Annotated in this window: 42 protein-coding genes; 23 read left to right on the forward strand and 19 right to left on the reverse strand. The window is 43.9% G+C overall.

Features of this window, described 5'->3' with window-relative positions; translation table 11 throughout:
- The first annotated feature begins 72 nt into the window (after positions 1-72).
- Together QZZ54_RS16945 and rluF are read left to right on the forward strand one after the other, a co-directional pair.
- Positions 73-1,368, forward strand: a complete 1,296-nt coding sequence (locus QZZ54_RS16945; protein WP_290704804.1) for a M18 family aminopeptidase — start codon at positions 73-75, stop codon at positions 1,366-1,368.
- A 426-nt stretch (positions 1,369-1,794) separates the two neighbouring features.
- On the forward strand, positions 1,795-2,664 hold the full coding sequence (gene rluF / locus QZZ54_RS16950) for a 23S rRNA pseudouridine(2604) synthase RluF (RefSeq protein ID WP_290704688.1): 870 nt from the start codon (positions 1,795-1,797) through the stop codon (positions 2,662-2,664).
- A 163-nt stretch (positions 2,665-2,827) separates the two neighbouring features.
- Here the strand turns inward: rluF and QZZ54_RS16955 are convergent, their stop codons facing one another.
- Complete coding sequence (locus tag QZZ54_RS16955; RefSeq protein WP_290704691.1) at positions 2,828-3,436, reverse strand: helix-turn-helix domain-containing protein; 609 nt, start codon at positions 3,434-3,436, stop codon at positions 2,828-2,830.
- Between the two features lie 129 nt (positions 3,437-3,565).
- On the opposite strand from QZZ54_RS16955, the gene QZZ54_RS16960 reads away from it, so the two are divergent.
- The 5 genes from QZZ54_RS16960 (at position 3,566) to QZZ54_RS16980 (ending at position 6,619) form a co-directional block, all read left to right on the forward strand.
- Complete coding sequence (locus QZZ54_RS16960) at positions 3,566-4,714, forward strand: benzoate/H(+) symporter BenE family transporter (protein WP_290704693.1); 1,149 nt, start codon at positions 3,566-3,568, stop codon at positions 4,712-4,714.
- Between the two features lie 105 nt (positions 4,715-4,819).
- The gene (locus QZZ54_RS16965; protein WP_290704695.1) at positions 4,820-4,996 is read left to right on the forward strand and encodes a hypothetical protein; all 177 of its coding nucleotides are present in this window, start codon (positions 4,820-4,822) and stop codon (positions 4,994-4,996) included.
- A 195-nt stretch (positions 4,997-5,191) separates the two neighbouring features.
- Entirely contained in the window at positions 5,192-5,401 is a 210-nt protein-coding gene (locus QZZ54_RS16970) for a hypothetical protein (protein ID WP_290704698.1), read from the forward strand.
- A gap of 305 nt (positions 5,402-5,706) precedes the next feature.
- Complete coding sequence (locus tag QZZ54_RS16975; RefSeq protein WP_290704701.1) at positions 5,707-6,048, forward strand: PBPRA1643 family SWIM/SEC-C metal-binding motif protein; 342 nt, start codon at positions 5,707-5,709, stop codon at positions 6,046-6,048.
- Between the two features lie 58 nt (positions 6,049-6,106).
- Positions 6,107-6,619, forward strand: a complete 513-nt coding sequence (locus QZZ54_RS16980) for an RNA methyltransferase (RefSeq protein WP_290704703.1) — start codon at positions 6,107-6,109, stop codon at positions 6,617-6,619.
- A gap of 78 nt (positions 6,620-6,697) precedes the next feature.
- Here QZZ54_RS16980 and QZZ54_RS16985 read toward each other — a convergent pair whose 3' ends face one another.
- Together QZZ54_RS16985 and QZZ54_RS16990 are read right to left on the reverse strand one after the other, a co-directional pair.
- A complete protein-coding gene (locus QZZ54_RS16985) occupies positions 6,698-7,030 on the reverse strand; it encodes a DUF1840 domain-containing protein (RefSeq protein ID WP_290704706.1) in 333 nt (110 codons plus the stop codon).
- A gap of 91 nt (positions 7,031-7,121) precedes the next feature.
- Complete coding sequence (locus tag QZZ54_RS16990; RefSeq protein WP_290704708.1) at positions 7,122-8,522, reverse strand: hypothetical protein; 1,401 nt, start codon at positions 8,520-8,522, stop codon at positions 7,122-7,124.
- 296 nt (positions 8,523-8,818) lie between these two features.
- On the opposite strand from QZZ54_RS16990, the gene modA reads away from it, so the two are divergent.
- The 3 genes from modA to modC are packed head-to-tail and all read left to right on the forward strand — an operon-like array spanning position 8,819 to position 11,406.
- The gene (gene modA, locus QZZ54_RS16995; RefSeq protein WP_290704711.1) at positions 8,819-9,613 is read left to right on the forward strand and encodes a molybdate ABC transporter substrate-binding protein; all 795 of its coding nucleotides are present in this window, start codon (positions 8,819-8,821) and stop codon (positions 9,611-9,613) included.
- Positions 9,614-9,658: 45 nt separating this feature from the next.
- Positions 9,659-10,324, forward strand: a complete 666-nt coding sequence (gene modB, locus QZZ54_RS17000) for a molybdate ABC transporter permease subunit (RefSeq protein ID WP_290704714.1) — start codon at positions 9,659-9,661, stop codon at positions 10,322-10,324.
- Entirely contained in the window at positions 10,321-11,406 is a 1,086-nt protein-coding gene (gene modC / locus QZZ54_RS17005; protein ID WP_290704716.1) for a molybdenum ABC transporter ATP-binding protein, read from the forward strand. The genes modB and modC overlap by 4 nt, the downstream gene beginning before the upstream one ends.
- Before the next feature lie 120 nt (positions 11,407-11,526).
- Here modC and QZZ54_RS17010 read toward each other — a convergent pair whose 3' ends face one another.
- The 5 genes from QZZ54_RS17010 to rnr all read right to left on the reverse strand — a co-directional run bounded on the left by QZZ54_RS17010 (position 11,527) and on the right by rnr (position 19,665).
- The gene (locus tag QZZ54_RS17010; protein WP_290704719.1) at positions 11,527-12,378 is read right to left on the reverse strand and encodes an ABC transporter permease; all 852 of its coding nucleotides are present in this window, start codon (positions 12,376-12,378) and stop codon (positions 11,527-11,529) included.
- A 4-nt stretch (positions 12,379-12,382) separates the two neighbouring features.
- Complete coding sequence (locus tag QZZ54_RS17015) at positions 12,383-13,648, reverse strand: ABC transporter permease (protein ID WP_290704722.1); 1,266 nt, start codon at positions 13,646-13,648, stop codon at positions 12,383-12,385.
- A 194-nt stretch (positions 13,649-13,842) separates the two neighbouring features.
- Positions 13,843-14,937, reverse strand: coding sequence for an ABC transporter substrate-binding protein (locus QZZ54_RS17020; protein WP_290704725.1), 1,095 nt, complete (start codon positions 14,935-14,937; stop codon positions 13,843-13,845).
- Between the two features lie 111 nt (positions 14,938-15,048).
- Positions 15,049-16,149, reverse strand: coding sequence for an ABC transporter ATP-binding protein (locus QZZ54_RS17025; protein WP_290704728.1), 1,101 nt, complete (start codon positions 16,147-16,149; stop codon positions 15,049-15,051).
- A gap of 1,164 nt (positions 16,150-17,313) precedes the next feature.
- Complete coding sequence (rnr, locus tag QZZ54_RS17030; protein ID WP_290704733.1) at positions 17,314-19,665, reverse strand: ribonuclease R; 2,352 nt, start codon at positions 19,663-19,665, stop codon at positions 17,314-17,316.
- 1,108 nt (positions 19,666-20,773) lie between these two features.
- Between rnr and QZZ54_RS17035 the strand changes: the two genes are divergently transcribed.
- Positions 20,774-23,995, forward strand: a complete 3,222-nt coding sequence (locus QZZ54_RS17035; protein ID WP_290704736.1) for an EAL domain-containing protein — start codon at positions 20,774-20,776, stop codon at positions 23,993-23,995.
- A 245-nt stretch (positions 23,996-24,240) separates the two neighbouring features.
- On the opposite strand, the gene QZZ54_RS17040 is transcribed toward QZZ54_RS17035, so the two are convergent.
- Complete coding sequence (locus QZZ54_RS17040) at positions 24,241-25,383, reverse strand: GGDEF domain-containing protein (RefSeq protein WP_290704739.1); 1,143 nt, start codon at positions 25,381-25,383, stop codon at positions 24,241-24,243.
- 541 nt (positions 25,384-25,924) lie between these two features.
- Here QZZ54_RS17040 and QZZ54_RS17045 point away from each other — a divergent pair.
- Complete coding sequence (locus tag QZZ54_RS17045; protein ID WP_290704742.1) at positions 25,925-26,938, forward strand: NAD(P)-dependent alcohol dehydrogenase; 1,014 nt, start codon at positions 25,925-25,927, stop codon at positions 26,936-26,938.
- Positions 26,939-27,410: 472 nt separating this feature from the next.
- On the opposite strand, the gene QZZ54_RS17050 is transcribed toward QZZ54_RS17045, so the two are convergent.
- The 4 genes from QZZ54_RS17050 to QZZ54_RS17065 all read right to left on the reverse strand — a co-directional run bounded on the left by QZZ54_RS17050 (position 27,411) and on the right by QZZ54_RS17065 (position 31,762).
- The gene (locus QZZ54_RS17050; protein WP_290704745.1) at positions 27,411-27,662 is read right to left on the reverse strand and encodes a hypothetical protein; all 252 of its coding nucleotides are present in this window, start codon (positions 27,660-27,662) and stop codon (positions 27,411-27,413) included.
- The gene (locus QZZ54_RS17055; RefSeq protein ID WP_290704748.1) at positions 27,659-29,482 is read right to left on the reverse strand and encodes a Na/Pi symporter; all 1,824 of its coding nucleotides are present in this window, start codon (positions 29,480-29,482) and stop codon (positions 27,659-27,661) included. The genes QZZ54_RS17050 and QZZ54_RS17055 overlap by 4 nt, the downstream gene beginning before the upstream one ends.
- A gap of 104 nt (positions 29,483-29,586) precedes the next feature.
- The gene (locus QZZ54_RS17060) at positions 29,587-31,155 is read right to left on the reverse strand and encodes an inorganic phosphate transporter (RefSeq protein WP_290704751.1); all 1,569 of its coding nucleotides are present in this window, start codon (positions 31,153-31,155) and stop codon (positions 29,587-29,589) included.
- Between the two features lie 253 nt (positions 31,156-31,408).
- Positions 31,409-31,762: a hypothetical protein gene (locus tag QZZ54_RS17065; protein ID WP_290704754.1), complete on the reverse strand. Its 354-nt coding sequence runs from the start codon at positions 31,760-31,762 to the stop codon at positions 31,409-31,411.
- Positions 31,763-31,967: 205 nt separating this feature from the next.
- Here QZZ54_RS17065 and QZZ54_RS17070 point away from each other — a divergent pair, with 205 nt between their 5' ends.
- The 5 genes from QZZ54_RS17070 to QZZ54_RS17090 all read left to right on the forward strand — a co-directional run bounded on the left by QZZ54_RS17070 (position 31,968) and on the right by QZZ54_RS17090 (position 37,463).
- The gene (locus QZZ54_RS17070) at positions 31,968-34,049 is read left to right on the forward strand and encodes a GspE/PulE family protein (protein WP_290704757.1); all 2,082 of its coding nucleotides are present in this window, start codon (positions 31,968-31,970) and stop codon (positions 34,047-34,049) included.
- A gap of 1 nt (position 34,050) precedes the next feature.
- Positions 34,051-35,328, forward strand: a complete 1,278-nt coding sequence (locus QZZ54_RS17075; RefSeq protein ID WP_290704760.1) for a type IV pilin protein — start codon at positions 34,051-34,053, stop codon at positions 35,326-35,328.
- 17 nt (positions 35,329-35,345) lie between these two features.
- Positions 35,346-36,134, forward strand: a complete 789-nt coding sequence (locus QZZ54_RS17080; protein WP_290704763.1) for a hypothetical protein — start codon at positions 35,346-35,348, stop codon at positions 36,132-36,134.
- Between the two features lie 69 nt (positions 36,135-36,203).
- On the forward strand, positions 36,204-36,653 hold the full coding sequence (locus QZZ54_RS17085) for a hypothetical protein (RefSeq protein WP_290704766.1): 450 nt from the start codon (positions 36,204-36,206) through the stop codon (positions 36,651-36,653).
- Positions 36,654-37,004: 351 nt separating this feature from the next.
- On the forward strand, positions 37,005-37,463 hold the full coding sequence (locus tag QZZ54_RS17090) for a hypothetical protein (RefSeq protein ID WP_290704769.1): 459 nt from the start codon (positions 37,005-37,007) through the stop codon (positions 37,461-37,463).
- A gap of 271 nt (positions 37,464-37,734) precedes the next feature.
- Here the strand turns inward: QZZ54_RS17090 and QZZ54_RS17095 are convergent, their stop codons facing one another.
- On the reverse strand, positions 37,735-39,156 hold the full coding sequence (locus QZZ54_RS17095; RefSeq protein ID WP_290704772.1) for an NAD-dependent succinate-semialdehyde dehydrogenase: 1,422 nt from the start codon (positions 39,154-39,156) through the stop codon (positions 37,735-37,737).
- A gap of 559 nt (positions 39,157-39,715) precedes the next feature.
- Between QZZ54_RS17095 and QZZ54_RS17100 the strand changes: the two genes are divergently transcribed.
- Both QZZ54_RS17100 and QZZ54_RS17105 read left to right on the forward strand, forming a co-directional pair.
- Positions 39,716-41,653, forward strand: coding sequence for an FAD-dependent monooxygenase (locus QZZ54_RS17100; RefSeq protein ID WP_290704774.1), 1,938 nt, complete (start codon positions 39,716-39,718; stop codon positions 41,651-41,653).
- Positions 41,654-41,959: 306 nt separating this feature from the next.
- The gene (locus QZZ54_RS17105) at positions 41,960-42,454 is read left to right on the forward strand and encodes a hypothetical protein (protein WP_290704777.1); all 495 of its coding nucleotides are present in this window, start codon (positions 41,960-41,962) and stop codon (positions 42,452-42,454) included.
- Between the two features lie 169 nt (positions 42,455-42,623).
- On the opposite strand, the gene QZZ54_RS17110 is transcribed toward QZZ54_RS17105, so the two are convergent.
- On the reverse strand, positions 42,624-42,935 hold the full coding sequence (locus QZZ54_RS17110; protein WP_290704780.1) for a hypothetical protein: 312 nt from the start codon (positions 42,933-42,935) through the stop codon (positions 42,624-42,626).
- 288 nt (positions 42,936-43,223) lie between these two features.
- Here QZZ54_RS17110 and QZZ54_RS17115 point away from each other — a divergent pair, with 288 nt between their 5' ends.
- Together QZZ54_RS17115 and QZZ54_RS17120 are read left to right on the forward strand one after the other, a co-directional pair.
- The gene (locus tag QZZ54_RS17115; protein WP_290704783.1) at positions 43,224-43,796 is read left to right on the forward strand and encodes a hypothetical protein; all 573 of its coding nucleotides are present in this window, start codon (positions 43,224-43,226) and stop codon (positions 43,794-43,796) included.
- A 101-nt stretch (positions 43,797-43,897) separates the two neighbouring features.
- Positions 43,898-44,395 carry a hypothetical protein gene (locus QZZ54_RS17120; protein ID WP_290704786.1) on the forward strand — a complete coding sequence of 166 codons (498 nt, stop codon included), beginning with the start codon at positions 43,898-43,900 and terminating at the stop codon, positions 44,393-44,395.
- A gap of 375 nt (positions 44,396-44,770) precedes the next feature.
- On the opposite strand, the gene QZZ54_RS17125 is transcribed toward QZZ54_RS17120, so the two are convergent.
- The 3 genes from QZZ54_RS17125 to QZZ54_RS17135 all read right to left on the reverse strand — a co-directional run bounded on the left by QZZ54_RS17125 (position 44,771) and on the right by QZZ54_RS17135 (position 46,800).
- Positions 44,771-45,403: a hypothetical protein gene (locus QZZ54_RS17125; RefSeq protein ID WP_290704787.1), complete on the reverse strand. Its 633-nt coding sequence runs from the start codon at positions 45,401-45,403 to the stop codon at positions 44,771-44,773.
- A gap of 5 nt (positions 45,404-45,408) precedes the next feature.
- Complete coding sequence (locus QZZ54_RS17130) at positions 45,409-46,137, reverse strand: MBL fold metallo-hydrolase (protein ID WP_290704790.1); 729 nt, start codon at positions 46,135-46,137, stop codon at positions 45,409-45,411.
- 78 nt (positions 46,138-46,215) lie between these two features.
- On the reverse strand, positions 46,216-46,800 hold the full coding sequence (locus QZZ54_RS17135; RefSeq protein WP_290704792.1) for a hypothetical protein: 585 nt from the start codon (positions 46,798-46,800) through the stop codon (positions 46,216-46,218).
- 655 nt (positions 46,801-47,455) lie between these two features.
- Here QZZ54_RS17135 and QZZ54_RS17140 point away from each other — a divergent pair.
- The gene (locus QZZ54_RS17140; protein WP_290704795.1) at positions 47,456-48,406 is read left to right on the forward strand and encodes a hypothetical protein; all 951 of its coding nucleotides are present in this window, start codon (positions 47,456-47,458) and stop codon (positions 48,404-48,406) included.
- Between the two features lie 174 nt (positions 48,407-48,580).
- On the opposite strand, the gene QZZ54_RS17145 is transcribed toward QZZ54_RS17140, so the two are convergent.
- Positions 48,581-49,858: a hypothetical protein gene (locus tag QZZ54_RS17145; protein WP_290704798.1), complete on the reverse strand. Its 1,278-nt coding sequence runs from the start codon at positions 49,856-49,858 to the stop codon at positions 48,581-48,583.
- A 251-nt stretch (positions 49,859-50,109) separates the two neighbouring features.
- Between QZZ54_RS17145 and QZZ54_RS17150 the strand changes: the two genes are divergently transcribed.
- Entirely contained in the window at positions 50,110-50,601 is a 492-nt protein-coding gene (locus QZZ54_RS17150; RefSeq protein WP_290704801.1) for a hypothetical protein, read from the forward strand.
- The last annotated feature ends 145 nt before the right edge of the window (positions 50,602-50,746 follow it).

The following is a 50,746-nucleotide window of genomic DNA, read 5'->3' on the forward strand; positions in this document are numbered from 1 at the left end:
AGCGAACTCCGCTCTTATTTTTGAAATTGAACTATTAGAAATTCTGCCTCACGAAAAGGCTGACCAAAAATGATGGAACAACAGCAGTTTAATGCACAGTTATTTGAATTTCTGGCGGATGCGCCTACACCATTTCATGCGGTTTATGAGATGCGTGGTTGGTTGCAACAAGCCGGCTATATTGAACTTGAAGAGCAAAACGCCTGGAATGTAAATCCGGGTGGTCGTTATTTTATTGTGCGCAATGAATCCTCAATTATTGCCTGGAATATGCCCGCGAACGCGGATCTGATTAGTTCAGGCATGCGCATGGTCGGAGCTCATACCGATAGTCCCTGTTTGAAGGTTAAGCCAAATCCTGAAACCGTACGTCAGGGATGTCTGCGGTTGGGTGTTGAAGTTTACGGTGGAGCGTTACTGAATCCCTGGTTTGACCGGGATCTCTCGCTGGCCGGACGGGTCAGTTATATTGGTTTAGACGGCGTTGTTAAAAGTGAGTTAATAGACTTCACAAGACCTGTAGCCATTATCCCAAGTCTGGCGATTCACCTTGACCGTGAAGCGAATAAGGATAGAACTGTTAATCCGCAAAATGATATGCCGCCGATCATGGCGCAGCTGCATGGAGACGGGAAAGCTGAGTTACGTCAGTTGTTAAAGAAAGAGCTGGCCACGCTGAACATCGATGATGTTGATGAAGTGCTGGACTATGAACTGTTTTTCTATGATGTCCAGAAGCCTTCTTATATTGGTCTGGATAACGAGTTTTTTGCTTCAGCCCGTCTGGATAACCTGCTGAGCTGTTTTATTGGTCTACAGGCTCTAATTGAATCAGATACTGATCAGGGCGCTTTGCTGGTCTGTAATGATCATGAAGAAGTGGGGAGTATGAGTGCTGCTGGCGCTCAGGGGCCTATGTTGAAACAGCTACTGGAACGCTTACTGCCTGACCCGGAATCCCGTAGCCGAATGATCGCCAACTCGATGATGGTATCGGTAGATAATGCCCACGCTGTGCATCCTAACTTTGCCGATAAGCATGATGGAAATCATGGTCCCCGGATGAACAGTGGTGCAGTAATAAAAACTAACGCCAATCAACGTTATGCGTCTAACAGCGAGACCTCAGCGTTATTCCGCCACATAGCGCAACAGGAAGGGGTTACACTTCAGTCTTTCGTTGTGCGTAGTGATATGGCCTGCGGTAGTACGATAGGGCCGATTACCGCTGCTGAGATCGGGGTTAAAACCATTGATATTGGTGTGCCGCAGCTGGCTATGCATTCTATCCGTGAATTGGCAGGTAGTGATGACCCGGTTAATCTGGCGAAAGTGTTGTGTCGTTTCTATCAGCAGAGCAGTGTCTAACGCTAATTTCTATCTGACTGCGTCTATACAGCGGTAAACTAGGACCGGGTTACAGAAATGTGCTCGGTCTTTTTAGTTGGATTCTTTGTTAATTTGTAGAAGCCCCCAGCACGAGATACCCATTTTTGTCTTTTAATTCACTTTGACGAAGGGCAGAGAAAAATAGAATCTTACGGGAGGTCTCCGGCTATTAAAAAGTTTCCCTGAAAGAACCACATTGTTCAAAGTGGCTACCGAGCCATGTCAGGTGGAAGACTAAAATGTGCTATATCAGGTGGCGGGTGTGTCTTAGATCTTAGGATATCTAGTTCTACGATACGCTGTTTGTGCAGATGAAGAGTAATGTGCCGGTGCTTACTTTGATGAAATATTTGATCTGATTCGTTAATCAATTCATTATGCTGCAAAATATTTAGAGAAATTCAGATGTTGACCCCCTCAGAGACCCGTTTAAACAAGTACATTAGCGAAAGTGGTATCTGTTCCCGAAGGGATGCGGATCGTTTTATTGAGCAGGGTAACGTGTTCGTTAATGGAAAACGCGCGTCTATTGGCGATAAAGTCTCACCGGGCGATCTGGTCAAGGTTAATGGTCAGGCGATTGATCCAGAGGAAGCTGAAGATTTTGTCTTTATCGCCTTGAATAAACCGGTTGGGGTTGTCAGTACTACGGAAGGCAGCGAGCGCAACAATATTGTTGATTTTGTAAATCACAGCACCCGTGTTTTTCCAATCGGCCGCTTGGATAAAGATTCACAGGGATTAATCTTTTTGACTAATAATGGTGACCTGGTCAATAAGATACTGCGTGCAGGAAATAAGCATGAAAAAGAGTATCTGGTTACCGTTAATAAGCCGATAACCGATGACTTTATTGCTGGCATGATTGCTGGTGTGCCGATGCTGGGTGTTGTTACCAAGAAATGTAAGATCGTTAAAGAATCGCCTAAAGTATTCAGAATCACCCTGATTCAGGGCCTGAACCGCCAAATTCGTCGAATGTGCGAACACTTTAATTATGAGGTAACAAAGCTAGATAGGGTTCGCATTATGAATGTCGATCTCAAAGGTTTGCCCGTTGGCGAATGGCGTGATCTGACAGAAACTGAGATGCAGGTGATTTTAAAAGCCGCAGCGGGTTCCTCTTCTGAAGCGCCGGCTGATCGAAAAAAGGCGAAAACAGCCCCACGTAACCAGAAAAAGTCCAAAGCGAGCGATACGAGAGATAAGCCAAAACCGGGTGATAGTCCTAGAGGAAAATCTGGTCGTCCACCCAGAAAAGCCCGTAGGCGTTAAGCGTAATTCCTGTTTCTAGGATGGTTTTTGCTAGTTGGGATAAAAAACGTATCCCAGCCTACTAGCTGAGGTGAATTCTGCTTAGGTTTAAAGTTAAAAATTAGGATGCGTTTGAGCCGCTAATTGCAGTGGTGAAAACCGCTCAATCAACATAAATTGATTGTTATTCACAGCTTCCCTGGTCGTAGTGTATTACGTTATGAAACACAGCAGGCGAGGTACTATTATTTCGGTATCCATGGAGCTTGTCAGCAGTAAAGCGGACAGCTTCCCCCCTAGTCAGTTTAATCCACTCACCCTCCAGTAGTAATTCCATTTCACCGCATATGACGATGATATGCTCTGTCGTCCCTTGCATATGCGGCTCTGATATCCGTTGATAGCCCGGTAAGAGGGTTAGTTCAAACATCTCAAAGCCAAACCGTTCGTCATAGGGAAAAATTGACGTAACAGGGGCGTTGTCGCTCTCCAAAGGTGTATGCCGCGTAGAAGTTACCCGTATAATAGTTTCATTATTGGGGTCAACTGGGGGTTCCAAAAAGCTGGAAAGTGATTTATGAAAACCAGTCGAAATTTTCCACATTGTCGATATAGTTGGACTGGACTCCCCCCGCTCGATCTGTCCTAACATCGCCTTACTTACCCCGGTTTCACTGGCAGCCCGATCAAGGCTCCAGCTTTTTTCCTGTCTCAGCTTCTTTAAGGTTGTTGCGAGATACTGATTCACTTCCTGCACGGCTAATTCCAATAAGGGCTTTTTAATGGTTTTCATTGTGCGTTATAGCGCACAGTGATAGTCTTTCCTTTCGGGCGTTATAGCGCACGATCCGATTATAGAGTGTAAGAGGTTGTGGCAATGGGATCAACGAGGGATCGACCAGGTATAAAGAGATTCTTTAGCTTGTCTCACTTTTCTGCAGGTTTTGTAGCGGTATTGGTTGGTTATACCAGTTCTGCTGTGATCATTTTTCAGGCTGCAGGCGCTGCCGGCGCCTCAGCAGCAGAGATTAGTTCTTGGCTATGGGCGCTGGGTATTGGCATGGCGCTCACCACTATAGGATTGTCACTATATTTCCGGGCACCGATTTTAACCGCTTGGTCGACACCGGGTGCAGCACTTTTAGTAACGGCGCTCTTAGGTATCCCTCTGAATGAAGCGATCGGTATTTTTATCTTCAGCTCTGGCTTGATTTTGTTCTGTGGTATTACGGGTTGGTTTGAAAAGGTAATGCACCAGATTCCCATGTCTTTAGCCGGTGCTATGTTGGCAGGTGTGTTGCTGCAATTTTCTATTGATCTGTTCAATATCCTTGAGTCGGAGTTGCTGTTAGTCGGTTTGATGTTGACCGCTTTTATTTTGGTTAAACTTGTATTGCCCAGGTATTGCATTCCCATTGTCTTGTTGACTGGGGCTGTAATGGCGTTGTTTCAGGGTCAGCTTCATATTGATACACTAAGCTTGGAACTTTCAATACCGATTTGGGTTACCCCTGCTTTCTCGCTACAAAACCTTATAGGCGTTGGTATCCCGCTGTTTATCATCACTCTGGCATCACAGAATGTGCCCGGTGTCGCTGTGCTGCGGGCTAATGGTTATGATACGCCGGTATCGCCATTGTTAACCTGGACTGGGCTGACAGGCGTGCTACTTGCTCCCTTTGGGGGTTTCTCATTTAATCTTGCTGCGATTACAGCGGCAATCTGTATGGGCAAGGAAGCGGGAGAGGATCCCACTCAACGTTACTTTGCTGCGGTATGGGCAGGTTTCTTTTATCTGTTAACAGGGTTGTTTGGTTCGACGATAGCGGCTCTGTTTACCGCTTTCCCATCCGCGCTGGTCATGACGATTGCGGGACTGGCGTTAATGAGTACTATTGGCAATAGCTTAGCGGCGGCATTAGCCGATCCGGGTGAAAGGGAGGCTGCATTTATAACCTTCCTTGTGACCGCTTCAGATCTGAACCTGTTAGGGATTAGTAGTGCCTTTTGGGGGTTAAGTTTTGGTTTGATTCTGTACTTTCTGCAGAGCTCTACAAGAGAAAATTCCTGACAGATTAGACTTTTCCCATCTTAATCGTGACTTTTAGATGCAAATCCCCATTAGAGCAGTAAAAAATGCTAGAATGGAGTTTATTACAAAAAGGGAGCTTTTTTCATGGCAGTAAAGTCTAAAAAATCAGCGTCAAGCGAAACCCACGATTCCATAGCCGAACAGACAGCTGCTTTTCTTAAAGCTGGTGGTGAAATTCAGCAGATAAAGAAGGGTGTCTCTGGACAGGTTAATACCTCAGGTCCTCGCCAGATAGTTCTGGGAAAGCCCTCCGGTCGATAGTATCGTTTAAGCAGGTGGACCCAAACTGATTTGAAGCAAATTGGTTTTCGATAGTCTGGCTCATAATTTTTGCATTTTTACTCAGCACTTTTGTCTGCAGCTCAGGTGACAACCCTTGTTACCCCTGTTGTGTTATCCCTGGCAAACTATTTAGCAAACCAAATACTTTCAACACTATGATTGGATTTTATATTAATGACGACCAAAGCATTTACACTGCAGAGGATATGTATCTTTGCAGGAAAGGAGTTCGACCCTGGCTCCGATGAGCAGGTAAACGAAGTTCTTCGCAATAAGTTCAATATCTACCTTCCACAACGTCGCTCTTTGAACGAAGCTTTGGAAGCAGTGGCCAGTGACAGCGACATTATTGATTTGATTTTAGAATATCGTTTAATGCAGTAATCGAATTAGCATAACTTCTCAGATGGGAATTATGGCGGATCGAGTCAGGTCCAGAAACATCTATATCTGTTCAGAGCTAATCCTTTATTAATTAAATACTCTCTGTTCAGGTACTTATATGTATTATTTCAGCGCTATTGCTTTAATTATGTCTATTTCATTTATTGCGGGCTGCTCTCCTATCCCTGACCTTCCTGGTCCTTTGGGAATTCCTGGTTTGTAACTATTTAGCAAATTGAACAAAGTAGTTATTGTATTTACGTGGTAAGATCCTCTGCTTTTTTAAACCTGATTGAGAGTCTCAGATGTCCGATAAGTTTTTCTTCAAAGGCCGGCAGGATGCTCGTCAAAGTCACATTGGTGGCGGCTATAATACTAAGGCGAGCCATAAAGCGGGCACACAAAAATTTCCGTTGAGCCTGACTGTGACGGATGAAGCGCGCAAAAAAGAAGTGGAAACTTTGGTTGCAGAAGCAGGCCTTTATGCTGATATTGCGGTTGATAGCACTGAGGGTGCTGTTGAATCTATAGTGGGATTTGAGGCTTTGATAAACAAAGGTTCAACGGTGACCATAGAAAAGACACCAGCCAGAAATGATCCATGCAGCTGTGGTAGTGGTAAGAAATATAAGAAGTGCTGCGGTTAGTTTATTACTGTTTTGTTAAGATTATTCCGCTAACAATTATTCATAGAAGGGCTTTAGAGTGGAGAGCGAAGGTTCAGCTGCTATCGCATTGTGTAATCCCAAAAGCCCCTCAAATGTTGGCGCGGTGATGCGTGCTGCAGGCTGTTATGGTGCTACTGCGATCTATTATACGGGCACCCGATTTGAGCATGCGGCTAAGTATCATTTGGATACTAAAAACGTAAATCAAAAAATCCCCTTAACGTCCGTAGAGTCTTTTGTCGAGCTTGCTGATAAGCATCAAAAACTTGTGTGCGTAGAACTCGCAGAAGGTGCAATACCTCTGCCTGAGTTTAACCACCCTGATAATGCACTTTACATTTTCGGTCCAGAGGACGGTTCTATCGAGCAATCTATTGTAAATATGGCTGATGCGGTTGTGTATGTTCCTACGGTAGGTTGTATGAATCTGGCTGCTACTGTCAATGTGCTGCTCTATGATCGAATGGCTAAACAGGAACAAGTTATTGACCATAGCGAACGGGTCAAAAAAAGTCGTGATGTGAATAATCGACTGGTTTTTAAAAGGTAGATAGGCTGTTAAAAGAGTTCTGGTTACGCACTATTTTTAGTTAGGTAATCCAGGTCACTGCTTGAATCAATAGCGGCATCAAAATCCAGTGTCGAGTTTGCTACTGGCGCTCCAGATTACATCGCATTCTTCTATAATGGCAGCTTTTAATAACTGGATCATCGGAAAGGCCTGGTTGGCAAGGGCTATTGGTGGTTCATCGTTGTTAGTTACGCTGGTGGCTTCTGTAATCGACTGTTGTTTATCTCCTGCAATGCTTGTTTCCAGTTGAGTCAGTGCTGCGGGGATGTCTATTGCCAGTATGGCGCCGGGTATCTTATTACTCTTCCCCATCAAACCTAGTAGTTTTAATGCAGTGTCTTCAAACATTGTTATATTTGCGCAGGCTGAACATGAAAATGTAATCAGCATTATTAACTCCTTTAATGTTCATTTCTATTATTTAGCAGTGAAGAGACTGCCAGTGGGTATGGAGAAACCTGTTTTTGCATGTCATAGCCTGTTACTGAGCTATCGAAATGTAGAGGTCATCCAACTGATTATTAGATTCATCCTGTGTAGGACTCTTCTCAGTGTTAAGCTTTGTAGCAGGTATTTCGTTTAGCTTTGAATTGTTGACAGGTTTAATGGTTTTAGAGCTTTCGGATGTGCTGACTTTGTTGTTAAGACGCTGATTGTCCTCAAAGTCCTGATCTTTACATTTTTTACAAGCTTCAGAATTAATACGGTAGGTTTCACCGGTATTCAGTATCAGGTGCAGTGAGTTGATTCCGTTGAGTTCTTCTTGCCTCAGTACTATGCCCTGGTTATCAGTATGGTGAGTACACTCAGGGTTGTCTTCCGTGGGTTCTACTAGGTACCCGACCAGAGAGCTATTTTCAGAACCTGAGAACGCTTTAAATATTGCTTCACCAACAGCAAACCATCGGGCTAGCTCCAGAATATTTACAGCCTGGGCTGCCGGTTTATGTGCAATGTCGTTTCTAGCTTCACGGAGATTCACAAGCCAATAGGCAAAAATATTTGGCAGGCTAAGACCGGTATATTTTCTTGCGCAAGTGTAGAGAAGTTCAATGGCAGGGGTTTGCATGTTCTCTTTCATGTGTGAGTAGACTTCATCACTGTGCTTGCTGAGCCACCATTTTAGTGATGTTTCAATAGCGGTTGCCAATATCAAAATGGCAGATTGATATGAGCCTTCAATGAAGTTATCCCAGGCAATACTGTATAAAGCAAGATGGGGCTGAGTGTTGTCCTGATCTTTAAGGCTGTCGCCAATGCTTTTAATTTCATCAGTATTTAATAGTATTGGTCGGCGTTCAAATGAGACCGGCACAGGGATCGTAATGCCCTTTTCATATGCTTGCCTGGCCGGCTCATCGAGGTGATCGTAAAGCGGTTGTAATTGTGCCTTTTCTTCTTTTGAAAATTCCCAGTGGACTATTGGTAAACTATGGGAAGGATCAAAAAATATTTTCTCGAAACTGAGTGACTGTAGACGTATCCCTTTTGAAGTCTGACGAATGCTGTTATCAACTTTTACAGTAGCTTCCTGTATTTGAGTCAGAATACGTCGGATGGTTTGGTGTAGGTCGGGGGTTAAGCTCCGCCAATTGGGGATATGAGCTGGATTATTAAAGGTTAATGCGCGAACTAGATTTTGCTGTTCATTGTCGTCTAATTCAGCCTCGGTTGAGATGGTTACACCGTCGAGATTAAACAAGACACTGTGCTGATCCCAATTAAACTTGGAATGCGAATGACTGTTAGAGAATAACAGCTGATTAGTGTATCTGATCCGTACACTAATTTTACTCATGCATAGATACCTAAGGACGACTTGAAATTTAAAAAATGATGACAAATGATAAACCTGAATGGCTTTATCAATGGCATCATTCACCAAACCTAGCGTGCTTTAATATAACGAGCATACCTGTTGGGCAAGTCCAAATAAAGTGTGGGGGTATTAATTTTTCAAGTGGTTAGTTTTTTAAGGGAGTTGAAAGTGTTCAATGGCTGAATCCGTTATTTTGACTTACGGGATGTTTTTTACGATTGAACATCTGTGATGTTCACACGAAAAGTAGTTAGGTTTTAATACGTGTCGTTGTAAAGGTTTGATTTTAAGGGGGTAGACTGTAGGTGTTTAAATGATTTTGTTCCTTAAAAGGCTTTCCCCACAACCGGGGAGTAATTATGCTAGATGTTATCCTGGCGGTTAAGTTGAGAATGGTTGTTTTGAAAATTAGATATATGAGAGTTCAGATGATCTACCTGTTGTTGCTTCTGTGGAGCAGCGGGTCTTATGCATTGGGTGTTAAAGTTGCGGTTTCATCAAATTTTACCGCTGCGGCTAAAGAGCTCGCTCAGCTATTCGAATCTCAGCAGGATACTAAAGTTTCTCTGAGCTTTGGTTCGACCGGTAAGCTCTATGCGCAGATCAGCTATGGGGCTCCATTCGATATTTTCATGTCTGCCGATGCAGATCGGCCCGCGAAATTGGTTGAGACCGGAAATGCGATTAAAGGGACTCAGTTTACCTATGCTATCGGTAAGATTGCTTTGTATAGTAAGACGGTTCCGCTGGTAGATCTGACCGTTGAGCAACTGCAATTGTTACTGCGTAGCAGTGATGTGGCGATGGCTAATCCTAAGACGGCTCCCTATGGGGTAGCAGCGCAGCAAGCGTTAGTGAAGCTAGAAGTATCAAAGCCTCTTAAAAACAAACGGGTCTACGGTGAGAATATCGCCCAGACTTATCAGTTTATTGAAACAGGAAATATTAAGTTGGGTTTTGTCTCACTTTCTCAGATGATTGCTAACCCAGATATTTCATATTGGCTGGTGCCCCAGGAATATTATCAGCCTTTAAAGCAGGACGCGGTTCTATTGGAGAGAGGGTCTGAGAATCCGGATGCAAAACAGTTTTTACACTTTCTTCGCAGTCCGCAAGCTCAGGCAATCATTCTAAGGCATGGGTATGGAGTGTAATGGAACAGCACAGTTTTGTAACAGCACAGTTAAGGAGCCACGTTTATGCTTGATGCGATTCTCCTAACTCTGAAGCTGGCAACCGTCACTACAGTCGTTCTGTTGCTGATGGGAATTCCTTTGGCATGGTGGTTATCCAGATCCAACTCTTGGTGGAGTGAAGTGGTCGCGACGCTTGTAGCGTTGCCACTAGTATTACCGCCTACCGTTTTAGGTTTTTATCTGCTTATTTTACTCAGTCCTACCAGTGCGCCAGGCCAGATGATTGAGTCTCTAATCGGTTTCCGTTTGCCTTTTACCTTCGCCGGACTGGTGGTCGGCTCGGTGGTGTATTCTATGCCGTTTGTCGTCCAGCCAATTCGCAATGCATTTGATGCAATGGGGGAGCGACCTATGGAAGTTGCCGCGACGCTCCGGGCATCACCATTAAATGCCTTTTTCAGCGTTGCGATTCCGCTGGCCAGTTCAGGTATTCTTACTGGAACAGTGCTTGGTTTTGCACATACTGTCGGTGAGTTTGGCGTAGTTCTGATGATTGGTGGAAATATCCCCGGTGAAACCCAGGTACTCTCTATCGCCATTTATGACTATGTGGAGACTATGAACTGGGGAATGGCTCACTTGCTGTCTCTAATGATGCTGGTGTTCTCGTTTCTAGTGATTCTGATTATGAACCTGTCAGAGAAAAGGCTGAGGAAAAGATTGGCATGAGTCTCTATTGCAGATTTAAGGGTAACTTAGGTCAATTTGAACTGGATGCTGAGTTTGACTTGCCGGAGAGCGGTATTTCGGTACTTTTTGGGCCTTCAGGTTGTGGTAAAACGACTCTACTGCGTTGCCTGGCCGGGCTCAATCGCCTAGAGGGACAGTTTGATATCAATGGAGAAACCTGGCAGAGCGATACGCATTTTTTGCCGGTGTATAAGCGTCCGGTAGGCTATGTGTTTCAGGAAGCGTCACTGTTTCCCCACCTGAGTGTACGGGCTAATCTGTTGTTTGGTCAGAAACGGGTAAAAACGTCCCAGAATATTAATGGCTATATCTCCTTTGATCGGTTAGTCGAGTTGTTGTCAATCGGTCCACTGTTGGAGCGTTCAGTGGTGAGGCTTTCTGGGGGAGAACGCCAGCGTATCGCGATTGCCCGGGCGCTGTTAACTAATCCTCGTCTGCTTTTGATGGATGAGCCGCTGTCAGCTTTGGATAGTCATAATAAAGCGGAAATTATTCACTATCTTGAACGGTTGCACCGGGAGCTGACCATCCCCATTATCTATGTTACTCACTCCCACGAAGAAGTGTCTAGACTGGCGGACTATGTTGTTGTCATGGAAACCGGTAAAACGGTCGCCGCAGGGGAGGTGAATGCAATATTTACCCGACTCGATCTGCCGATTCAACATGATGAAGTTGCTGGTTCTGTACTTAATGGTGTAGTGGCTGAAGCAGACCGACAGTGGGGGTTGGTGAGAGTAGCGGTAAGTGGTGAGTCAATCTGGTGTCGGGATACCGGGCTTGAGCTCGGTGATTCGGTCAGGGTAAGGGTATTGGCGCGGGATGTCAGTGTGGCGCTTAAACCCTTGGTTGATAGTAGTATTCTTAACTGTCTGCAAGCACAGATAGTAGAGATAAAAGACGATGCCAGAAATTCCATTGCATTGGTTAGGCTAGAAATCAGCGACTCAGGGGGGGAGCAATACATTGTTGCCCGATTGAGTCGAAAGTCAATATCTCAGCTGGACCTGCAGATTGGACAAAATGTCTGGGCACAAATAAAGTCTGTAGCGGTGATGTAATATCAACAGGGTATATGTGCAGAGCTGTGTGGGCCGATTGAAGCTTAAGTGAAGGGATTATAAATGAGTTAAGTTGAGGTGTTCGCCGGGAGCGGGAGCGCCCGGCGGTTCATTTTTATATTATTGCGGAGTGACGCCCCGGATAGTTTCGGATCTGCGGCGCAGATATTCCACCGTGGTGAGCAGCAATATTGACATACACACCAACATTGTTGCCACAGCCAGAATTGTCGGGCTAATCTGCTCGCGGATACCTGCCCACATCTGCATCGGTACTGTTCTCTGTTCTGCACCGGCAATGAACAGTGCTACAACCACTTCATCAACCGATGTCATCAAAGCAAACAATCCTCCGGAAATAACACCGGTCATAATCAGCGGCACAGTAATTTTAAAGAAGGCATAGGTTGGTGTTGCACCTAAACTGGTAGCGGCTCTGACCAGGTTGTGATCAAAACCGCTCAGCGTCGCTGTAACGGTAATTACCACAAAGGGCGTCCCTAAGGCTGTGTGCGCCAGAATCAAACCTAAATAGCTCTGTGAGACCCCTATCGATGAATAGAAAAAGAACATCCCTGCTGCTGATATGATTAAGGGCACAATCATTGGAGATATCAATAACCCCATGATCAGACCTTTATATGGCAGCTCTGAGCGACTCAGTCCGAGGGCTGCCAGAGTACCCAGAATCATCGATAGAATGGTTGAACAAACAGCGACAATAAAGGTGTTCTGGATCGCATTCATCCAACGTTCGCTGCCAAAAAACTCTTGATACCAGCGCATTGAATAGGCATCAGGGTCAAATGCCAACATTCCCTCTGTAAAACTGAAATAGGGCTCAATATTGAATGATAGCGGAATAATAATTAGCAGCGGCGAAATTAGAAAAATAAATACTAGTCCGCAAAAGGCACGAAACGCGTAGTACCAGAATGTTTCCAAGGGCCCTGCATAGGATGGAAGTGCCATGGTGTTACCTCAAAGTCATCTGATTGTTATTGCCTACAAGACGGCTATAAAGGGCATATATACCCATTACAAGTACTAATAGCATTACGCCGAGTGCAGCAGCGAGGCCCCAGTTAAGTGAACCCTGCATGTGATAGGCAATCATGTTGCCGATAAACTGACCTGACTGGCCACCAACCAACGCTGGAGTGATGTAATATCCGATTGCCAGTATGAAGACCAAAATTGCACCAGCGGAAATACCAGGTACTGATTGAGGTAGGTAAACACGGAAAAAAGCGGTGAAAGGCGTCGCACCTAATGAACGAGCCGCTCGCATGTAACTGGGCGGAATTGTCTTCATTACTGAGTACAGGGGCAGAATCATAAATGGCAGCAAAATATGGGTCATAGTGATGACTGTGCCTGTGGCGTTGTAGATCATGCTTAGGCGATTATCATCTGCTACCAGTCCAAACCATACCAAAATGTCATTAATCACACCCTGACCCTGTAACAAGGCTATCCATGAAGAGGTTCGCACCAGCAAGGAGGTCCAGAAGGGCAGCAGTACTAGAATCATAAGGGCGTTGGCTATGCCCATCGGTAACGAAGCTAGCAGGTAGGAAACGGGGTAGCCCAGTAGTAATGTTAACAGGGTTATCACCACCGACATCCAGACGGTGCGCCAGAGCATTTTGAGATAGACCCGTTCCTTTTCGGGCAGCATTTTAATTTCGCCGTCAGGCGTTGTTTCCATATCAAAGGCGGCAATGTAGTAAGACGCTGTCAGGCTTTTTGATTCCCGTTTTATTACTTTCCAGGTATCAATATCGCCCCAGCCGGCTTTGATTTTTATAACTTGGTCTTTATAGGGCGGCTTTAGTCGGCCGGCCTTACGTGCGGTGCCTGTTATCAAGCTACGCATCTGACTTTTTTCATAATTAAGGCGGGTTGCCGCTTTACCAATGGTACGGTTTTTGCGGCCCTCAGCAAGGTCTGTAACTAATGCAGCAAAGGTCTCCTCACCGGGAAGTTCATTTCCGTCCCAGTCAGCGAGTGCTGCGGAAGTGTTCGGCATGTACTCGATCACTTGTGGGTTATCAACAGAGCGGTATAGCATCGACACAATTGGTGCAACAAAGGTGATCATAATGAAGATAAGCAACGGAGCTACCAGGAACAGTGCCCGGAATTTTTTGCGGCGCAGGGAACGATGCATATCTGCGGTTAAAAGCTTTTGTTCTTCCGGGGTTAACTGGCCTTCGGCCTCGACAGTATTTGTCATCATGAGGAATACAAACCCTTTTTAAAGATGAATTAAATAGCGGCTGTAAAAGCTAATAGCCGCCTGCAGTTTGAGCCATCATCCAAACTCAGACCAAAAACTGAATTTTGACCGGTTAATCTACTAACCAAATTATTTAATTAGTAGTAACGCTTACAAAATTATAGGGCTCCATGTGGAGCCCTATATTTACTCTCTTATTGTACTAACCATGCGTTAAAGCGTTGACGTAGCTCATCGCCGTTATCAGCCCAGAATTCCGCATCCTTTTTAATAGGAGTCTGGAAATTTACTGGGGTAGTTGGCATGTGAGGAGCCATCTTTACACCGGTTTCTTTATGCGTATCTACCAAAGGTGCAGAAGACTTACGGGCAGGGCCGTAGGAGATATACTTAGTCTGGTCTGCAAGACGCTGAGTGTCAGTGGCAAAGCGCAGATAGTCCATAGCAGCTTTCATATTAGGCGCGCCTTTAGGGACAATATAGCCATCAAGTTCGTACAGCTGACCGTCCCAAATGATGGTGAACGGCTGTTTTTCTACTACTTGTGCGTTGAAGATGCGGCCATTATAAGCAGATGCGATGGCAACTTCTTCGTCAGCCAGCAGCTGCGGTGGTTGTGCACCGGCTTCCCACCAGATGATCGACTCTTTGATGGTATCCAATTTAGCAAAAGCACGATCTACACCCTCTGGGGTTCCGAGTACGTTATAAACTTCTTCATAAGGTACGCCGTCTGCAGCCAGTGCCCATTCCAGGTTAGCATCTGGTTTTTTCTCCAGAGCACGTTTGCCTGGGAATTTCTTAATGTCGAATACGTCAGCAATCGTATTAGGTTTCTCGCCCGGGAATGCTTTGTCGTTGAATGAGAACAGGGTGGCATAAACAATAGTTGGCACATAGCAGCCGGAGAGAGAACCTTCAATGAAGTCTTCCATGACAGGCGTGCCGTCAGCGCCTGGACTCAGATCTTTTTCATAATCTAACTCTAGTGCAAGACCATCGTCACAGGCCAAGATAGCATCGCCTTCCAGAATGTCTAGAATATCCCAGGTCACGTTACCCGCTTCAGACTGAGCACGCAGGCCAGCCAAACCGTTACCTGACTTGTCTTCATCGATGATCTTGATGCCGGTTTTAGCAGTGAAAGGATTGCTGTAGGCCTCGCGTTGAGACTTAGTATATGCCCCTCCCCAGGATACGACGGTCAGCGATTCTGCAGCGGTTGCGGCAGAAACACAAAACGCCGCACTTAATGCGATGACGGACGATAGTTTGGAAAATTTCTTCATGTGATATTTCCTCTCAGGCTTTATTATATGGCGCTTTTCTTTTGAAAACGCTGCTAAGTTGCCCATCTAAAAGCGATGGAACATTTTTTTATATTCAGCGACCTAATTTTGTCAGGCCGGATCAAGAGCACGGCAATCTTTGGAAGACCAGCCAATAGCGGTTACTCCCCCAACTTGCAGTCCTTTATTATCGGTTGAATTGGGTACTTTAACGATGAAGTCTTTATGCCCACATACATTCATTCGTACACGTTTGTGATCACCGAGGTAGATCACTTCCTCAACTTTACCGTTGAAAACGTTATCACACTGTCCCTCTACTGGATCAAGAAAGACTCGTTCAGGGCGCAGAGATAGCGTGCTCTCTTTGCCAATATCATCGGTGTTTATATCAAGGGCGGTAACTTCTTCACCGGTTGGCAAGCGAACTGTACAGATGCCATCTTGTGTTGATAGCAGGGTGCCGGACAGTTTGTTGTTCTCGCCAATAAACTGGGCAACAAAGGAATTAATCGGTTTTTCGTATAGGTCGGTAGGCGGGGCTAACTGTTGAATAACGCCGTCATTAAATACCGCTATGCGGTTAGACATGGTTAGTGCTTCAGACTGATCGTGGGTAACGTAAACGACGGTGACACCCAAGCGCTCGTGAATATGTTTGATCTCGTACTGCATCTGTTCACGCAGGTTTTTGTCCAGTGCACCAAGAGGTTCATCCATGAGGATAAGCTCAGGTTCAAATACCAATGCTCGGGCTACTGCAACACGTTGCTGCTGGCCTCCGGATAACTGAGCAGGGCGACGATCACCGAAGTTACCCAATTCGACCATATCAAGAGCTCTCTTAACCCGCTCCTCGATATCAGACTTACCCATGTTTCGTACCTGAAGAGGGAACGCGAGATTCTCAGCAACGGTCATATGGGGAAACAATGCATAGTTCTGGAAAACCATACCAATACCCCGTTTATGGGGCGCTACATTGTTGATGGTTTGTCCATTCAGGTAGATATTGCCTTTGGTCGCAGTTTCGAAGCCAGCGAGCATCATCAACGAAGTCGTTTTGCCTGAACCGGAAGGCCCAAGCATGGTTAGAAACTCACCGCGTGGGACGTCTATATTCAGGTCTTTAACTACGAGAGTCCTGCCATCGTAGCTTTTCTGAACACCCTCAAATCGTACAAAAGCCTCACTGGAAGCTGAATTTTCCATTTGTTTTTATGCCTCGCTACAATCTGTTGTTTGTTGCCTGCAAATTCAAAATAGGTAGTTAGATACAGTTTTTATTCTTTTATAACCCTACGATATTCCGAGCTAAGAGTGCAAACATAACCTTCGGAAAGCTGTAATTAAGTAATAATGTACTGTTTTATACCTATTGATGTTCTGTTTTCTCTACCTTTATTGCCTATTTGCGACATTTTACTATTTGCTTTTGACGGTTCTGTAACAGCATGGGTCGATAATGTTCTGCTCTAACTTGGTGCTGTGTTCGATTCTTACCGGCTTCGATCTCAATTTTTTGTGTTGTTATCACCTTATCTGCTCCATTTTGGTTCTATGATTCTAATGGTGAGCAGTAGAGCGGTATTGGACTTGTAGTCTGAAGTCCAGATACAACAGAGAGATGCGTTCAGGTAGAGAATTTTTGGTCGAGGGTAGATGTGGGGGAACCCCAGAGATTGTATAGAGCCTGTTGAACGATTGGATTCAAAGCAGGGTGTCTTATTATTGAGCTGAAATTTGCTATTCAATATTACGCAAAACCTTAACCAGTATATTAACTGCACTTTAGCTGTATTAAATGGACGATTAATCTAAGTTCTATCTCAAGTTTTGTCTTAAGAAACATGACAATAACTAGACTAAGAGCTTTCATTAAACGACTCGGTATTCCTTAGTCATCTGTGCATAATGAGTCTAAGCATAGACTATTATGTGATGAATGCACCATACGTGATCTACTTTTCGAATCGGTATGTTTCCTGCTATATCAATTATATAGAGGATCTGGATTCAATATGAGATGTTAAAATTGGTCAACTTAGGGGCGTTTTTGTCTGGTAAGCAGGCTGAGTGCACTGTTTATGACAGCGGAGTATAAGCGTCCCGAAAAGATTTCGTTTTTATACGACCGGATGGATCGCTATTAGATTATTGCAGCGACAGCTATAAAGTTGCAGATCTCAGTTTGAGCTGTGTACAAAATTTTAATACTAGTGGGGCTATTACACGCCGCATTTGAGGGAAATGCTGGAGGCAGGGTGTCGATCATACCCAAAGCATTAGGGTGTTTGATCGATAGATGAAGGAGACTGTCGAGTCTTCACAAAGTTAGTTCATGAAGACTCGACAGTCAGGCTCTCAGAGGGGGGGTTAGCGTTTGTATTTACCTGACCCTTTACCTCGACCACCTTTTCTTCCTTTAGGTTTCGGGGAGCTATGGTTGTCGTCTTTGACGGCTAGTTCAAACTCAATTTTGCGTTGATCCATATCGACCCGGACCACCCGAATTTGAATCTTGTCGCCGATACTAAAGGTGGCTTTAGTGCGCTCGCCAACTAAGCGTTGTTGAGCTGCATCAAACTGGTAATAATCATTATTCAGAGCAGTGACATGGACCAGACCTTCTACCTGAGTGTCATCTAACTCAATGAACAGACCGAAGTTGGTTACGCTGCTGATAACGCCGCCGAAGACATCTCCGACGTGCTCCTGCATATACTCACACTTAAGCCAGGCTTCAACATCCCAGCCCGCTTTGTCCGCACGGCGAGATACCAGCGAGCAATGTTCAGCCAGATTTTTCATCTTCGCCAGGTCATAAGGATAACTCTTGCCTGCTTCCAAAGGCTGAGCAGTCTTCACTCGATGTACTGGATCTGATCCGACACCGGTAACTTTTTTCAGTGCCCGACGCAGTACGCTACCGCTTTCGCTTTGACGAATAACCGAGCGGATTGCCCGGTGAACAAGTAGATCAGGATAGCGACGTATCGGTGAAGTAAAGTGCGCATAGGCTGGGTACGCCAGACCAAAATGGCCCTGGTTATCAGAACTGTATTCAGCCTGGCTTAGCGAACGCAGCATCATCGTACGAATAATTTGCGCATCGTTTCGTTCACCAATACCGCGTAGTAAACGATCATAATGTGCAGGTGTTGGCTTGTCGCCACCGGCCAGATTAAGGCCTCTTTCACTGAGGAATTCGCGCAGGTTGGTTAGTTTCTTTTCCCCTGGTCCTTCATGTACACGATACAGTGCTGGAAGTTCCAGTTTCTCTAGAAATTGTGCGGTAGCAACGTTAGCGCAGAGCATGAACTCTTCGATCATCTTATGAGCATCGTTACGATGCACTGGCACTATCTTATCGATTTTACGGTCTTCGGTGAATTTAAACTGTACTTCCTGCTTTTCAAAGTCGATAGAACCCCGCTTGGTGCGGGCCTTTCTCAACACTGCATATAGTTGGTGCAGAGCATGAAGGTGCGGAACAACATCGGCATGTTTACGGGCAACTGTTTTTCCAAGATCAGTTTCGGCTGCTGATACTAACGCGCCTACCTGAGTATAAGTCAGACGTGCGTGGGAGTGGATGACGGCTTCGGAGAACTTGTAGCTAGTCATTTTACCGGCTTTATTGATCGCCATCTCGCAGACCATGACGAGTCTATCGACATGGGGGTTCAGCGAGCATAAGCCATTGGATAGTGCTTCTGGCAGCATCGGTACTACGTGACCAGGAAAGTACACTGAAGTGCCTCGTTCAGCAGCTTCCTCATCCAATGGGCTTCCAGGTACTACGTAGTGTGATACATCTGCAATAGCAACAGATAAGCGCCAGCCACCAGACTTACGTTTTTCACAGTAGACGGCATCATCAAAATCACGGGCGTCTTCACCATCGATAGTGACGAAAGGAAGGTCTCTCAGATCTGCCCTGTGTTGCTTATCAGATTCACTAACGTCTTCCCCCAGTGCTTCGGCAGCTTTGAGTGCATCCTGGGGCCACTTATGAGGAATGTCGTGGTTACGAATGGCAACGTCAATCTCCATGCCTGGCGCCATAGAATCACCCAGCAGTTCGACGACCTTACCTTCCGCATTAAAGCGATTACAGGGGTATTCGGTGATCTCAACGGTGACATACTGGCCCGCTTTTGCGCCTTTTAGCTGATCATCCGGAATATCGATTTCATTACGAATACGGCTGTTTTCAGACTGTATGAAGTATTCACCGTCTTCTTCGCTTAAACGGCCGACTACTTGAGACATTTTTTGCTCAAGTACTTTGACTATCTGTCCTTCCTGGCGTCCACGACGGTCGATGCCGCTGACACGTACCTGTACGCGATCCCCATGAAAGGCTTTTAGCATCTGGCTTTCGTGTAGGTAGAGGTCATCACCATCGCCATCCTGCGACAGAAAGCCAAAACCATCGGGGTGTCCGATAACACTGCCTTTTATTAAATCTTCTTCCCGCAGCAGGCTATAGCCTTTACGAGGATCGAAGTTGAGCTGTCCATCACGCTCCATGGCGCGCAGACGACGTCGCAAGGCCTCTTTTTCTTCGCTATCAAAGAGCTTAAGTGTTTGGCCTACCTGTTCTCGGTTTAATGTTTTGCCAGGCTCATCAAACAGCCCCATGATGAATTCGCGGCCGGGAATAGGATTGCTGTATTTTTCGAAATCTCCGGCATTGATTGCCGATTTGGAGTTATTGCTCATTCTTTTCTCAAATAAACAACTGCAAACAATGCCTCGGTAGTTTGAATAATTCACTGTAATGCGGATCATACATAACGGGGCAAGATTGTAGCTGGTGTCACTCAATTCGTTGAGTGAATCAAATTAGGTTGTCTTCAGAACAGCGATTTGTCGCTACGTTTATTACGTTAATCTGAAAACCATAAATTCATGCTGAGATTTTTCATATCATATCTCGGGCATGTGACAAAAATATTTACACTGTATCTAGGTGCTCGCAGCACATAGTTACCACAGTGATTTGTATTAATCTGCGGGCCAATATTTTGGCAAAGCAGGGCGAACAACCCCGATGGAAAAAGTAGTATCCTTATTCTAGGAATCGTTCTAGTCGATTTTGATGGAGTATTTCGTACAACTATTTGGACATAGTCTCTGCACCTGAGAGAAAAGTCTCAAGTGAATCGAACGAACAACAAAAAGGACCTGATAGCGAAAAAATAAGACTGGAATTTAAAACAGAGGGACGAGAATACTTAAGTAACGTAACGACAGTAATACAACGACAACAAATGGTTAAAAAATAGACTTTTTCTAAGCTAGGACCACTATATAGTGTTACCGCCTTATGTCAATGTTTCTATATAGCCTCGACAGGAAATTGTCCAGTGTTACCAGGGTTTTTTGATAAAGTAATCAGTCAGATAATCGATCAGCGATCTAAAGGTTAAGGGCAGATGTTTTCTTGAAAAATAGAGCGCGTAAATATTCAGATTATGGTGTTTCCATTCAGGCAATATCTGGCAGAGTGTTTTGTCCTTTATATAACTATTAGCCAATAAATGGGCACCTTTCAGCCTTCCTAAAAAGTGCCGCGCTTAAGATCTGAGTTCTCGATCTGTTATCACAGGATCCTTAGCTCATTCGAGTTAACCAAACTGGGGTGGAACTAAGTCAAAACCCCAGGTAACTAGTATAAAATGAGTATTGATTTGTTTTAATCCTTAATTAAGGCCAACCTAATTTAGGATTGTTCGTCGTGTATAGCGTTATAAAGCCAGCCGTCTATGATGAACGGGTAGGTGAGCTTAAATAAATTGTCCTCAATGTTGTAGGGGTTGCAAGGTCTATGGTTTTAAAAGCTTTGGATTGCCCATTCTGTTTAAAAACGGCATCACAGGTAAAAAAATCTGACTCTATAACTTACCAGGTTTGCTGCTCTAGTTGTTCCGCAAGGGGGCCCTCTGCGAAGACAGAAGAGGAAGCTGTTCATCAGTGGGAATCATTCTTTCAAGACGTTAGCTTATCTAAGCTAGTGATTGACGAATCTCCAGATATTATTTTTATTAAAGATTGGAGTGGCCGCTTCCTACTGGGTAATCCTGCTCTAGCCCAGCTCTATGGAACGACTCCAGATCAGCTAATCGGCCTTGACGATGGATATTTTAATCCCAATCAGGAACAAGTTGATTCCTATTTAGCCAGCACCCGAGACGTCATTCGCTCCGGGGAAGTTCAGTATATTGAAGAGTCGTCGACTGATAAGGTTACTGGCGAGGTCAAACACTACCTTTCGGTTAAAAAACCCTTTTATGGTCCTTCTGGTGAGCCTAGGCTTTTGGTCATAGCCAATGATATAACGGAGCTGAAAGTAGCCTACCAAATACTTGAAGAGCGTGAGAACCGATACGCTTATGCCATGAACATTGCGGGAGAGGGTATCTGGGATTGGGATCTCCGAAATGACACCGTCACTCATAATATGCGTTGGTGCGAAATTCTAGGGCTTGAAGATGATTGTTTACAGCACCCTGTAGATGAATTTATTAAGCGGTTGCACGAAGATGATAGACAGTCCGTTGCCGAAGCTTTAAAAAACATGCTAGAAGACGCGACAGGTCAAAATAAATATGAACACGAACATCGCATGCTTCGTGCGAATGGTGAGGTCTTGTGGATATTCGACCGCGGTGAAGTGGTAGAACGTGATGATCAGGGGCAGCCGGTCAGGGTTGTAGGCGCTATTAGAAATATTGATGAACGTAAGCAGTTTGAGCTTAATCTCAAGAGAACAGAACAAGAGCTTTCATTACTCAATCAGCAACTTGAAAATACAGTAGAACAACGGACAGCTGAGTTATATAGAAACGAAGAGCGGTTCGCACTAGCGATGCGTAGTGCGAATGATGGGTTGTGGGACTGGCATCTGCGGACAAATCAGGTTTATTTCTCGCCTCGCTGGATGAGTATGCTCGGTTATGGACCTGATGAATTAGAGCCGGTTTTAGATACCTGGGCCTCTTTGGTCCACCCAGATGATAAGGAACATGTCTTACAAAAAGCACAGGATTACTTATCAGAGAAGGAAGCTGCGTTTGAAGTAGAAATGCGTATGCAGCATAAGAATGGACACTATATTTTTGTTCGATCTCGTGCGTTTAAGATGCTCTGCAACTCAACCGGTAAAACCTCGCGTTTAATTGGTACTCATGTTGATATATCAGATAAAAAAAGATCAGAGATCCTCGATAAAGGTACGACAAGCGTTCTTGAAATGATTGCTAAAGGCAATCCCGCCTCGGAAATTTATGAAGAGATTGCTCTCCTTTATGAGAACCGTCATCCGGGATTAAGGTGCTCGATGCTTGAGCTTGAGGGGGATACACTCCTTCACGGCGGAGCTCCTAGTATGCCGAAGGCATATTGCGAGGCGGTAAATGGGCTTAAAAACGGCCCTGATGTTGGTTCCTGCGGTGCATCCACTTATAGAGGTGAGCGCGTCTTGGTTGAAAACATCGAAACCGACCCTAAGTGGGTTAATCTCAAAGACTTTGCATTACCCCATGGCATGCGTTGTTGTTGGTCTGAGCCCATTATAAATTCTTCAGGTACTGTCTTAGGTGCTTTTGGAATGTACTACGACCACCCAGCATTACCAAATGAAGATGAATCTAACGATCTGACATCCGCGGCAAGGCTTGCGGGTATTATTATGGAAAGAGAGCATAACCAAAGACGAATGCGGGATTTGGCCTACATAGATGAGCTTACTGGATTATCCAGCCGTGGTTATTTCTATTTGACTATTGATGAACTCCTCAAGCTTTCTAAGCGCAACAATCATCAATTCAGTTTGCTCTATTTAGATTTAGATGACTTCAAAACGGTGAACGATAGCCTTGGTCATGATATCGGAGATCTATTACTTAAAGAGATTGCTGTTCGTATAAAGGAAGCCTGCCGTGAGGCGGACTTCATAGCCCGTCTTGGAGGCGATGAATTCTGCATTATAATGCACGATATCGAAGATAACTCTCATTCGGTGAAGGTAGCAGAGCGGTGTCTTAATTTTATTTCACAGCCATTTGAGCTCAAAGGTAGGAAGGTTGTTCCCTCCTGTAGTATTGGCATTGCACACTATCCCGCAGACGGCAATGACCTTCAAACTTTGATCAAAGCAGCAGACACCGCGTTATACGAAGCGAAAGACCTAGGTAAAAACTGTTTTACATTCTATGAGGCCGAGTTTACGGATAAAGCGGAGTATCGATTCCAGGTCGAACAGCTTTTAAGGGAAGCGGTTGAGCATCGGCAGCTAACTCTAGCCTATCAGCCTCAGATCGACCTTATCTCGGGAGAAATTATCGGTTTAGAAGCCTTGTCACGCTGGTATCATCCTCAACTTGGGCAGGTGCCTCCCCTTGATTTTATTCAAACTGCCGAGAAAATCGGTTTAATAAAACCTCTTACCGAATGGGTACTTAACACTGTTTGCGATCAAATGGTTTCCTGGAAGAGTGAAGGTCTCGAGGGTATTCGAACTGCCATAAATATTTCACCGAGTCATTTTTTAGATAAAGACCTTATCTCATCAATAACTAATGCATTAGATGCTAGTGGCATCATTTCCGATGAGTTAGAACTCGAGGTAACTGAGGGCGTCGTACAGACAAATATACTTAACTTATCTGCTTTTCAGGATCTGAAAGCACTAGGGGTTTCTCTGGCAATTGATGATTTTGGATCAGGTTTTTCTTCATTTTCATCATTAAAACATATGAATGTTGATGTTCTCAAGATCGATAAAAGCTTTATAGACGACATCCTAACTGATCATAAAACTCAATTATTAGTCAGCTCGATGATAGAAATGGGGCATAACTTAGGCTATAAAATCATCGCGGAAGGCATTGAGACATCTGAGCAGCTTAATCTGCTTCAAGAACTAAATTGCGATATAGGGCAAGGTTACCTTTTCAGCAAACCTGTAACCCCAGAAGAGATATCAACATTACTCAGTATAAGTCCTAGGGGAATTGGAGGGTTTAGAATTGATACACTTGAGAGTTAAAATTCTGTTATTTAACTCTCAGGAATGGAGTGAATGCAAAGAGATCTCGAGCTGTGCTTCTGCTAAATTTTAATGCTCAATAAAGTTCTTCAGATCCCTTCTTTGAACTCAGATACCCCTGAGTCGTTATATGCAAGATATATACAGCCAATAATCTGTACTCAACAGAGTAACGAAAGAGTTTGTTAAGGTTGTGCGAAGGGACCGGTTTATTTCATATGCACAGAAATTAAATTAGCTTCACTTTACTCTGTGTTACTCGGAGCCAGCTGAGCCTGATTACGGCCGTTTTCTTTGGCTAAGTAGAGTGCTGAATCAGCCGCCCGCAGCAGCTCACTGATATTCCTGTAATTGCTCTTTGATACCTCAGCGATACCGGCGCTAAGCGTAAGGATTCCCAATAGAGAGTATTGATGTGATATTTCAAGCTCTGCAATGGAGGCACAGATCTTCTTGGCTAGGTGCATGGCAGTGGCAGCATCAGTATCCGGAAGAATGAGTAAGAACTCTTCCCCTCCATATCGTACGGCTAGGTCTCCAGCACGTTGTCCTGATTGCAGTAGAAGCTGTGCTACTTCTTTTAGGCGATCATCTCCCGCCTGGTGCCCATAATGATCGTTATAATTCTTGAAAAAATCGACGTCTAACATCACCAGAGCTAAAGGCCGCTGGTATCGATCTGCTCTTGCCCATTCTTTTTTCAGAATAGTGTCCATACTACGTCGATTCGCCAGGCCGGTGAGTTGATCTGTATTTGACTCTTTTTGTAACTTGGACTGGACCTCCTCGGTAAAACTTAACAAAGCAAAGACACCGCTGATGACACTGAATGCGGGCCAGATAACCTGAGAAGAAACGATGGTAGCGCTGAAGAGTTCAGGTGAAAACTGCAGTAATAGAGAGCGGGTAGCAACGACTAGGGCCATAAAAAAACAAGCGTAAGCAAGAATGATATCTGATGGGTTTCTGTGCTTTTTCGTTTTTAGAAACAGATAGCCAATAAGACAGAAGGCCAGAGGGACAAATAGAGCACTAACGTGCAAGGCCTTATATAACTGACCCGCATACGTAAAATAGCCCAGGGCAGTACAATTAATTAGAAAAATAGCTGATATGAGGGTAAGCGGTAGTGGGTGTTCGCATCGTTTGTAACTAAAAACAACCATGCCCCAAATGAAAACAGAAGATAGAATGACAGACACAATTTTTAAAAATACATTTATATCAAATACATATAAAAACCAGCTAATAAAATTTGCAGAAAAGGCAACGATGAAAAATAGAATGGACTTCTGCTTCCCTTCAGGGTCTTTAATTCTTGTGCCTGAAAATGCCAAAACCAGATTGATTAATGCAACGGTTAAGAAGTATGCCTGTTCAGTTGTCATTATTCTTCTCTTACAGAAAGCTTTTGATGGTTGTTGACTGCGGTAGTAGAGAGGCAATGGTTAGTAAGTTTTTCCGAGATCAAGACTTTAGTTTTTGTGGCTTTGGCTGGAGAGAAGCTTGTTTGTCTAGTATACCTAAATGGGTGTAGAAGTGGTCTTTCCATCGGTCTTTGAATCCATTTTTGTGATCTCAGGCTATTTTACCTAAGCAAGTCATTTACAGGTATAGGGAAGAAGTCTAAGGGTTATAACTTCAAGATAGTTAAGGATCAGCGACGAGGAGGGTGCTGAACAAAAGGTGTAGTCAGTTGCCCTAGAGCAGTAATCGTATGTTTCTCATCTAGAGAAATGGTCGGGATTGCATGACTTGAACCTATGAACCTCTAAAATGAGGATCAGCAAGCTCAATAATCCCAGTTTGAGTCACTAATTGTTGATAATAACCTTTCAAATGAAATAGACCTTAGATGGTGTAGGATTATCTGCGTGGTCGGTAGTGATTATTGGGTAAGAAAATATAAAAGGTTAATGGAGAACATAGATGCGGGTCTATCAAATAGAAGGTGATTGGGGCATTGATAATCTAAAGATCAGTCATCGAGATATACCTAAACCGGGTCTTGGGCAGGTTTTAGTGAAAATGAGTGCGTCAGCATTGAATTTTCGTGATCTTGTTGTTCCTGAGCGTGGATATGGTCGAAGGACTGGAGAGCTGCCATTGATTCCTGTTTCGGACGGTATTGGCGAAGTCGTAGAGATCGGAGAAGGGGTGACCCGGGTTGCAACGGGAGATCGTGTTTGCCCAACTTTTTTTCAGAACTGGTTAGGCGGAGAGCCAAATGATGATCGCTTTAGTCAGGCATTAGGCGGGCCGCTAGACGGCACTATGGCGGAGTACATGTGCTTGTCCCAAGAAGGCGTCGTGAAAGTTGCCGAACATCTGACAAATATCGAAGCGGCGGGGCTTCCATGTGCTGCGCTGACGGCATGGAGTGCCTTGGCAACAAACAGCGTCACTAAGCCTGGAGATAAAATTTTAATTCAAGGGTCAGGAGGCGTTGCACTATTTGCACTGCAGTTCGCAAAATTATTTGGTGCCCATGTGACTATGATTTCCTCCAGTGAAGAAAAAATAGAGCGTTTAAAAGTAATAGGCGCCGATGCCACTATTAACTATCGGCAGACTCCTGAATGGTCTAAAGCTTCTCGTGAAATTACGAGGGGAAAGGGGTTCGACCACATCATTGAGCTTGGTGGTGAGAAAACATTGCCCCAATCCTTAGGTTGTGTGCGAGCCGGCGGAACAGTTTCGATGATTGGCATGCTATCGGGGCTGAATTTAGCAGCCTCTTTGGGGCCTGTGATTACCCGACAGATTTGTCTTCAGGGAGTTACGGTTGGTCATCGGGATGGCTTCGAAGCGATGATGAAGGCTATTGAACTGCATAATATTAAGCCTGTTGTTGATTGTGAATTTGGATTTGAAGAGTTAAAAATAGGATTGGATTATATTCGCAGCGGTGCTCAATTTGGCAAGGTCTGTATCCAATATTGATTGGTCTTATACATCGCTATAACCGATAGAAATTTAAAGCTTAATAGCAGGATTATAGGGAAAGGAGAGGGGGAGGTGAAATAGCGCAGGGGCTGAGGCTGGATAACCGAGCCTGTTTAATTCGGCCTCAAATCAGACTAACTACTCTACAGTTCTTTGACGGGGGAGTGGAGTAGTCATACCCCGATAGAATCTAGTGCTAACTCGCACCTTTATTAATTCACTTCGCTGCCAAGATTAATGTAGAAGTTGGATAAGTGATATGTTGGCTTGTTTTGGTGGAGAATAGCTCGTTATCTTGCTGCCTGAAACAAATATTGACGGCTGCCATTGAGGCCGCAAAGAGTGTACGCAAACGCTTTGAAGACTGTCTATTTAGCGATGGCAGAATACAGATGACGGTTAGCATTTGAACGATAGAATCTTAAATGAGGATTCGTCACGTGCCATCCTGTCCATATTAAACTTATGTTTAAATTTCACTCTTGAGTTCTTTTAGTAATTTCAAACCCTTTTTTCGCTGCGCTTTAAGAACCTTCATCTTTTCTTCCAGATTTTTTTTAGCGTTTAGATCAGTCTCGCTTTTTACTTTTTCTTTTAGAATATTTTGTTTTGTCTTAAGCTTTTTCATAAGGCGCTTTAGCGACTCATACTTTGTGACTTGCTCCCGTCTGTCCGTATCGATAAAGTTCTTTATGGTTTTTAACAGATCATTAGTTTTCATTTAGTTGCTTCCTCGACATATTCATCTACAACTTCTTTGATTTCTACTTCATCGAGAGCGACACTGTTTTCTGCCTCCTCGTCACGCTGGTCTGAGGAGGTAAATAACATTCCTCCCATATGAATAAGATTTCGGCAGATTTCCTGATAGTAAGCGCTATCGTTCATAAGAGAGATTGCCATTGGTGCACTGATACGGTGCTCACGAATCAGACGATCTAGCCGTCCCGTTTTAATAATATCTCTTTCATTTATTTCAACTTTAATCTGATCAAGGGATAAGATTGTAGCTGACTCATCTTCTCCGGTCCGTATAACTTCCAATTCCTGCAAAACGCGGCATATGAGTATGCGCATATTGTTATATTCCTGACGAATATCAGGGTTAGCCGAAACCGTGTAGATGTTCAGGTTTTTCTGCAGATGCTTGATCCCTTTAATTGTCTCGACTAGATCGCGGCCTACTTCTCTGAGCTGCAAAAGTCTATCAAGGTGGTCAGGCGCGCCCATTGAACTCTGAGATTGGCTAATAAAGACGACGATGTCTGCGTAAATAGACTTGATGCGTCTCTCGTATATATCATCAATATCTTGCTGCAACATTATTTTGCTGGAGTTATTAATGGTATCTTCAACTTTACTATCTGGAGCCAGCACGCTTCTGTTCAAGCTTAAACCCCGAATGATGGTGTCAACGGACAAATCATAAAGGCGAACGGTTTCTTTCCTAACAGCCTCTATGGCGGCCGCAGGGATCTCGGCTGATGCAGAAGATAGATAGCGAGCTTTTTCGATCTGAGGGGCCTGCGTGGGCATTACACGCACAAGGAAAGAAACTAACTTCCCTGTAAATGGCACCATAATGATGACACCTGTCACATTGAAAATAGTATGAAATACGGCAAGTTTGAGCGTGTAGTCATCGTCAGCTATACCAATTGTAGAGGACACCATATCCACCAATCCGATAACCGGGTTCATCGCAAGCATGAAAACAATACCGGCTGTTACCTTGAAGAGCACATCTGATAAGGCGAGTCGCCTGCCGTCAGTATTGGATGTCAACGACCCTAAGACGGCAGTGATGGTGGTTCCGACATTGGCACCGATGACCAAGGCAAGTGCATTGCCATAGGTCACCTGATGGACTGAAAGTGCAGTAATAACCAGTACCAGCGTGGCGTGGCTAGATTGCATGATGATAGTAGCCAGAATGCCTATCAGCGTGAATACTAGTACTCCGCCAAAACCTTCCATGGCATAGTCAGTCAGACTAATTTGATTCTGGAAGGCCTCAAAACCTTCCTTCATATAGTGGATGCCGAGGAAAAGAAAACCAAGTCCCGCCAGGATGTAGCCAAGCCCTTTCAGAAATTTAGATTTTTGGAATATAAAAATGACACCAAACACCAGCATCGGCATTGCATAAGCAGAAATTTTTACCTTCAGACCAAAGCCTGCGATCAGCCAAGCACCGGTGGTACTACCTACATTTGCGCCAAAAATAATACCCATACCCTCAACCAGCCCGATAAGACCGGCACTGAGAAAAGAGATAGTAATCACGGAGACCAATGAACTGGACTGCATTACGGTTGCTGCGGTAAAACCAAAAGTCAGGCTTTTCCACATTTTGTTAGTACTATTACGCAAAGTCCTTTCAAGGGCTCCACCGGCGAATGCATTGAAGCCCTGCTCAAGTGCCAGCATTCCAAACAGAAAAATTGCTATACCAGCAGTAATGACCTTAAAGTCAGGGCTAAGCCAAAACCCGTAAGTTAATAACAAAAAAATAGTAGGTAAAAATATTTTTTTAATCATGTAAACCTATTAAGTAAAATTATGCTTTCAAATACTGTGGCGGTATAAATTCTGTCACACATTCAACAGGTATTGTTACTATAAAAGGCTTTAGATAATCCTTACTAAGGCAGCATCATACCTCTGATAGTAAAGTAAATAATTGCCGCCATCAGGGCTGATGCTGGTACTGTAATGACCCAGGCAGCTGCAATTTTTAGCAGTGCTGAACGCTTTACTAATTCATTTTTATAGACTTTACGTAGTTCTTTTCGTTCGTGTTTAGATAAATGTTCTTTATTGGAACTGGTCTTAAGCTGCTTTAACATCTCACCTTTTGTTTGAATGGATGCTTTGCCAAATTCAGCTAAATACGCCTCAACTTCTTCAGGATTATCATTTTCATGATGGTGCATAATTTCTATAGTCATGGCAGTGTAGCTAGCTTTTAAAAATTCACGCAAAAAACCAACACCAAAAATACCACCTACGGCAATATGAGTAGAACTAACGGGTAAGCCAAGTTGCGACGCAATAATCACCGTAATTGCTGCGGCCATCGCAACACAAAATGCGCGCATTTTATCCAGTTCTGTGATTTCGCTTCCTACAGTGCGAATTAGTTTTGGCCCATAGAGCGCCAATCCGATAGCGATGCCTATTGCACCGATCATCATAACCCAGAGCGGAATAGGCGCTTTTGTCGCAAGCCCTCCACTCAAAACAGCATCATTGATTGCCGCTAGGGGGCCGACTGCGTTTGCAACATCATTGCCACCATGGGCAAAACTGAGTAGCGCCGCGGCAAAAATCAGCGGGACTGTAAATAAGCTGTTTACACTATCTTTATCATTCTTGAGGCGATCTGCAGCTCGATGAATAAGAGGGCGTACAATAAGAAAAATGACTGAAGCCACAGCGGCGCCAATCAATAGAGCGGTTACCAGGTCTACTTTCCAGATCTTTTTAAACCCTTTCATCATTAAGTAAGTACTAAATGCCCAGGTCATAAAGAGAACTAATAATGGCACCATGCGCTTGGCTGACGAAATCATATCGTCTTGATAAGTAATCGTACGCTTAATTAAATAGAGAAATGATGCAGCAATTATCCCGCCAAGAACGGGTGATATAACCCAGCTAGAAGCAATGCTGCCAAGCTGTGACCAATTGGCGATTTCCCACCCGCCGGCAGCAACACCTGCCCCCAATATACCACCCACTATAGAATGAGTGGTTGAAACCGGAGCACCGGCAACGGTGGCTACATTTAACCAGATAGCGCCAGCTAACAGCGCTGCCATCATTAACCAGATAAACGTTTCACTGCTGGGTATCAGAGAGGGGTCAATTATCCCTTTCTTGATAGTGCTAACCACATCACCACCGGCAATCAAAGCGCCACTGGCTTCAAATATGATCGCAATTAAAATGGCGCCTGTCATTGTCAACGCGTTTGACCCTACAGCAGGACCTACATTGTTAGCCACATCATTGGCGCCAATATTCATCGCCATATATCCGCCGATCATAGCGGCAACCACTAACATTATATGGTCGGTGCTATTGATTCCCATCTGGCTTGTATACAGCATGATGCCCACGATAAAGAGCAATGCTGTGCCACTACGGAAAAATTCCTTCCGCCCGTGAGCAGATGCAGCTTCCAAATGATGGAGGTTGTTTATATCCATAAAATCAATACCTGTTTAATCGTTACTATTGCAACAAAGCAATACAGTTTTTCTTTGTTCATTATTGATGTCGGATCGACTTTTTTACTACTCAGATTTGATCGATTCAACCATGCATATATTCATACAAATATTGCCTTTTGGGCTTGCTTGAAACGGTACCTGTATTAGGGTTTTCTATCAATGATTTAGGTCGCTGTTTTGTTGATATTATTCACTTTGAAGCACATTAATGACTGGACATTAATATTGTCTATGTTTCGACTCGTCTGAGTTTGTCCGTAACTGGTTCGATAGAGCCAAAATTGGGCAATGCAGCGGGTAGAAAAACTGAAAATTTTGAAGGTTGTCTTAAAGGATTTACGGTGAGGGATTGAGCTGCGAGAGGGAACGGGGTGGTGGTTTTAGCGTTATTAAATGCAATCCATTGTTCGCGGTAGTGGCCACTACCTGTGTTTGATGATAATTTTAGATATAACACTTCTTCAGTGTCTACCGCGATGCGGTATGACAGCTCTGATGTACCCGTAAGGGTTGGGCAGGAAGCCGCTTTTATGATTTGTAGAATAGGGAGGTTTTCTTGCTGACCTTTCTTGGATATCTTCATTGGTATCACTTGCATGAAGTGCATCTTTGCGTAGGGATGGATCGCTCTTATGATGAAGCAGTATCAATATTGTTACCCAGATCTTCTGAATTATGAAGAGTTTTCTGCATGATTAATAAATAGTATTTAGTTTTTTGGGAACGGCTTATTCCCTGTTTGGCCGGGGTGTACGGCGCTGTGTAATGACTAACGATAAGAGGCATAAATGACTGGCAAATCAACACACTGGCTGATAGATGTGCTCCGTAATTTTAAACCAGAATTGGCGCTACCTGATGACTATAATTTATCTATAGATACCAGAGAAGCCTGGCGCCAGTTGCAAGAAAATCTAAAATTACCCTCTGGTATAATTACAGAAGCGCTGTCCTCAGCCTACTCTGCAGTCACTATTAATCTACAAGAGTTCAATCCTCCTAAGCAAAATCCATTTAGTGAAAGTATTTGTCGTGATTTGGGTATCCTTCCCTTTGACTTAACCTCCAACGGACCAGTTATTGCGGTCTATGATCCTAGACTGGCGCCAGAGCATCGAGACAAAATACGCTTTATTTTAGGGAGAGAGTTTAAGCTGGCTATATTGTCGCCCGATGATATCGACATGGGGCTTACCCGACTGTTTTCATCTAATGTTCATGATAGTCGGGCGATTGATCTGGAATCCGCGTTAGTCGGAGAAAGTGAAACTGTACAGCTGGCGAAGGCTATCCTTCGTTCTGCCATCGATAAAAGAGCCTCGGACATACATATCCATCCAATGGTGGGTGGTGCCGCGATTAGATTTAGAATTGATGGTGTTTTAGAGCGAATTGCAACGTTCCCTAAGCAAAAACTCGATAGTTTAGCCCGATTTTTTACAATGAATGCAGGTTTAGATCTGAATCCGTTGATTGCGCAAGACGGCCGGATGCAATTAATTTACGGCCAGCGTGAAATTGACGTTAGATTGTCTTTATTACCAGTATTGGATGGTATGAGGATAGTGTGCCGTCTTCTTGAACAAGGTAAACAGTTTTCTCTAACGAATAGCGGCTTTTCGCCTTCAGATTACCATGCGTTAAAGCGTCTCGTGTCCTATGGGTCAGGAATTGTACTACTCACAGGCCCAACCGGTTCAGGAAAGACGTCAACGCTTTATGCACTTCTGTCTGAGCTAAATAGTGTTGATGTGAATATTATGACTTTAGAAAATCCTGTGGAATATGTCTTACCGGGTATTTCTCAGGTGCAGATTAATGATGCTCAAGGTCTTTCTTTTGGAGATACTTTACGATCTATACTTAGACAAGATCCTGACATAGTGTTGGTTGGTGAAATACGTGATGGTGAAACCGCAAAGGTTGCAGCTCAAGCAGCTTTGACAGGGCATCTGGTGCTATCAACGCTACATACCAACGATGTAGTGGCAGCGCTGCCCAGATTGCTGGACCTTGGAGTAGATCTATCTGTGTTAGCCGATGCGTTAATTGGAGTTGTGTCACAGCGCTTGGTGAGAAAACTATGTCCATCTTGCAAAACAGCTGTCATCGAACCGCTTCAGCCAGAGGAAGATGAGTATAAGCGAATCACTGGTGAATCACCTGGGCACCGCTCATTAGGGTGTGATGCGTGCCATTTCACCGGTTTTATTGGTCGTTTGCCGGTTACAGAAATTATGGAAATATCACCGGGCATGAGAACCGCAATGCTGAGTGGTTCAAGTAACATTAAAGATTTGCTAGAAGCTGACAAAGAGCTAAAAACACATATGGCCGTCAGTGCTGGGCAATGGATAGTATCCGGTGAAACCACAGTTCAAGAATTAAGTCGTGAGTTAGGCTCGCGCTTCTGGCGAGAGCTTGCAGCCATTAACAATGCAGAGTTAAACATACGACTTGAAGGCATTGCTAGATCGAATAATCATTCGCAAGATCGGCTTAAGGTTTTATTGATATCGGATCGAACAGTATTACAATCAGCACTGATTGATAACGCGCCATATGGAATGGTTTGTGCCGATAACGAACAGCAAGCTTCCGATGTTTTGAAAAAAGACACTTCAATTATTGCTATTTTGATTGATGCTACTTTGATGCGTTCTACTCCTGCCGAATGGCTTGGTGGACTTAGGAAAGAGTTAGCCTGGTCGGGAATACCCGTATTATTTTTACTTCCGCCAGAGGCGTATGAAACAAAAGATCTGTTACAGTCATTTGATGCTCAGGCAGTGGAATATAAAGAGGGAATTACAGATGCTGTTGAAATTATCCATGAACTACAAAAAATTCTGACCAAGGGAGCATTGTAACTTGAGCTATATAGCCTTTCGAAAAAACCTCAACCGAGGTTTTACCCTCCCTGAAATACTCATTGCATTGGTGGTTATAGGAATACTTGCAGCAATAGCGATTCCTACATATCAAGACTATGTGACGCGATCTAGGGTTGCAGAAGCCTTTGTGTTTGCCGATGCTGAAAGAATTAAGGTCATACTGAAGCGTATGGATGCCTCAGACAATACACCTGCAGCGTTTTCAGAGCCAAAGGTGGATATGACTTCACTGCAGTGGGTGCCCTTAGTAGAGAGTAATCCAGTAGGTGATACGGTTGTCGGTTATATTCTTCCAGCAATGGATTTGCCGGGACTTGGGTTGCGAGATGCCTTCGCCCTAGAGTATTTATATAACGGCTCTTGGCGTTGTGTTAATGCGGCGGATGCGAAAGAACGTAGTTCTGTGTCTGTTAATAAAGCACTTGAGGATAAATACCTCCCTGCAAGTTGCCTCGCCGGAGCGGGCTTAATGACGCAACACCCACATACGCCCCAGGGCTGTCCGCCCGGTACTCAGAAGGCGCAAGTGGCAGATGCTAATGGCAAAGTACAGCAAGTTTGTCAGCGAGCTCAGCAGGTAGTGCAACCGTCTATCAAACCTATTACGCAAGCGCCTGTACAGCCCGTAGTGCAAGCACCTGTACAAGTTGTAGTGCAACCTCCAGTTTGCCCCATAGGTCAGGATTGCAGCCATAAAGACCCTAAATGCCAACCGGGACAAATATTTATCGGGACGACAACAACGACCGTACGTGATCAGCATAACCCGTTTGGCGGTGGCAGTATTTATTCAACAAAAACCATATCTATACCTGCTCAGTGCGTAGCAAAATGCAAAGATGGCTTTGCATTTAATCCTAATGAGCCTGGTAAGTGTACATTGGAAGCATCACCCAACAATCATACTTGCAGGGGGCCTAAGTTTATTTGTGAGCGAAGCCATGTCACTAGTGGTGAAGCATGTACCATTGATGCACCGTATGCCGCTAATGCTGTAGAAAACTTAAAAGATGGCTCGCGCTATGTAACAAGGAGCTGCCTCTCTCAGCAAGAAGCCTTTGAAGCGGATAAATACAATAAAAGCCATCCTGAGTGTAAAAACTATAACGTTGTTGTACTTCAGGATAGTCATTTTAAATGTACTTTTCCGTGTTATGGAGATGCTTGTAATCTCGAGACGGTACCTGATTATCCCGCGACTTGGTCTGTCGGAAAAACTGCAGCAGACTTGCCTGACCAGTTTGATAAGCCGTAGCGAAGGGATATTGCAGCATGTCTGATAAAGGGGGCAAAAAGTCATCCAGCAGCAGTACAGATCTTCCAAGCCTAGATGATATTTTAAAAGGTGTGGGCGATGCTAATAAAAGCAACCCTAACAGTCAGAATCAAGGTTTTCAGAAAAGAGCTCAAACAAAGCCTGAAAGTCTTGATGATCTGCTGAAAAAAGGCAATAACACAAAGCTTCAAACATCAAAAACAAAAAGAGCTAGCGAAGTGAGAACTTCGGATTTAGCTGATATTGAGGAGTTAGTAAATGCAAGGTCTCAAGAGGCTTCTGCTTCATCTCAAAAAGTCACGTCAGCAAATAAATCTGAAAAATCGCTTAACCAAATAATTGGCTCACTTCAGTCTGAAGATAAAATATCACAGGAAAAAGAGAACCTTGATGTTCGAGGGCATGATAATCGTCAAGTTTTAAGCTTGGCTGTTATTGGGCTGCTGGTGGCCATCGTTATTGGTGTTTTCATGAGCCAGCATAATCAGCAACCGCTTCCTGAGTCTGTCGTTGTTCAACAACTGAAGAGCATTGTCGACGGAATAGAAAAATATCATCAGGAAAATGATAGAACCCCCGGCAAACTGTCCGACCTGCCAGAGTTTCCCATAGGTGCAGTCGAGTGGCCGGTTGATCAATATGAATTGCAGCTAGAGACAAGTGCATTAGAGTTTTTCTATTTTGAGGATGCTAAGGGGTATATTGTCATATCGCGGTATGAGGATGAAGCATGGATATATACTGATACAGGCAATCCTAAAATAAGAAGGGTTCCGATACGGTAAGAAACTCCCATGGTTGGGTAGTCAGTTTGGAGCAAATCCAAGATAGCCTCTACCAATTGTTGAGAACAAATGAGAGCAGATAATAAAAAGGCGCTGCATAGAAAAGTGAATGCCACTGCTCGTGGGGTACCGCACCATCATGGCAATGACTATAAAAACTCTCGACGTAAAGTGTCGGCTATTGGTATGCGCAAAGGTGTTCAACGTGGGTTAGATTACACTCCTCTATTTAGATTTTTACTATCAAAGGTAGGTGGTAACTGGAGCGACATACACAGTGAAGCTGTTTCTCGGTTAGATAAGCAGGATCCTATCTTCTTCATAGTATCAATGGACTATGACTCAGCAGAAGAAGTTGTGCGTGTGGGAGAGAGCTCATATTTTAGTGGTTTGTATATTGACGATGCAGGAGTTCTTCGAGTTGTTAATCCTGAACTGGATGAAAATTTCTTAGAGCCACAATGTAAGTGTTGTACACATACCTTTAACGGGGTTGTTTTTACTCGCAGACTGGATTAGTAGCCATTGATGTAGGCAGTAGTCTTTATAGAGGGTGTTATGTCAAATCTAATACTCATATGTGTTTTTATAGTGATTATTTGTGTTGGTGAATCCGTTAAGGCATCACCAACATCGCATGACTTTATCCCTTGTCAAAAAATGGCTGTAATTATCTTAGATAATTGTTTGAAAGAGGGAGGGAGTAGCTGCTGGTTAGATTCTAAGTCCCACTATAAAATTTGTCGGCAAAGAGTGATCCAGAGTTACCTACCTGATGCTGAGCGAATAAGGGCTGAGCAAAAACTAAGAGAGAAAAGAGAAGCACAGTAGCACTTAGCTGACAGTTAATGTGATCGGGGTAAAAATATAATGTTGATTAAAAATATGCTGATAGGGGTAACGGCATCTATCGTTACAGTATTTCTATTGTTGGTAAGTGGTTTACTTGGGAATGTGGAGGCTAAGGTTACAATTCCAAAAAATAGTGTAATGGCATTTAACCAAGAAACATGTCCTGAAGGTTGGAGTGATTTTACACCAGCATATGGTCGTTTTGTTCGTGGTATTGACCGTAATAAAGCCCCGCTGGATCCTGACGGCGAAAGAGTACTAGCTTCTCTTCAGCTTGATGCTTTAGCTGAACATACTCATACAACAACAGGGCTAAAACAATACCCATCCTGGAGCAGTCAAGAGTTGATCGGGGAAGCTACAGATTTTGCCAGTGCAATACATCCAAGTGTTGGAGGGTATGCTGAAATTTCGTCAACGGGTGCTAAGGAGACACGGCCTGTTAATGTGGCACTGCTTTACTGTGTAAAGTCTTGATGATGTAAGTTGTTCACTCTTTCCTAACATCTACTTCTAGCAGAAGTAGATGCTTTATGGGTTTCGGCCAAGTGGTGATGGTCTAAGAGATTGTTAAGAGGGGTAATTGCTATCAGTACTCTCTTTCAATCTAGGCAAGAGAGTCGGGTGGATGCCTTTTATGTTTAATTGCATTTAATGAAATTAGCTGAAAACCCGACAACGTGTAACTGCTCCATATAACGGAAACGCACTATTGGGTTTTCACGGAACTTTTATATAAACAAATGGTTCAGATTGAGATACCCGCCAGCTTGGTTTCGAGGTACTCCATCAGGCCTTCACGAGCCCCTTCGCGCCCTAGACCGCTCTCCTTCATGCCACCAAACGGGGCTGCGGCACTAGTTGGGTTGATATCGTTGATCCCTACCATACCGAACTGCAGTGCTTCAAAGACACGCATAGCACGTGAGAGATTCTGGGTGTAGATGTAAGCCGCCAGACCGTAGTTGGTATCGTTTGCCATCGCCAATACCTCCTCTTGAGTGTCGAACGGGATCACTGCCGCTACCGGACCAAACGTTTCTTCGCGGTAGATCAGCATCTCTTCGGTTACACCGCTTATTAAGGTCGGCGCATAGAAGTTACCTTTATCCAGCCCACCGTCACGCAGCGTTTCACCACCGATATGCAGCTTAGCGCCTTTACTAACAGCATCTAGTACCTGATTGTTTACCTTGTTAACCGCGGCTTCATTCACCAGCGGACCGATATTTACCCCTGGCTCGATACCGTTACCCGCTTTCATCTTGTTCACGCGGTTTTCGAACTCCTTCAGGAAGGGCTCCAGAATCGAATGCTGCACAAAGATACGGTTCGGGCTAATACAAGCCTGTCCGGTATTGAGGAATTTCACCAGTGATGCACCTTTAGCAGCGTGCACCGGATCGGCATCGTCAAACACGATAAATGGCGCATGGCCGCCTAACTCCATGGATACCCGTTTCAGCTGCGGCGCAGCATCCTGCGCCAGCTTTTTACCCACAGCGGTGGAGCCGGTAAAGGTCAGCTTGCGGACGATCTGGTTGGTACAAAACTCTTCACCAACTGGTACAGGATCGTTGGTGGTAACCAGATTGATCACCCCCGACGGGATACCCACTTCTTCCAATATCTCAAAGATCGCAATGGCACACAGTGGCGTCGCTTCAGCCGGTTTCAGCACGATGGTACAACCCGCTGCAATCGCCGGTGCCACTTTACGAGTGATCATGGAGATTGGGTAATTCCAGGGAGTTACAGCAGCGACCACGCCGATTGGCATGTGCTGTACAAGAAAGCGCTGATCAGGGCGTGCAGAGGGGATTGTTTCGCCGTAGGTACGTTTTACCTCTTCAGCGAACCAGAGCAGGTAGTCCGCACCGTACTGCACTTCGGCCATTGCCGCCTTGAACGGTTTTCCCTGCTCTTTGGTCATCAAGGCCGCCAGCTCTTTCTTGCGTTCGATCATCAGGTCGTAGGCGCGGCGCAGGTAATCGGAGCGCTGGTAGTTGGTAAGCGCAGACCAGCCGGGCAGTGCAGCGGATGCTGCATCGATAGCCCGCTTGGCATCGTCCCGTGTGCCATCCGTAACTTGGGCGATCTCCTCGCCGGTTGCCGGGTTGTAAACTGCGAAGGTGCTATCCGCTTTAATCCACTCACCATTGATAAACATAAGATCTCCTCTTCGTCTCTTAGCTACCTTATCCAGCATCAAGCGTCGGGGCAGGCAGAACGATAAATAGAATAATTACGACCGGGTGGACGCGGGGTTCACCAAGGATAGGTCGTATAAGATGGAGCTTAGTCTGTCGTATCTATCGAAGGAGATCAACAAAAAAACCAAGGGTTTACCCTTATTTGTTCTCTAGCAGTAAGCGTGGTGACGATCCTGTATCAGAAAAGTACAGTTAAGTTAGAATTGTAGCGCAGTAGTATAAAAGCCATCCGTTGTGATGGTTTTTTTGTGTTTGTAAGTCAGAGGTGAAAAGATCTGGGGCCATTACATACAAGATAAAACAGAAGTTAGTGTATGCCCCGGTGAATAACGAAATTCCTTCGTTAAGGATCAGCGAAGGGGAAGCTGCTGAAAAACAGATATGGTCGACATCACTCTAGCTTATGCACTTCTGCTCTAAATGTTCTTGCATGGGTAACGTTCTCTGAATATCATTAATATATTAACTACCGGTCAGTGCATCAATAGCAGGGCCATCAGCTAGGAGGATCGCGTAATGCAATATCATCTGAATGGGTTCAAACCCGGTAATTACCAGGTTCCCGATGAGGCTAGAAAGCCTTACCCCGAGCCACCGATTGTAGATCTACCTAATGAAGTGGATGTCCTGATTATTGGCACCGGCCCTGCAGGCTTGACCATGGCAAGGCAGTTATCTGAGTTTTCTGATATTAAAACATGCATTGTTGACATGGAACCCGGCCCCTTGCTGTTTGGGCGGGCAGACGGTATTTCATGTCGTACCATGGAGATCATGGAGGCTTTTAATAGTAGTGAAATGGTAGTTAAAGAGACCTACCAGCTGAAACAAAACACATTCTGGGAGCCGGATCAGGCCAATCCTGAGAACATCAAGCTTACGCACAAGATCGCCGATGCCCGGGCTGGGCTTTCAGAGTTTACACACGGCATTGTTAACCAAGCACGCCTGCATGAGCTGCTGGTTGATGGCATGGAAAGATCGGTCACCCACCTCAGTCCTCATTACAGCCGTGAACTGGTTGAGATGAAGATTGACGAAAGCCTCACTCAGGATCTTGATGCCTACCCTATAACGGCAACCTTCAAGCGAATCGACGACGCAGGAGCGGGTAAAACCGAAACGGTTAAAGCACGTTACATTGTTGGCGGCGACGGTGCGAGAAGCAACGTTCGCAGAAGCATGGGTATTCCTCTGGAAGGTGATTCTTCCAACAAAGCGTGGGGCGTCATGGATATTCTGTTGAACACGGACTTCCCAGACATCCGCGTTAAGAGCTTTATCCAGTCGAAAGACCACGGTGCGGTTATGACCATCCCGCGTGAAGGCGGCTATCTATGCCGGTTCTATGTAGAGCTGGATCTACTCGGCAAAGATAAGCGTGCTAAGGATGTCAAACTGACTGAGCAAGATCTCATCGCCAAAGCTCAGAAAATTTTTCACCCCTATACACTGAATGTAAAAGAAGTGGCTTGGTGGTCAATCTATGAGGTGGGCCAACGTATTGCGGAGCGCTTTGATAATCGCCCAGTGGGTAGTTCAGAGGATATTATTCCTCGTGCATTTGTTGCCGGCGACGCCTGTCACACGCACAGCCCCAAAGGCGGATGGGGTTTGAATACCTCGCTACCTGACACCTTTAATCTGGGCTGGAAACTGGCTGCTGTGCTTCAGGGCAAAAGCCATCCAAGGTTGCTGAGTACCTACGGTACGGAGCGACGCAAAGTGGCGCAGCAGTTAATCGACGCCGACCGTGAGCTGTCCAGGCTGGTAGCTACTCGCCCCACTTCAGGTGATGACTCAGGGCAGTCAAGTGTTGACACGGCCAAGATCGAGGCCTTTATGAAGCGACAAAGCGGTTTTGTCTCCGGAACATCGATTGAATATTATCCGTCGTACATTTCCACAGGCCAGGAGAATCAGCATTTGGCCACTGGCTTTAACATTGGCCAGCGCTTCCACTCGGCTGAAGCAACTCGCGTAGCCGACGGTAGAAGCCAGCACTTGGGGCACTTAGTCAAAGCGGATGGTCGTTGGAGGATCTTCCTGTTTGGCGATACGCAGGACCCTACAGATCCTTCGTCGTCGGCATATAAATTCATCGACTTCCTGGCCAACGATGAGTCTTCACCGGTGCAAAAATACACACCGAAAGGCGCTGATATTGACTCGGTCTTTGATACTTATGCGGTATTCCAGCAACAGGGTTTGGCGATGCATGACATGCAGGACTACCTGTGGCCTGCGAAAGGCAAGTACGGGCTGCGGGACTATGAAAAGGTATTCCACGCTGAAGAAAACAATGACATCTATGACCTGCGCGGGATTGACCGTTCCGCTGGCTGTCTAGTGATTGTGAGACCTGACCAGCATATAGCCTCTATCATGCCGGTCACGGCACACGAGGAATTTACGAAGTTCTTTGATGTCTTTATGATTGATCAGAGGAAATAACCTCATCGCGTGATCAAATGCACCTCTAAGCCCGCCGGTTTAAATTTGGCGGGCTTTTTTTATCCCTCGAATAAACCCAAGTCTTACGACACCGCGCTTTTATGCTGCAACAACTACAAACCAAGTACGGACATATCTAGATATTCTGAGCGGGCTATAATGTCCGCCTTGGGCACAGAACAGACCTCAGATCACGTCTTTAATAAGTATCAGACAGGTGCTATCAGATTAGCCATTGAATTATTGTTACTGTAGTTCTATTCTTTTTAGCTGAATGGCTTTTATATAACAGTCAGGAAATTAGCAGTGAAGTATAAATCAATTTTTTTCACAATATGTGCGTTGTCTCTTTTTTCATGCTTAACACACAGTGACTCTATCGAAGTAGTAGATACCTTTACTACTGACAGCCCCTCGTTCACAACATGGAAGAAAAAGGAAAATGCTTGTTATTACGCTATGGCTACTGCTAGCCGAAAGGCGGTCAAAGGGTGCAAAAAAGGGAAGAAAGGCAGCATTGTAAAAGTCAGTAAGGGTGGTGACTTAGTCACAGCGCTGAAGAAATCGTGTCATTCATGCGAATATAAAAGAAACAAAGAGTGGAAATGCATAGGTTCTGTCACCGTTCAATGCAAGTATACAATTGAAAAGCCGAGTAGTTCTCTTATAAGTAAAGCTAAAAGTTTACTGCTAGAGCAGAACAAAACTGAAAATCCTTGTATCAAAGATCAACAAACTCCTGAGTGTGTAGCTTTCAGAAAAAACCATACAGAAGCGATAGGTATTGGAATAAGGCAATAGGTATAGGGGTAACGACTAACAAAAATCATCTGAAGCTGGGAGTATTTGAGGTATATTCAGCCGAGGCCTTTAACTGTTTAGACAACTATCAGAGAAGCGTACCACTGCCCGCAGCAGGCTTACTCTGTAGTAACTCTCATATGCTCAGTCTCGCATGCTGTTCTTCCGATTAATCATCTAGCTTACAGTTGAGTATTACATTTCCGGTAGCCTTCCAGTTACCTGATTTCATTTGACGGAAGTCCTGACAATTGTCCTCGGAAGAGCCTGGTTCGCCTCCATGCGCACGGCGACACTCTCTTTTTGCAAAAGATTTTGCTCTTTGTATGCCGTAGGTACATGCATCGTCTTGGCTCTTCCAGCTACTTTTGCTTTCCATCTGTGTGAAAATGGGGATTGTCCCTTTTTCAGCAAACACCTGGGCACTTAATGACATACCCGATAAAACAGCTGTTAATGCAAAGATGACTGTAGATTTCATAGTGCCGCCTATTATGTATTAATCATTCTCAGCTATTAAGCATACTGCCCTGTATTTTAAAATCAAATGAGCTTTAGATCTGCTTATCTCTGATGGATATAGAGTAAGGAAAATAGTTGTGCTCAAAAAATTCAGGCCTGGATAGAGATATCAATCATAACCTGCATTACTACATGATTCAGGTTTCTGAAGCCGTTAGGAAATATTTGGTTCCTGTGGATACGATCATTTCACTGCTGTAGGATTAATTTAAGTTTTGACAGTAGAGCAAGCGGTAATAGGTGCCTTATGGAAAGTGCTAAAAATTTTAGGGTAGTGTTTTTGACTATTATGATGTCGATGATACTTGGGGTAAATGCCGCAGAAGCCAGACCTTCGAACGATAAGATCATTCAATGGCTTAACAAACATTTGGCAAATGTTGCCGGGGGAGTTGATGAAGAGGACGGTGCTATCTGCCGTGATAGTTATGGTGATACTAATGGACGCCGAGCAAGTACAATGATTGCTGATGATTATCATTATACGTTTTTGATGGAAGGTAATCTGCTAGTTGTTGAAGATGTGAAGGACTCCTTCATACAGAGACGTCTTTGTAATGGGAGGTATACGAAACAAACGAGTGAAAATACGTCGGTTTACTCAATTCGAAGGGTTGATTTATCTACAGCGACAACTATTAGTGAAAAACAAATAGTAACAGCTGATAGAGTTGATGCGAGGTGGCCAACCAGCGTGGAACTTGAAGGGGAAGCCATTATTGTAGGGCGTTTTGATTCTGATGTTGAGCTGGCTGATAAGGTAAGGCGTGCCCTTAATGATCTTATCCTTAACAGTGGTGGGGCAGAGCCGTTGTACTAATTCGGTGTTTTTCCACATCTGCTTATCAGGTGCTCGCATTAATTTATTCACTATGCATGATATGAGATACAGTAAGTAAAAAATATTTGAGAGAGGGGCGTATGTGTATTTCTAGGATAAAATTTCTAATTTTTACTTTCGCTTTTACCGTTAGTGCCAGTGCTATTGCCGAGTCTGGGCCATCGAGAGAACAGACGATTGATTATATTGAAATGATGCGTTTGAAGTATGGGTATGTTTCAGCTTTCACTATAAAAGAAGATAGAAAGTACTTGATGCTTGACCGTACACGCGACGGGGTTGATTTTAGAACTCAAATTGACATTGCCAATGTTAAAACGGTTTTGCTTCAGACATCGTCTGATTACAAAGGTTATTTTGTGAGTTTGGTGTGCAGAGAGAATACAAAATGCATCACAGTCACGGCTGATGACTATAGGAACATAAAGGAAGAGGAGTATGTTTTTAACTTATCATCCATTTCTAACGAAAACGAAGCGTTAACTCGAAAAGTGGCTAAGGCGTATATCCACTTGTTTAGATTTTACGGTGTTGAATTGATATTAGAAGATAAAATAGTTAAAGAAGACCTGTTCTGATTTAGTTTTTATTCTAGATAGGTAAAGTTGGAAACTATCGGAATGAATGCAGTATGTATCTCTGAGAGGGCACTAGAATCCGCTTAATAGCTAGAATAAAAGATCCGGGGTAGCCTGTATACAAGATAAAACAGAAATGAGTGTATACCCAGGTGAATAACGAAATTACTTCGTTAAGGACCAGCGAAGGGGAAGTTGTTGAAAAACAGGTATGGTCGACACGATGAATAGGTAGACGGAATAGGGTGGTACAAAGAAGATGGTCGGGGCAGCAGGATTCGACTCCACGACCTTCTGCTCCCAAAGCAGATGCCTTAGGCGCAATGAGGTCATTAAACGTTGGGTAATCCTTAATTACACTTTTCTATCATGATCTTATTTTTGGATGGGACGAATATTTAAAAGAGATACAAACATCGAAATTACAATTGTCCCAAACATAAAACAAAAACCACTTTGGAAAAGGCATACAGACCAGGTGAGTAAGTTTGCCGGTTGAAAAGCTCCTGATAATGTAAACTGCATATTCATTGCTTGAATTAGCGGCCAGACAGGCAGTGCTAGCTGAGTATAATCTGGAATGTTAGTGAAGCTTCCTGTTAGGGCATAAATCGATGCAAATAAAAACATAGCGGTTATGTAGTTAACTAACCCTAAAACAATCGCTCTGCCTGAGGCAGCAACCATCGTTCCTTCAGTGATCTTACAGATTCCAAATAGAATTACCCCGAGCTCTTTATTCAGTATTCCTAGTACTCTAAGTAACAACGGTATTGCAAACCAGACATGTAACACTGGGGTGAGAAAAAATAAAATGATAGACCCAAATAGCCAGTAGACAATATACCTTTCAGATAGGAGTAACCTCTTAGTCCTCCAAGATATTTGCTCTGGTGTTCCTTCGGTATTTTCAAATTCTCGTTTCTTTAGATAGCTATCTACCCACAAGTAAGGAGATAGTCCGTAAACTCCTCTAATAGTTGCTTTTACAGTGTCAGCAAATTGCATTTCATTTATCGCTCAATATTAATAAGCTGGCCCGGAAACAACAGGGCTGAATGATTCAGGGAGTTAACTTTTTCGATGCCATGGCCAATAATGTACGAATCATTATCTAAGAATGGGTTTACTTCTTCCAGGCTAGCATGCCACCTGTTGCCAAACTCTCTCGCATCATAAATTGAGTACTTGCACTGAGTTATTTTGCTATAAAGCTCAGGATATAAGCCACTGTCAGCGGTGTACCCTATTAATGGAACAGATTCAGTTAGATCTTTTTGTTGATAGATGACAAAGCCAAAACAGCATTCAGAATGTTGGCCAACATAAAACGCGATTGAGAGGTTGTCTGATAATTGAATTTCTTCTTCTGGTAAGGGCGAAACCCATTGCGCTAATTCCGAACTACAATATAGATCCAAATGCTCTGCTATTCTATGCTTGCGAAGGCGTTCCGAAACTGGTTTGGCAGAATAGATACACAGTTGCTTCCCTTGAGCTTCTTCAACGCGTAAAACAACAGGAAGCTCACCAGCATGATCTGTATGGTTGTGGGTAATAATGATCTTGTCTGGAATCTGGTAACCATAGCGTTTAAGGCTACGTGTTACTCCCAGTCCTAAGTCAACTAAACAGAATGGCTCATCGTTTTTTAATATTATAAAGCTGCTGCTGCAGTGCCCTTCATACACGTGAGCCGCACCACCTGCGACACCTAGTACTAGAATGCTGAGTTTATCCACTGAGGCCCTTTGTAACGGTTGTGTCTAAAAGCAAGAAGTTATACAGCGCTCATTATGAACGCGGCATGACTGTTTTAGTCAGAATAGCTTTTCAGGGGAAGCATCAATTTTATTAACTATTGAAAATTCAAGGGCTTCTTTCTGGCTATGAAAGTAATAATGACTTAGAGGTCCGTTAGATATTTTCCACTTTTTATCGGGGGTTTTTACTGTCTCATCGAATGCATCGATAGCATCATTCTTTGCGTTCTCTATCGAGGTCACTGCTTCATATGATTCATTTTTGGCAAACAGGTCTTTAAGGTTTATCAGTGTGACTATTAGAGCGATGGGATATACAGCAGCCCCGATGAAGTAGAAAAATGCTACTTTGATCATTTTTAATGCAGAGCTGTGTTTATCAGAGTTGAAAATTGCCACTCGTATTGAAAGCTCACTTTTCTTAGCGCTATAAGATCCACCCATTAACGTCGTTGCTCCTAATGCCGCAAGAAAGTTAACCATAAATAGACCAGCCAAAGCGAAAACTCCCCAGCCAGTATAAAGAAGCCAGTCCTCAATACGGTTTTGCTCAGCGTATTGAATGACTCCAAAAGCAATGGCGAACATTATGGCTGTAACAATGGAGTCTTTTACTGAGTTAAGCATTGCTTGCTTACGCATGGTGAAGTCCTTTTGAATACTACGATAATGGAATTATATTGATTTTGTCTAATGTTGCAACGCAAAAAAACAGCAAGTGTGTTGATCTATTTATGTAGATATCTTACTACTTGTTGTTCTTGTGGGAACTTGTAGAAGTAACTGGGATTGTATCCGTGATGGAGAGATCTTTACTGGACTGGGTTTGGATATCTATCAACTTGGGGAAGGTGTCATCAGGGCTTGTTTGTGGCGTCTGAGTTTGTCATGAATGGGCTAGGTTATTCCCAAATTGAGCAATACGGCTGGCAGTAACTTTTAAGATATTAAGTTTATGTTTTTAAAGGGTTTGTGTGATTGTTTGAGCTGGTGGATCGAGAGGGATGCAGATTTAGCGTCGTTGTATACGACTCACACTTCGCTGAAGTAGCCACTGCAGGTGTTTGATGATAATTTTAGATATAACACTTCTTTAGCGTCTACCGCGATATGGTATGACAGCTCTGATGTACCCGAAAGGGTTGGGCGGGAAGCCACTTTATGACTCGTAGATTAGGGAGGTTTTCTGGTGGTTCTTTCTTTGATGTATTTATTGGTATCGCCTTAATGAGGATTTTGTGCTTCATATATGGTGGGTGTTTTATCGTGATTTCTAATTCGTTGTGAGGGATGTGGTATGGAATGGGTGCTTTGGGGTATTGTGATATTGGCTGTTATTGGTTTTATTGGAAAAGCGCAAAAGAATAAAGATAGTAAGCCAGAAGTATCAAATGGCTTATCTCAAGAAAAATTAAGCCAAGATGCTGTCAAGATAGAGGTTTCAAATTATCAAGCGGCCATAGTAGACCTTGCAGCCCTCCTGATGGTGTCTGATGGCGTAGTAGAAGAAGCTGAAATTGAGATGGTTTTTGAACTGATTGAGCATGATGACTATCTGTATGATAAAGCTCTATGTGCTGAAAATCTTATGTTTAAGATCGAAGAGCTCCAATCAGAACATAAAAAATCACCTGTGGCATTCAAGTTAAAAGCTGTTTCTATTATGCAAGCGGCTTCATCCCTAAAAAGTCTAGTCGAGCAGGATCGTGTTCTTGTGTTTCTTGAGTCATTATTGGATTCGATTAAAGAGGGAGACCGTAATAAGGCTGAGCTGATATATGAAAAGATAAAGAAGAAAGTTGAAAGTGTTGCTACTATTTCTTCGTCCGAGGCTGCAGAAATGTATATTATGAAAAGTGGTAATGCAGAGGCTATTGCCGAGTTCTCTAGGATGAAAGCACATCCTAAACATTATTCTAGAAATTTCAAAAAGGCAGCAAAATCAAATTCAGTTATGAAGACCGCTTTGGGGGTTTTCACAGGAGTGATAGCAGCTAGTTTAGTGATGGGTGCGATAAATCAGGTTCAATTGGATCAGGCTTTAGCATCTTTCGATCAAGACCTAGAGAGTATGGGTGGAATAGATGCTATAGATGTTTCGGAAGAAGCGATGCCTCTTGAAGGTGTTGCAGGCATTGGTGCGAATAATGAAAGCTTAGCTATGGGGTCAATGGAGGGTGTTGATACCTCTGCGGTTGAAGAGCTTGATGCTGGTGGGATCTTTGATGATTTAGATATTTTTGGGTAGACAGTAGAGCTTGAAAGAAAGATCTGGGGTAGCTGTATACAAGCTAAAACAGAAATGAGTGTATACCCCGGTGAATAATGAAATTACTTCGTTAAGGATCAGCGAAGGGAAGTAATTGGTGCTATGCCGGAGGGCATATTTGATAAATACTACGGCACAGCACCAATTCATCAGCTATCGGTTACTAGTCAATAAGCGTCGATAGCGTTTTAAATTCTTAGTTGTTTCTCGTTTCTCTATGTTGTGGTGGATGATTCTTTGTTCATTTTCATTGAGCTCAATATTGAGCTGGCTTAATGCCTTGTAGCCTTTGAATGTCGAAGTGTAAGCCCATGCGGTATAGCCCATTTCATCTGCCTGCTGAAGGTCTCCTCCGAGTTCTTTGAAAATAGATATCCAGAGCATGAAATTGTTAGCTGATTTCTCTGAACGGTTAAAATGCATCACTAATTCAGAGAGAACGTTTTGGGGCTTATATGGGCTTTGAAGCCACGCTAACATCGCGTCTTCGTGATCATCTTGGATGGTGCGAATGCTGTGCTGAACGGTGTTAATAAAACTGATACCACCGTAGTTACTGTTAATATCTACGCTGTATGCTTTCAGATCTGAAGTTACCTCCTCAAGGATAAGTCGTTTGTTAGATTCAAAGGCAATAAAGTCAATGACCACTTCCGATAGTTCATATTCCTCTTTTTCGGCCTGAAGCGTTACATACTGGTACAGTGCAAATATTCCGCCCAGCAATACAATAACTATAACTATATATGCGCCTTTGGAAAAGAAGCCCCTCAATATAGCGAGTACAGGTTTAATAGTTACGAAGTAGAGTGCTCTATAGGGGAGCGTAGCAGCATATAGCCATTTATTTCTTGGTCTATTCGTTAGTTGGTGTTCGCACTGCTCGTTTGGTGTAAAGAACATGGCTAAGAGCAATGGCAAGCCTAATACAGCAGGCCAAATTATTTTATATACCTCGAATACCCGGTTTAACACATTACTTTCGTGGATATTGGTAACCGAATATAGGTCAAAAAACATTGCGAATTGATGTAGCTCTCCAGTGAATATCATGTATTCGAAGGCGAGCGTAGTTGCACCGCCTAAAATGATCCATAAGATAAGCTTGAGTACCGACGATTTGTACAGCGCTGAAATACTTGTGAAGCGGTATGTTTGCAGGGTGCTATCTGCATCACTGTTCGGAGTTTGGCTCGCAAGGTTTGCAATAGATCGGGTTGTCGTTATGAAATGCCATAAAAACACCACAAAAATAAGCACAGGAAGCACCGCTAGAAGTAGAAATGCCGCCATGGTGATTGCTATCAAGGGGCCAAGTGCTGCACCTCCAGCTTTGACCGGATCGATTTGGTCTTTGGCGGTATACTGATTAATGACCCTACCACTACTATCCTTGACGGTGACATTGTGATCAGAGGTATATTTACCCATCTATATGATCTTCCTTAACATATTAATTTCGTGTGCCTTTATCCCTGAATTAGTATGCTTTGTAAATATGATAAAAGATAAATTATTGATATTTATGATATTAGTAAGGATGATCACAAAAGGAGGTCGAACTTAGTAAGAATAAAAGATCCGGGGTAGCTGTATACAAGATAAAACAGAAGCTCGCATTAATTTATTCACTATGCATGATATGAGATACAGTAAGTAAAAAATATTAGAGAGAGAACCGTATGAGTGTTTCTGGACTAAAATTGCTAATTTTCACTTTCGCTTTTACCGTTAGTGTCAGCGCTATTGCCGGGTCTGGGCCATCGAGAGAACAGACGATTGATTATATTGAAATGATGCGTATGAAGTATGGGCGGGACTCAATTTTCAGCATAAAAGAAGATAGAAAGTATTTGAGGTTTGAGCGCATAACCTATGGGGATAATATTAAAACTCAAATGGAAGTTGCCAATGTTGAAAAGGTTATTCTTGCGGCAACTACCGGAAGTTATATTGTGAAATTGAAGTGCAGACGGTTTACAAAATGTTTCACACATTTGAGTGATTACGGTGACTCCCAGTACGACCAAGAGAAGTTATTTGAGATACTCCCGCTTTCTAACGAAAGTGAAGCGTTAGCTCGAAAAGTGGCTAAGGCGTATATCCACTTGTTCAAATTTTACGGTGTTGAATTGATCTTAGAAGATAAAATAGTTAAAGAAGACCTGTTCTGATTTAGTTTTTATTCTAGATAGGAAAAATTGGAAACTATAGGAATGAATGCAGTATGTATCTATGAGAGGGCACTAGAATCCGCTTAATAGCTAGAATAAAAGATCCGGGGTAGCTGTATACAAGATAAAACAGAAAAGAGTGTAT

Source organism: Amphritea sp., assembly GCF_016744155.1.
Classification (GTDB): Bacteria; Pseudomonadota; Gammaproteobacteria; order Pseudomonadales; family Balneatricaceae; genus Amphritea.

Excerpts from the sequence above, each read along its gene's own strand:
- QZZ54_RS16945 (WP_290704804.1), top strand. The coding sequence starts at position 73 with ATGGAACAACAGCAGTTTAATGCACAGTTATTTGAATTTCTGGCGGAT.
- rluF (WP_290704688.1), top strand. The coding sequence starts at position 1,795 with ATGTTGACCCCCTCAGAGACCCGTTTAAACAAGTACATTAGCGAAAGT.
- QZZ54_RS16955 (WP_290704691.1), bottom strand. The coding sequence starts at position 3,436 with ATGAAAACCATTAAAAAGCCCTTATTGGAATTAGCCGTGCAGGAAGTG.
- QZZ54_RS16965 (WP_290704695.1), top strand. The coding sequence starts at position 4,820 with ATGGCAGTAAAGTCTAAAAAATCAGCGTCAAGCGAAACCCACGATTCC.
- QZZ54_RS16970 (WP_290704698.1), top strand. The coding sequence starts at position 5,192 with ATGACGACCAAAGCATTTACACTGCAGAGGATATGTATCTTTGCAGGA.
- QZZ54_RS16975 (WP_290704701.1), top strand. The coding sequence starts at position 5,707 with ATGTCCGATAAGTTTTTCTTCAAAGGCCGGCAGGATGCTCGTCAAAGT.
- QZZ54_RS16985 (WP_290704706.1), bottom strand. The coding sequence starts at position 7,030 with ATGCTGATTACATTTTCATGTTCAGCCTGCGCAAATATAACAATGTTT.
- modA (WP_290704711.1), top strand. The coding sequence starts at position 8,819 with ATGCTAGATGTTATCCTGGCGGTTAAGTTGAGAATGGTTGTTTTGAAA.
- modB (WP_290704714.1), top strand. The coding sequence starts at position 9,659 with ATGCTTGATGCGATTCTCCTAACTCTGAAGCTGGCAACCGTCACTACA.
- modC (WP_290704716.1), top strand. The coding sequence starts at position 10,321 with ATGAGTCTCTATTGCAGATTTAAGGGTAACTTAGGTCAATTTGAACTG.
- QZZ54_RS17010 (WP_290704719.1), bottom strand. The coding sequence starts at position 12,378 with ATGGCACTTCCATCCTATGCAGGGCCCTTGGAAACATTCTGGTACTAC.
- QZZ54_RS17015 (WP_290704722.1), bottom strand. The coding sequence starts at position 13,648 with ATGATGACAAATACTGTCGAGGCCGAAGGCCAGTTAACCCCGGAAGAA.
- QZZ54_RS17020 (WP_290704725.1), bottom strand. The coding sequence starts at position 14,937 with ATGAAGAAATTTTCCAAACTATCGTCCGTCATCGCATTAAGTGCGGCG.
- QZZ54_RS17025 (WP_290704728.1), bottom strand. The coding sequence starts at position 16,149 with ATGGAAAATTCAGCTTCCAGTGAGGCTTTTGTACGATTTGAGGGTGTT.
- rnr (WP_290704733.1), bottom strand. The coding sequence starts at position 19,665 with ATGAGCAATAACTCCAAATCGGCAATCAATGCCGGAGATTTCGAAAAA.
- QZZ54_RS17035 (WP_290704736.1), top strand. The coding sequence starts at position 20,774 with ATGGTTTTAAAAGCTTTGGATTGCCCATTCTGTTTAAAAACGGCATCA.
- QZZ54_RS17040 (WP_290704739.1), bottom strand. The coding sequence starts at position 25,383 with ATGACAACTGAACAGGCATACTTCTTAACCGTTGCATTAATCAATCTG.
- QZZ54_RS17045 (WP_290704742.1), top strand. The coding sequence starts at position 25,925 with ATGCGGGTCTATCAAATAGAAGGTGATTGGGGCATTGATAATCTAAAG.
- QZZ54_RS17050 (WP_290704745.1), bottom strand. The coding sequence starts at position 27,662 with ATGAAAACTAATGATCTGTTAAAAACCATAAAGAACTTTATCGATACG.
- QZZ54_RS17055 (WP_290704748.1), bottom strand. The coding sequence starts at position 29,482 with ATGATTAAAAAAATATTTTTACCTACTATTTTTTTGTTATTAACTTAC.
- QZZ54_RS17060 (WP_290704751.1), bottom strand. The coding sequence starts at position 31,155 with ATGGATATAAACAACCTCCATCATTTGGAAGCTGCATCTGCTCACGGG.
- QZZ54_RS17065 (WP_290704754.1), bottom strand. The coding sequence starts at position 31,762 with ATGAAGATATCCAAGAAAGGTCAGCAAGAAAACCTCCCTATTCTACAA.
- QZZ54_RS17070 (WP_290704757.1), top strand. The coding sequence starts at position 31,968 with ATGACTGGCAAATCAACACACTGGCTGATAGATGTGCTCCGTAATTTT.
- QZZ54_RS17080 (WP_290704763.1), top strand. The coding sequence starts at position 35,346 with ATGTCTGATAAAGGGGGCAAAAAGTCATCCAGCAGCAGTACAGATCTT.
- QZZ54_RS17085 (WP_290704766.1), top strand. The coding sequence starts at position 36,204 with ATGAGAGCAGATAATAAAAAGGCGCTGCATAGAAAAGTGAATGCCACT.
- QZZ54_RS17090 (WP_290704769.1), top strand. The coding sequence starts at position 37,005 with ATGTTGATTAAAAATATGCTGATAGGGGTAACGGCATCTATCGTTACA.
- QZZ54_RS17095 (WP_290704772.1), bottom strand. The coding sequence starts at position 39,156 with ATGTTTATCAATGGTGAGTGGATTAAAGCGGATAGCACCTTCGCAGTT.
- QZZ54_RS17100 (WP_290704774.1), top strand. The coding sequence starts at position 39,716 with ATGCAATATCATCTGAATGGGTTCAAACCCGGTAATTACCAGGTTCCC.
- QZZ54_RS17110 (WP_290704780.1), bottom strand. The coding sequence starts at position 42,935 with ATGAAATCTACAGTCATCTTTGCATTAACAGCTGTTTTATCGGGTATG.
- QZZ54_RS17115 (WP_290704783.1), top strand. The coding sequence starts at position 43,224 with ATGGAAAGTGCTAAAAATTTTAGGGTAGTGTTTTTGACTATTATGATG.
- QZZ54_RS17120 (WP_290704786.1), top strand. The coding sequence starts at position 43,898 with ATGTGTATTTCTAGGATAAAATTTCTAATTTTTACTTTCGCTTTTACC.
- QZZ54_RS17125 (WP_290704787.1), bottom strand. The coding sequence starts at position 45,403 with ATGCAATTTGCTGACACTGTAAAAGCAACTATTAGAGGAGTTTACGGA.
- QZZ54_RS17135 (WP_290704792.1), bottom strand. The coding sequence starts at position 46,800 with ATGCGTAAGCAAGCAATGCTTAACTCAGTAAAAGACTCCATTGTTACA.
- QZZ54_RS17140 (WP_290704795.1), top strand. The coding sequence starts at position 47,456 with ATGGAATGGGTGCTTTGGGGTATTGTGATATTGGCTGTTATTGGTTTT.
- QZZ54_RS17145 (WP_290704798.1), bottom strand. The coding sequence starts at position 49,858 with ATGGGTAAATATACCTCTGATCACAATGTCACCGTCAAGGATAGTAGT.
- QZZ54_RS17150 (WP_290704801.1), top strand. The coding sequence starts at position 50,110 with ATGAGTGTTTCTGGACTAAAATTGCTAATTTTCACTTTCGCTTTTACC.